This window comes from Legionella nigrisilvae, from assembly GCF_977063395.2.
On record NZ_CDRUGZ020000023.1, the window covers coordinates 57,672 to 115,342 of the forward strand.

Consider the following 57,671-nt stretch of genomic DNA (forward strand, 5'->3'; position numbering starts at 1 on the left):
GGACTTTGGGCTTGAAAATTATTTTTTCCATCTGTAACCTCAGAACTCTCAGTGAGACAAAAATGAATGAGTTTATTTTTTTTCGCCAAAGGTGCAACTAAAGCGCCACTCTCTGTTCCTTCAGTCATAATTACATTGATGTGATGTGCATCAATAAATTTTTGCAATGTTTTTGCTGCATTGGCATTATTTGTCATTTTATCCAGTGTATAAAACTCATAATTAATCTCGGAGGACTTTAATTGGTCTCGTGCAATTTCCATTGCTCCTAACATATTTCTACCAATAAAAGCAGATTTCTCAGAAAAAGGGGCATAAATACCCACATTAATTGTCATTTTAGGTTTAGCTGTAGAATTACTTAGATCAGATGTGGCGTTACAAAAACTCGCAGTCATTAGCGACAGAAAGAAAGTCCCTAATACAGTATAAAATTTTGATAAAAAATGTCTCATATTCATCATCCTAATTGATTAGACTTTATAGGGTGCAGCCCCTTAGAACAGCAAAATCATTTTGCTATGAATAGATCCTAAATACAATGGTTGGGATTTAATAATAATTGTGCGATAATCCCTCAAAACTGACATATTTTCGAATACAATGAACTATATTAAATCAATCCTTCTTCTTGCTGGTCTATTTTTTTCCTCTTTTACACAAGCAAATATTCAATTCTATTTCGACCAAATAAAACATGATCCTAATGCCTTATATGCATTTTTTAAAAGTATGCCCAAGGGTGGGGAGTTACATTATCACTTAGCGGGAGGTGCTTACCCCGAAGTCATGCTGCAACTGGCAGCCAAAGATAGCTATTGCTTAAATACAACCAATTGGAATGTGAGTAAAACTTCCTCCGCCTGTAATGGAATTGATACTAAGGATCTACTTAATCATCCAGAACTATATGCAAAAACAGTAAAAAGTTGGTCTATGAAAGACTTTGTTCCTGGTAAGGAATCAGGACACGATCATTTTTTCAACTCCTTCTACAAGTTCATCCCTATAGTTGCAGATCACCAGCCTGAGTTAGTGGCAGCAGTATTGCAAACCGCAGCACAACAAAATGAACAATATATGGAATTAATGATTTTGCCTGATAACGCCCATTCAAGCAGTTTTGGCGATATGCTTAAAGACACTACTTCGTTTAATCAAAAACGAAAACGTTTATTAGAAAATCAGGATTTTCAAAATAATATTAATTACACGGTAGTCGAATCGAATCGAATTCTGCAACAAACACGTCAAGAGTTGGACTGTGAAAGAAATCCAGGAAAAAAAGCCTGCCAAATAAAAGTTAAATTTTTATATTACTCCCTCAGAGAGCAATCTCTAGATAATCTTTTTGCACAAACACTGAATGCCTTTGAAGCCGTAACTCAATCTATAAAAAGCAACGGTGCGCTTGTTGGCGTTAATTTAGTCCAACCTGAAGACGGTATTATTTCATTGCGCGATTTCCGCAAACAAATGCAGATCTACCAATATCTTCACGAGCTCTACCCTCAAGTCAATATCGCCCTACACGCCGGCGAGCTAAATCAGGAACTAGTCGCCCCGGATGATTTGGATTCTCACATCCATGATTCTCTCTTTACTGGTCAGGCGCAAAGAATTGGGCATGGGGTGGATATCGCTCATGAAAATAATGTACAAAAAACCTTAGGTTTCATGGCGAAACATCATAAGGCGGTAGAAATTAATCTCATCAGCAATTTAAAAATATTAAAGATTTCTGGTCGTAATCATCCTTTGAATTTTTATCTTCAAAATCATGTTCCTGTTGTTTTATCTACTGATGATGAGGGTATATTGCGGACCAATTTAACACAGCAATATGTTGAAGCCGTATTAAAACATGATCTGAATTATCAAACCTTAAAACAAATCAATAGAAATGCTCTAACCTACGCATTTGTCTCTGGAGAGAGCATTTGGTCTGATGCAGATAAAGGGTTATTGGTTCACGATTGCCTAGATTTAGATAGTGAACGCTGTAAACAGTTTATAAAAGGCAATGAGAAGGCGCAATTGCAGTGGGATTTAGAGAAGAAACTACGCGCATTTGAAACTAAGTTTTAATATTTAAATTTTAACTAAGATGTTTTCAAATTCATCCTGCATGTGTGTACCGCGGCGTGTTCGCGGTTTTCCATTAAATTCGACGACGCCAATTCCAAATGCAATCCCATCTCTTACCAAAAGCTCTGAATCTTCTCAAAACATTACAGGTTAGAGATTATTTATGAATAAAGAAATGGATTAGCGACTAGATACCGCGAACAAGCCGCGGTACCTTAGTAATAATGGATGGTTTAAGCCCCGTACAAGCTTTGTGGCCTAGCTTGGATAACCGGGAACAATTAATCTTTAAACGGACCGCGTAAAATAATAGTCGAGTCTCGTTCTGGGCCTGTTGATAATATATCAATAGGAACTTTAAGAAGCGTTTCTATGCGATTCAAATAAGCAAGAGCATTGGCAGGTAAATCACTGATATTTGTGATATCAGCAGTAGACTCTTCCCAACCAGGCATTTCTTCATAAACTGGTTCTAAACCCTGAAAATCAGCCGCAGCTTGGGGGGGACGAGAAATTAAATTACCGTGTTCGTCTTTATATGCAACCGCTATACGGAGGACCTCTAAATTATCAAGAACATCCAGCTTAGTGATACACAAGCCCGTAATACTATTCAACTCGATTGAATGCTTTAACAAAACCGCATCAAACCAACCGCAGCGTCTAGGTCTCCCTGTTACCGCCCCAAACTCTTGGCCACGCTCAGCGATTCGTTTACCTACGTCGTCGAAAAGCTCTGTCGGGAAGGGTCCACCACCTACACGGGTAGTATAAGCTTTAGTAATTCCTAAAACATAGTCAATGTATTTCGGCCCAAACCCTGCACCATTAATTACGGAACCCACACAAGTGTTTGAAGAAGTGACAAATGGATAAGTTCCATGGTCAATATCTAGATAGACTCCTTGGGCGCCTTCAAATAAAATATTATCGTCATTTTCTCTATGTTCATGTAAACAAGCCGAGACATCACATACCATAGGACGTAATTCTTTCGCCCATTGCAAAGCAGAATCTAATATAGGCTGCATCGCTACAGCAGGCTGTTTGAAATATTGAGTCAAAATAAAATTGTAGTAATCTAAAAGTTCGGCCAATTTTTTTTCAAATCGGTCAGGATGAAATAAATCACTAACCTTTAGAGCGCGACGAGCTACCTTGTCTTCATACGCTGGGCCTATACCACGACCAGTGGTACCAATCGCGGCGCTCCCCATATGAGCTTCACGTGCTTTATCCATAGCCACATGACATGGGAGAATTAGAGGACAAGCCAGGCTAATGCGCAGGCGAGAACGAACATCAACTCCACTGTGTTCGAGTTCTTTAATTTCACTCAAAAGTGCATCAGGCGAAAGAACCACTCCATTTGCAATGTAACACATTACATTGGGTCGCAACATTCCGGAGGGAATGAGACGTAGAATCGTTTTCACCCCATTAATTTTTAAGGTATGGCCGGCATTATGACCGCCTTGATAACGAACAACAACCTGCGCATCTTGAGTTAATAAATCGACAATTTTACCTTTGCCTTCATCGCCCCACTGCGTTCCTAAAACAACAACGTTTTTACCCATGATCTACTCTTAATTTGCAAAATGCTATTCGCCGCTCTAAATTGAGAACACTTGAACTCAATTTCAACAAAATTGTGTAACTAAACCTCCCGGTCTAGTCCCTTGGAGGCATTCTAAATAAAAAACATTCTGAAAAGTTCATCGTGTTTTTTCCAGAATTTTCATTCAATCTGTACTTATATGTGGATGTTCTCCACAATTTTTGCTTTAGAGTGAATAGTTACCAAAACTCAACATTATAGTTACTTTTTAGCCGGTACACCATCATTTTTTGGTATGGCTTCCTTAAAATAATCGAAAAATGCGCTACTTTGATCCAAGACTAAAATATCCCTTTTACTTTTGAAACTCCCTTCATATGCAAGTAAACTGCGATATAAAGAGAAAAAGTCTTTATTTTGATTGTATGCATCCGCATAGATTGATGCCGCTTGTGCCTGTCCAATAGCCCTTATTTTCTGCGCATTACTGCGAGTTTTTGCCAATAAAACCATGACATTAGCATCGGCTTTAGCTTTAATTTCCTCAGCAGCTGCTTGCCCATCAGCACGATGCCTATTTGCAATTTTTTGCATATCAGCACGCATGCGTTGATAAATTGCATTGCTCGTATTGGCAGGTAACTCTATCCCTTTAATGCGAACATCGACCACGATCATGCCCAACCCGCCTGCTTGCTTTTGAGCCGCTTTACGCAATAATTCCATCAAATCGTCACGGCCACCGGATACCACTTCAGGAATGGTGCGTTTCCCAAACTGAGCGCGTAATAAGGTGTTTAATTGTTGTTCCAATAAAGTTTCCGCTTTAAATTCACTGCCACCGGTTGACCTAAAGTATTGCGCTAAATCAGTAATTTGCCATTTAACATAATAATCAACCATTACATCCTTTTTTTCCTTAGTGACAATGCGTGTTGACTTGATATCCATAGTTTGAATACGAGTATCAAAAATGCGTACATTTTCGATAAATGGTATTTTAAAATGCAATCCAGGATTTAATACTTTAACTTTATTAGTCAACTTATCATCGACCAGACGACCTAGACGCAAAAGAATACCCTGTTGTCCTTCCGTAATGGTAAATACACTAGTCAATAAAAATAAAAAAAATACGAAAATCAGGATGCCAAGAGTTCTAGCAGCAGTAGTTTTCATTGTTAATCTCTCCCTTGTCGATAAACAGGTCTAGTAAACTCACGATCATCGACTAAATTCTCTGTCTCACCGATCTCATCTCGCTCCGTTTTACCATTTTTTGCGGATAGAGTTGAAAAACCGGAGGGCTTTTCAAATAATTTGTCTAAGGGTAAATACAAAAGGTTGCCAGATTTGCTATCAACAATGATCTTACTACTCTTGCTTAATACTTTTTGCATAGTCTCCAAATACATACGCTCAGCGGTAATAAGGGGAGCCGCGGTGTAATGAGGAAGTAAAGCTAAAAACTCGGAAACTTCTCCCTGGGCATTTAGTACAACCTTTTTGGAGTACGCTTCGGCCTCTTGCATGATACGGCTTGCCTTCCCTTCTGCAATCGGTACTACTTTAGCTGCATAGGCATAAGCCTGCTCTTTGAAACGTTTTTCATCTTCTTGTGCTTTAATGGCATCATCAAACGCATCTTGGACACTCTCAGGAGCACGTGCGGGTTGAGGTGATACATTAACGATCGAAATACCCGTTTTATATAAATCCAATGTTTTTGCCAAAGTATCTTGAACTTGATTACCCCATACTTCACGACCTTCAGTAATCATTTGATCTAATGTAGTGGTACCTACTACTTGTCTAAGAGCACTTGAGGTCGCCTGCTGTAAACTTTCTTCGGGATTGGCTACATTAAATAAGTAATCCTCCAGATCCCCAATACGGTATTGCACAGCTAAAGATACCGAAACCAAATTCTCATCTCGAGTAAGCATTTGTCCCGAATAGGAGTAATCCAACACTCTGTCCACATTCATAATTATCTTGGAAGAAATAATTCTTGGTATCCAATGGGGTCCGGATCCTACAGTTTCTACATATTTACCAAAACGAAGAATAACGGCCTGTTCAGCAGGATCAACAATAAAAATACCAGACAATACCCAGAGAATAAAAGCAATCGAGACTACTATTAAAGCCACTAAACCGCTATTTGATTTTTTAGAAGGCTCATTATTCGTTTTAGCAGCGCCTCCGAATAGGATCTTCTTCAATTTGTCATGAACACGTTTAAGAGCTTCATCCAAATCTGGAGGCTGATTTTTACCCTTCCAGGGATCTTTGCCTTTATCTGGCTCGTTCCACCCCATGTACTACTCTCCTGGCAAATTCTAAGAAAACTAGAATTCTATGGGGTATATGAAGTTTAAGCAAGTTCTCACGAAGGAATTAGCTCGATAGGGACTCCTAATTGTTCAGAGAATATGCTTAGTAGAGGGACTAATTCTAATTAAATAATAAATGTATAGACTTGGTTTTATTACAGAAATGATTCCAAATTTTGAGAAGCTACTGACATTTTCCTCTGAGATCAATATCCCAAATATCAACCACAATATCATGTTCAGTAATAAAAAACTGATCAAATAAATTAATTGTGGGATCACAATGGGGGACCATCAATTCTAAAACGTCCCCATGTCCAGGTAATTGAGTGCCCTTTACAGCAGTAATCTTTCCATGCTCATCCCCAAATCCACCCCAATCATATTCCAAACCCTGATGACTAATAATTTGAGGTTTGTATTGATCGACATAAATGGATTTTGTCCCTGCATCTACAGTAACATGCTCCGCTCTATTATTGCTGATGACTGTAGTTAAAAGTGTCAATGCCGGTTTGAATGTATTAAATTGGTTCGGGTTTCGTTGGGAACCAATAGAAGTATATTGAACATCCATAACTGCATAAGATCCTGGTTGAATCTCAGTAACCTCTGTCGCCTCCACATCAATATCATAAGTTCCTGTCCCACTCCCTGTTAATATAGGGCAATTAAGACCATTTTCTCTAAAGATTTTTATAAGATCACTCGCCATTTGCATCGTTTGCAATGATTTACTTTTGCGTTCATCAAAGGAGAGTATATGTTGTAGATTTCCTGCATAACACTGAATTCCCATCAACTTTAACCAAGGAAATTGATTCATTTCTAATGCAAAATTTAAGGCATTTTCGGGTTTAACCCCGGTACGCCCTATCCCCGGGTCTACGTCAACTAGGACATGAATCATTTTCCTATTGTGTGCGCCAGCTTCATTTAAAGCAGCTAGATTTTCTTTATTATCTACAACTATTAAAGTGGAAGGAGCTTGTTCCAGACAAGAAATAAGCCTAGATATCTTGTTGTTAGTGACAATCGGAGAAGTAATCAAGACGTTGGGTATGCCATTTCGAATAAGAACTTCAGCTTCTGAAATTTTTGCAACACAAACACCTATTGCACCGAATTCAATTTGTAACTTAGCTAATTTAGAACACTTATGAGTTTTACAATGCGGTCGGACATTGACTTTATTCTCAATAGAATGTGTCCTCATCGTTTCTAAATTGGATTTTAGTATATTTTTATCGATTAATAAGCAAGGGGTATCCAACTCTGTTTTTTTTAAACCTATGGCTCTTTTCAACATTCTATTTCTATTCCTTCGTAACAACTAATCCGCGCTCAATATCACTCGAATTCCTATATAAACTAATAAGCCACCAAACAAACGACTTAAAATGGCTTGAAAATTAGCAAAAACGGCTCGAACTTTATTAGATTGCAGAAATAAAACTAATAACGGCCAATAAAGAGCAGATTCCGTAACAAATACTCCAGCGACTAATGCCTTATCACTCATTGATGCATTCATTGAGACAAACTGAGTAAACAAGCTTAGTAGAAAAATTGCAAGTTTTGGATTTAAAGCATTACACAAGACCCCTTCCATGTAGGCTTTAGAAACGGTTATGTTTTTTATAGAAGATTTATCTTGATCTATTATTGCAGAATGATTGGATTTAAGACCTTTTAATCCAAGATAAATTAAATAACAAGCACCGGCATATTTTATAGTGGTATAAAGGATGATACTTTGGGTGATAATGAATGCTAATCCTAAAATACAATAAGTTGCATGAAAAAGGCATCCAGAAACAATCCCAAAAGCGGTTGCTAAAGCTTGCCGTTTTGGGTAAAAAAAAGCGTTTTTAGTGACCAGTATAAAATCTGGTCCTGGACTTATCATACCAATAAAACAAATCATCATTAAAAGAAATAAACTAATATTCATAACCACTACACCCCATTCATTTTAATCCAATGAAAACACTACAGCCATCAATTATATACTAGAGAGATAGTCCCCCTAAACCCTATGTGGTTCTATCTCTACAAGAATAGATGCAGCTGTACTTAAATGGTTGATTATACCTTAATGGAGTCAAGCTGGTTTACAACTTCTGAGCTCTCAATTTGTTCATGCATCTCTATTTTCGGCAAGGTCTTAAACATATCATCATAGATAATCTGCGTCCTAGTGCCTTTATGGGTACGCGCATATTCTTTTACGGTCTCCCAATTACATTTGCCCTCGGCAATCATCCAACGCATCGTACTCCAAGGGTTGGGAATTTTTTGATTCTCATATGCTTCGTTATAACGTCGTACAAACTCCGCATACAGTTTAAATGGAGGCTCATCTTCTTTTAATGGTACTGCCGCAACTGTTGGTAATATAGAAGCTTCTTTGTTCCCTTCTGGGCGACGACTGTATTTTCGAGTAACAAGCCGTTCTATAACAAAGGCTGCCTCACTAGGCCTACCGAAAAGCTGGCGTAATGTACTTCCCCAAGAATGATCCACATAAATTATTTTATATAAAGCACCATCATTTAAATGGCATCGATTCACAAAAGGATCAACTAATTCGGGTCGTGTATCCAGATAACAATCGATTTCTTTGAGTAACTCGCTACGTTTATCTGCCAATAATTGACGCAAATCCTCACTTCGTGGTGGTTCTGCTCCACGACAAAGTAACATTGCAACACCTCGGAGCAAATCTTTGTTGTTCCGATTATGGTTTAACTGTTTACAAAGAGCTTCAATTGCATTCTCACCTATTTTCTTATCTTCAGAACGTTTATTATTTTCTCCCTCAAGCTTTAGTTTTGCTACTGGAGCTTCCTCTAATAAAGCTTCAAGCGCCTTAATTTTGCCTTGTCGTGCTGCCAAGAGCAACGGAGTATCTTTCATCGGCCCCAAAGGATTTGTCACATCTGCACCGCTTCTAATTAAATTTACTACTCCTGAAGCAAAATCCAGTGTGATGGCTTGATGTAGAGGTTGGAAGGAAATTCGTGCTTCAGTAAGACGTGTTGGCGCATTAACATCCGGTTTAGCATCTAAAATTTTTTTTAATAATTGGCGGTTTTTTGTAGGTAAAGCCAAAGATAATAAGGTACGCCCCTCTTGATCACGATGATTAACATCAAAAATATGAGACTCCAAAAGATGAAGAGCTAACCGTACCTTACCGAAAGCGATAGCTTGATGCAAAGGCTGGCCAATGTTTTTATTCCGAATCTTTTCTAGGACAAGATCAATAAAATCAGTTAGATCTGAAGGTAATTTTTCATCAACAGAATCTCCTTTTTTTCTCTGATGTAATTGAATCAAATAATTCAAAGCGGTTACTTGGGCACCTTCTGCCATCCAAAATGGATGCTCAAGATAACTATTATCTACTTGCAGCTTTTGCTCAATGAAATCGTTAAATCCTTTCAATCCTGATTTTATAGCTGCATTTATTTCAGTGATAAATTCCATATTACGTCCTTTGTAATGTTCCATCCGGATTCATATTACACATTGGACAATAGAAGATCAAAAGGTTAGTTAAAATTTCTACAAATTCGTCAATTTTTTTAAGTTATGTGATTTCAATAGTTTAAAAGTGCTCTTCAATTTTAGTAAAAATTAAATCCCAAACCCCATGCCCTAAGCGTTCTCCGCGTTGTTCGAATTTTGTAAGTGGTCGAGATAAAGGTCTAGGTGAATATCCTCCGTCTTTTTGAGTATTCTGCAAAGTAGGCTCTGTAGATAAAACATCTAAAATATGTTCCGCGTAATCTTGCCAATCGGTTGCACAGTGAATAAACCCTCCCGGCTTAATTTTTTTTGCTAATAATTGAATAAATTCTTTCTGAATTAAACGTCTTTTATGATGGCGCTTTTTATGCCATGGATCGGGAAAGAAAATTTGCACACCTGCAAGTGAGTTGTCCAGTAATTGAGTGCGAAATACTTCAACAGCATCGTGAGCAACTATACGTACATTAGATAATTGATATTCGTGCAAATCTGCAGCCAAACTGCCCACACCAGCCTGATGGACCTCTATTCCTATATAATTAAGTTCGGGATTATTTTGTGCCATGGTCAACAATGATGCGCCCATGCCAAAACCTATTTCTACCACTGTATTTGCAACGCGTCGAAACTCTTGTTCCAAATTCCAGGGAGTTCCACCCACAGTAAGCTCATAATTTTTAAACCAAAGATCTAACCCTTGACGCTGCCGATTGCTCACACGACCAGCCCTTAAGACATAACTTTTTATCTTGCGTTGCATAAATTGCGCTCATATTTTGTCAAAGCATGAATTATATGTTTTTACAAAAATCTTGCAACTAATGCATTTTTTTGATATAAAACCGCTCTTGTATTTCACATCCGGCTATTTGCCCAGAATTTTACAAAGACAAAGCAAATTAAAACCTATTTTGGAGTAACACAATGTCTAGAGTATGTCAGGTAACTGGCAAGCGACCCATGACTGGTCATAAAGTGTCGCACGCTAACAACAAAACTAAAAGACGCTTTCTGCCGAATATTCAGAACCATAGTTTCTGGGTTGAAGAAGAAAAACGATTTGTCACATTAAAGCTCAGCACCAAAGGTATGCGTATTGTAGACAAGTTAGGTATTAAAGCAGTTCTGGATAAACTCAGAGCTGAAGGCGAAAAAGTATAACTAAGGGGATAAACCATGGCAGCCGTCACTATCAAAGTGAAAATGGAATCCACAGCAGGAACTGGATACTATAAAACTACAACTAAGAACCCAAGAAACCATCCTGAAAAGATGGAGCTTATGATGTACGATCCTAAAGTTCGTAAGCATGTTCTTTTTAAAGAGAAAAAAGTTAAATAATGATTTAAGCCCCATATCTTATGGGGCTTAATTTATTTTAAGCTCTCCATTATCCTCCTCATCCGAATAATTTAACTCGGTTCGTTGTGCTCTAGTAAATCAATACCAACACCCCGCTTTATTCTTATAACTGTAAAACCAGTTATTAATGGCCGTTTTCCAGAGGTTATTTTCTAAATTAACTCAGCAGATACTGGATAATCCTTACGAATCGTTTAAACTGATAGTAAATAGCAATGAATACAAAGAGGATTTGCATGAAACCATCATTGCAACTAAGTATTGGACAGCATTTAACCCTAACCCCACAGTTACAACAAGCCATAAGACTGTTACAACTATCAACTTTTGATTTACAGCAAGAAATTCAACTTATTGTGGAATCCAATCCTATGCTTGAAGCAACACCAAGTGAAGATAAGGAAGGATTTGAAACGAATGAAGTAAAACAGCAAGAGAGCGATGAGTCTTACGACTTTCAATGGTCAGAACTCTACCAAAGTCCAAATAAACGCTCTGCGTTTGAAGACAGTGACTATAATTTCGATAATTTACATTGCACAACAACCAATTTACGAGATCATCTAAGATGGCAACTGGAACTTTCGCCTATGAGTGATGTAGATCGGGTGATCGCAACAGCGATCATTGACGCAGTAAATAACGATGGCTTTCTTACGATGAGCCTTACGGAGTTGCATAACAGTCTTACCAGTGAGGAACATCCTCTGGATTTAGATGAAATAGAAGCCGTACGACATCGTTTGCAACTATTTGATCCTGTAGGCTGTGCCTCTAAGAATCTTGCTGAAACACTACTTGTGCAACTGGAGCAACTTCCATTGAAGGGGGAATACCTAGCTCTGACTAAAAAGATTATTACCGAAGATATAGAATTGCTCGCCCAGCACAACTATAAACAATTAATGAAAAATCACCAGATTAATGAAAAAACGGTTGATGAAGTATTGAAAACAATTCAAGGATTAAACCCTAAACCTGGTAATTTGATTCATGAAGATATTACTGAATACATCATTCCAGATTTAACTGTTAAAAAAGTGAACCATAAATGGAACGTTCAACTCAATCAAAGCGTGCTTCCTAATTTAAGTATTAATAACCAATATGCCTCTTTAATTCAACGAGCTGATAATAGTGCAGATAATCAATTTTTAAAAAATAACTTGCAAGAAGCACGTTGGTTTTTAAAAAGTATTCAGAGTCGGCAAGAAACGCTACTTAAAGTAGCCAAATGCATTATGGAATATCAACAAGGATTTCTCGAGTATGGTGAAGAAGCAATGAAACCATTGATTCTCAATGATGTTGCTTCTGCTTTGGATATGCATGAGTCAACAATCTCTCGAGTCACCACCCAAAAATTTATCCATACGCCTCGAGGAGTCTTTGAACTTAAATATTTTTTCTCAAGTCATGTCAACACAAATGCTGGAGATGAATGTTCCTCTACGGCGATCCGTGCGGTGATAAAAAAATTAATTGCTGCAGAGAATAGAAAAAAACCATTAAGTGACAGTAAAATTACCCAATTATTGGAAGAACAGGGTATCAAAGTAGCAAGACGAACCGTAGCAAAATATCGTGAAGCAATGGGAATTGCTCCATCTAATGAACGAAAAATAATTTGTAATTAATTGAGGATCATGGTTTCATCATGATCCTATGTAACTCGGAGATTTTTATGCTAATTAACATCACTGGACATCATATTGATGTTACTCCTGCCCTTAGAGCATTTACCGAAGAAAAATTCGATAAACTGGAGCGTCACTTTGATCAAATCAAATCCATTAATGTAATATTGAATGTAGAAAAACTACGTCAAATTGCTGAAGCAACGGTTCATGTTAATAAAGTTGAACTACATGCCACTTCGGAATCTGAAGATTTATATGTTGCCATAGATGCTTTAATTGATAAATTGGAGCGTCAACTGATCAAACATAAAGAAAAAAATCATAAACATCATGATTAAGAAATAGAAATAGTTTACATCTGATAGCTTGAGCCAAAATGACCTAATTGAAAAACAGGGCAGTTTGGCCAAGTGGTCCATGTAAGCAGTCACTAAGTAACCTGAGCACAGTGAAGACCCCCTGATTACCTAGATTGCGCTTTCCTGCATTCAGCTACACTTATATCTTAATTCGTGGTACATTGTGGGCGCTATGATTAAAACTAAGATTAAAATAATTAATAAGTTGGGCTTACATGCTCGTGCTTCGGCAAAATTTGTTTCTACGGCAGCAAAATTCCAAAGCCAAATTGATGTAACCAGCAACTCACAAACCGTTAATGGAAAAAGCATTATGGGAGTCATGATGCTTGCAGCCAATAAAGGAAGTGAACTCATTATGGAAATAGAAGGCCCCGATGAAATACAAATGAATGAGGCCTTAACTCATCTTATTAATAATTTTTTTGGGGAAGGTGAGTAATAAGGATTAAATAATCATGCTTCTGAAAATCAATCCTTAACATAGTTATTGAGTTTTTTTGTAGTTCATTTGAAGGTTTTTACTTCTCAGAATTCTTTCTTTGCTTTCTCACTTTTTGCAACGCCATCAAAGTCATAAGCAATCCAGATAATGCATAAACAGTAAAACTAACAAATAAAACCAACGAAGGATTTGCTGCAATGGCTACAAACAAAATAATCATCACCAAGACATAAAGAAATGGTACTTTTCCCTTAAAATCCACTTCCTTAAAACTGTAATAGCGAAAGTTCGACACCATTAAACCTGAAATAACCAATGATAGAACGGCTGTTAAAACCGCAACAAACATATTGTGCCATTCATTTTGATAGCATAACCAAGCAAAAGAAGCCATTACAGCAGCAGCTGGTGGGCAAGGTAATCCCTGAAAGTATCGTTTATCTGCGATCTCAAGCTGGGTATTAAAACGTGCTAACCTTAGAGCAACGGCGGCTGTATAAACAAATGCCACCAGCCAGCCTACTTTTCCCAATTGACTTAAAATTAAATTATATACCAGTAATGAGGGTGCAACGCCAAATGTGACCATATCGGATAAACTATCATATTCGGCACCAAATTCAGTCTGAGTATGAGTTAATCGCGCAATCCGCCCATCCAAACCATCAGCAATCATCCCAATAAATATAGCAATGATCGAGGCTTCAAATTGCCCTTTCATCGATGCAACAAGCGAGTAAAATGCTGCAAATAAACTGGCTGTTGTAAACAAATTAGGCAACAAATAAATACCAGAATGACTTTCTTTTTCCATTCTTAATAACCCTTCAAAAAATGCCAAATAGAATATGTTGACATAATAGGGATAAAAAGTGCTTTTGGAAACCAAATTTAACACAAATTTATTTCTGTAAAAAATGAATAAATTACAGTACAGCCTCGAGCAGATGATGGTATACTTAGCATACTGTATTTATATTGTATAAAAGATATGGCTATACCTAAAAATAAGACAATTATTATAGAAGGAATAACTGACCAAGGAAAAACTTTTCGACCCAGCGATTGGGCAGAACGGATGAGTGGTTCACTAGCAAGTTTCAAGAACAGCCGCATTCATTATTCGCCCCTATTAAGACCCAGTGTAAATAGTGAAGGATATCAGTGCGTTTTGCTTGATCCCAAACTTAAAGAATCAAGTCCTTTATTGTATCAATCCATTATTGATTTCGCCAAAGCCAACAACCTCAGAATCTGTGGGGAAGAAATTTAGAAACGACTAATATCCTTGACTGGCTGTAATTGCCGAAGTCCAACGAGCCATAGAACTCATTACGTAATTTAGCATGGCAATGGTATTATCGAAATTCATTGCTAATACCCCAGCAATTATAAATACCAACCCTTTAGGACCATGCTGAGTCCCTGGCTGACTAGCTTGTGCAACCAATACACTCCCACGAACAAACCATAATACCCCTGCTGTTTGAATCACTAAACCCATAGAACTGAATATATTGGAAGGATTATATGATGTATAAGTTAAGATGTTACCTACCCCAAAGGTTGTATTGGCCATAACGTCTAAGGCTGTGGGTAAATAAAGCAGCGCCGCACCAAATAACAAGTACATCATGGGGGCAAACATCTTTTCCTGTGATGAAGATTGTGCCCGGTGATCCGCAATATTTCTGAGTTTTGAAATAGCAGTCCAAAAAAATAAAATGCCCAGTATATATGCACCCCCAGTGATTAAGTGTTGCACCGGGTATAAAGAACGGCTGAGATTGCCTATCATTGTAACAAGATCTGGTGTATTCATAATATAATTATATGTCGTTAAAACTTGTAATGCATAATTTTTTGCTTATATTAACTTTAGTTCAGAGTTATAATCTCTAATTTTTACGGTAAAGTTGATATTCGTCATGCAAATAAATACATTCCCCATCACTTTAAAAGAGTCATTTATGATCTCTCCTAAAGTTAAACACTTCATTTTTAATTGTGAAGTAACACCTAATTTTAATTATTTACCTGGACAATTTATTACCATTCACTTTGAACATCAAGGAAAATTACTAAAACGTAGTTATAGTATAGCCAATGCGCCAAAACAAGATAATCAAATTGAAATCGCCGCAGGTTATTTTGAAAATGGACCGGGCACTGAATTCCTTTATAATTTAAAACCTGGAGACACTATTCAAATCAGTGGTCCATATGGTCGCTTAATTATCAAAGAGGATATACCCAGTCGATTTATCTTGGTCGCTACCAGTACAGGAGTTACTCCTTATCGCGCAATGTTGCAAGAACTAAGCGTACTCATGGAGAAGCATCCTGCACTCGAAGTGGTTATTCTGCAAGGAGTGCAACGACGAGAAGAAATTCTTTATGCCAATGAATTCTATGCGTTTTCTCAAAAATACCCTAAAGTTTCATTTAGACCTTACCTAAGCAGGCAAGCAACAGATGAGTTAAATGAAAACGAATACAGCGGCTATGTCCAACATGCTTTCCCTTCGTTAAACCTCAATCCTCAGCGTGATGTCATTTATTTATGCGGAAATCCCAGTATGATTGATGAAGCATTTAACTCCTTAAAAGAACAAGGTTTTGCCATGCAACAAATTATTCGTGAAAAATATATATCTAGATAATAAACAATTAGGAGCCCACACAAAATGAATTATGAAGAACTATCTAATACCATGGAACAAATGTTGCAACAAGGAAAAGGAATCTTAGCTGCAGATGAAAGCAACTCAACTATAGGAAAGCGTTTTGCCTCAATTGGTATTGAGAATACCGAAGAAAACCGCAGAGATTATAGATTATTGCTCGCCACCACAACTGATTTGGAACAATATATAAACGGAGTTATTTTATTCGAAGAAACCTTTACCCAAACGGATGAGCATGGCACTCCTATTCCTAAACTGTTTGCCGATAAAGGTATCGTCCCTGGCATTAAAGTAGATAAAGGATTAATTGCTTTAGCTAATACTGAGAATGAACAAGTCACTCAAGGCTTAGATGGATTAGCTGAACGTTTACAACATTTTAAAAAATTAGGTGCAAAATTTGCTAAATGGCGAAATGTTTACTCAATTTCCGAATTTACTCCCAGTTTAACTGCGGTAAAGACAGGAGCAGAAAATTTAGCTCGTTATGCGGCAGCTTGCCAAGAAGCAGGAATTGTTCCCATCGTTGAGCCTGAAGTTCTTATGGATGGCGATCACAGCATCGAACATTGTGCAGAAGTATGTGAAATTGTGCTTCATGAGTTATTCCACGCTTTATTTATTCATCAAGTTGAATTAGAACATATTATCTTAAAACCTAGCATGGTAACCTGCGGTAAAGCACATAGCCCTTTCAGTGAACCTGATGAAATTGCTGATTACACAATCGGTGTATTCCGTAATAATGTACCCGCGGCAGTGCCGACAATTAATTTCTTATCTGGTGGGCAAACGCCACAACAAGCTACAGCAAATCTAAATGCAATTAATAGCATTGATCACCAACCTTGGTTGCTCAGTTTTTCTTTCGGCAGAGCATTACAAGAAGATTGTTTAGCGGCTTGGGGTGGAAGTAAAGACAATGTTTCTAAAGCACAAGAGGCTTTATTGAAGCGTGCGCGCCTAAATAGCCTGGCCTGTGTGGGTGAGTACAACAACAAAATGGAATAACGCTAATAAATACCTCCCTGGATGAAGCAAGTAGTGCTAAGGCTTCATCTAGGGCTTAATCAATTCAAAACGCGCATAAAGCGGTAAATGATCCGATAACATTCGCCATGGCTTTCCATGCAAACAAGCTACTTCTTGTACTTTCATACCCCGGAAATAAACTCGATCAACGCAAAGCGCCGGTTTAATTGCTGGGAAAGAACGGGCATGTTGCCCCTCCACTGAAACAAAAGCCTCTTCTATATTCAAAGTTTCAGCCAAAGGCTTGGAAATAACAGTACGCCAATCATTGAAATCTCCAGCCATTAACAGAGGTTCATCTTGTGGAACAACATCCTTGATACGTTGCATTAAAGCATTACATTGTACTATCCGCTCAGCTTTAAAAAGGCCTAAGTGTACGCATAACAAATGAATAGTAATATTATCCAGCTTCAGTTGTGCATGCAAAATTCCCCTTGAAGCCCTGCGAATGTTTGTGAGATTAATATTTTCAAATCGTTCAAAAGCATATTTACTCAAAATTGCATTTCCATGATGTCCTGATTCGTATATGGCATTTTTTGCATACACATAATGAGGCCAGATATTTTCAGCAATATACTCAAATTGTGGTGAATCAGGCCAGGCATTAATTCGTTTTTGGCGTTTTATATGTTCACCCTGAACTTCTTGCAAAAAAACAAAATCCGGTTGTAAGCTCGTAATGGCATCACGCATTTTTGGAAGTAAAAAACGTACAGCACCTACACCAAACCCTTTATGAATATTATAGGTAATTAATGAAACGCTTTGTGTTTCTTGTTGCATAGTTAACTCTTTTCAAGTTCCTAGATTAAGCATAACATTAAATGCATAAAAACAATTGTACTCCTTTCGTCTTAATCCAAACTCATTGTACTAACTAAAACGCAGGGAAAAATTTTTATTCATTCTATAATGGATTATAGCTCTCCTGTTTGCAGTAGAGATATAATGATTGCTTATAATACTTAAAAAAATAATATATAAAATGAACACATTAAATCTTACAATTCCAGGTTTTTCAATATGCTGCAGAACTTGGGGAAATCCAGAGAAACCAACTATCCTAGCCCTACATGGTTGGCTGGATAACGCGAACAGTTTTGCTCCTCTTGCCTCGTATTTAGCCAATGATTTTTATTTTATTGCCGTAGATTTGCCCGGACATGGTTATTCTTCGCATCTTCCTGAAGGATGTCACTATCATTTTTTTGATGGTATTTTTGTAGTTATTGAATTAATCAATGCGCTAAAACTTGATAAGCTCCATCTATTAGGACACTCAATGGGCGCTTGCTTGGCGAGCCTAGTTGGCGGTGTAATACCCGAACGATTTCTGTCCTTAAGCCTGATTGAGGGTTTAGGGCCCTTTTCCCATCCTGCAGAAACTGCATGTCAGCAATTAAGAGAGTATGCATCTTTTCTTACTCAAAAAAGAAAAAAATCCAAAGGATATGATAGTTTAAGTAGTGCTGCTCTTGCACGTGCCTTTAAAGGATATGTTTCTTTAGAAATTGCAAAAATTCTTTGTGAACGAAGTTTAATAGAAAAAAAAGGTAAATTTTATTGGCGGCATGATCCACGTTTATTGGTACGCTCACCTTTGCGGATGACAGAACCTCAAATACTTTCTTGTTTACAGGAAATTACTGCAAAAACCTATCTACTATTATCGAGTCGAGGATTTTCCTTTGACACTGAGATCATAGATCATCGAATTAAAGCGGTAAAAAATCTCACTCTGAAAAAAATGGATGGCGGACATCATATTCACATGGAACAACCAGAAGTTATAAGCAAACTTCTGGCTGATTTTATTATTACGGATTAATTAGAACAATCACTCATATTGGTGGTGATTTTAACTTCATTTAATGACTTTTTAACGTCACAAACAGCAGTTGAAGGATACCGCTCATGGTTCGGATCACCAGCTACAAGATCAGAAATCGCACTTACTATACCTTCACCGCCTTCATCAAAGTTAGAATAAGGGGTCCAATAATCCATGTTAGCTTTAACCATCACATCAAAGGCTAAACGGGTATTCCAACTAGGCTGATTGGCTAATATGTAGAATAAATGGTTATATACCCCACTGGAGTAATGAACATCCAGACCACCATAATATTCATCAGCAGTATCAATAGACTCACCATCACGACTTGGTTGATCCATATAGCGTAGAGCATCCCAGCCGCTATCTTCTTTCATGATCTCGCCGCCAATTTGCCAAGTGCTTTTATTTACTGAATAATATTCAGCTGCTTGAGCTGCCATATCCGAGAACGCCTCATTCATACCACCTGATTGGCCATAATATTCAAGGTTAGAATGTTGTTCTGTAAAACCATGACTGATTTCATGTGCGCCTACTCCTAGTGAAACCAAAGGATACATCATGGTATCACCATCACCAAAGGTCATCTGCTGGCCATCCCAATAAGCATTCTCATAACCTTCACCATAGTGAACTCGCATTACTAATTGCATTGGAGAACCATCAGAATTACTCAATGCATTGGTGTTATACCATTCTTTATACATATGGTTAATCACATGACCTGCATACAAAGCATCATTCGTGGGAGAAGCCGCTCCATTTTGTTTGTCGTAACCATCTCCTCTATAACCAGTGAGGTAAACATTAGAGTCATTGGTTGGACAATTAAATTTCATTGCTCTACGTTTAGAACTGTATCGGTGATCCATGTCAATTACTTTGACATCGGTGTTTTCCATAAAACACGACTCAGTACCTGAATCACGAGTTACATCTAAATAAGGTAAGTCAGCACCATATCGATAGAAACCTGTTTTATTATTTCCACCGAAACCTGCTCCATTAACCGCACTTTTGCCAGTTTTAATATCATTCCATTGGACGAAAGGTTTGCTATTTTCTGCGTCAATTATTGCAGTTGGACGCTCTGGAATTTGATCTTTGTGAACAACAAGGACACTCACTTTATAAGCCCAATGTGCTTTATGCTGAGCATCTATATAAATCATAGGAGTGACTTTTTCCTCGCTCACTTCTTTACCTGCATACTTGGCTTTAAACTGTTGTAATGCTGAATCCGCATTTTTCACAAAATTAGCATCAGGTTGTCCTAATTCGGATTGTAGGCCTTGATAAATAACGCCGTTCATTGCCACATTAGACTGTGCTTTGGTTAATGATTGTGCTGGATACATGCTATGCATAATTGCATAACCACCATGAACAGGAAATCCTACATATTGTTGTTGCATACGAACATGAGTTACTTTGTTACTGTCTGTATGTTCGCTGACAAAACGTAAACTGTCTTTAGCAACTGCGACACCTTGTGTCGTTAAAGCAAATTTTTGCTTTACTTGCTGAAGAGATGCCTTTTGTAAAGGCATAGGTTCTGCGGCTCTCGCAGAGGATGCTATTCCTAAAGCCAGAGCAACAGCTAAGGGAGATAAATAGTAATTATGATGCATGGAAACCCACTCCTTCTTTGCAACTTAATCTAAATTGAAAGCAACTCATCTCCTGCCAAACCAATTAATCCTTAAATCAAGTTATAAAAACCTGCTTGGTTTCAACAGTGAGTCACACCTGTGAACACAACCAATAACTCTAAAAACTTATCCAAGCTAGCATAGTTTTCGAATTTTTGAAATTATTATTTGATGCTTCGCTACATGTCCATAGGAAATATGAGTGGATAAAAAAGAGTTTTTATTTCAAAGAATCCTAAATAGGTGATTTTCAAGAGTATGAATTCATTTTATTGAGTTATTGTTTCTTGATAATACCATGCGGCCAAAGCACTTATACCAAGAACAAGTAATATTGCAGCTAAAGAAAATTGGCCTTGTATCTTGGTAATTGCAATCATACCACTAGTTAATGCAGAAGTTAAATCCTGCATGCTGACATACAAAGCGGCCACCGTTCCTGCAATTTGTGGAAATGGATGAAAAACTCCAGCAAACGCATTAATAAATGTAAAACCTGCCCCCATACTAAATAAAGAGATAGGAATCATAACTGTCAGTACATTCATGATTCCAGCAAGAGCAAAGCTAAGCATCATCCCCCCACCACCAATCATTAACATGATACCAATAAACAACATATATGAAACACCTTTAGACATAACCAATTGGCTATTAATTAGGCCGCTAAGACAGATAGCCACAGCAATAAAAACTGAAAGTTGACCATATTCCAATGGACTTAGATCTAATTCATTTTGAAATAAAAATGGAGCAATAGTAAGGTAAGCAACCAAACCCGAACAGGCAGAACACGCACATAAGGTATAGCCTAAAAAGACTTTAGATTTTAATAAAGCAGCATAATTTTGTTGTATTACTCTTAACTTAGTAGCATCGGGATTAAGATTTTTATTCGTTTCTGGCAAAACCAGAAGAATAAAAATCCAAAATGTCAAACCGACAACAAAAATAAATAAAAAATTGGCTCTCCAACCAAAATGCTCCTGAATAAATCCTCCCCAAATTGGAGAAGCAACTAAAAGAAGCGTACTTGCCACGCCAACATAAGAACCAATTTTCGATAAATATCGGTCAGTAAAAAGATCACGTATTAAAGAGCGTCCCACTGAACTGCACGAACCGATACCAAATCCTTGTAAGAAGCGACCTAAAATTAACACCCAGACAGAAGGTGCCAATAAACAACAAAGACATCCTATAATACTTATACCAATTCCATAAATTAGCGGGCGCCTACGCCCAATTTTATCGGACCACGGTCCAAAAAATATATGAGAAATTCCCAATCCAAACATAAAAAGAAACAAGGTGAACTGAATGGATGAGTCGTTACTATTAAGAGATTTAGTAATGGCTGGTAATGACGGAACATATTGGTCAATAGAAATTTGCACCAATATCATCATCATAAAAATCACAAAATATATTACAGGTCGTACTTTTTGTACTTGCTGTTGTTGGTCGAGCCTTGCTTGCATCAAAATTCCTTTTTTTAGAATTGAATAACAAAAAATGCCATTTAAATAATTCAATCCTTACCTAATCTAATAGTCTAGGTTACTGTGGGAAAGGGAGCAAATTTTTAACTAGTTGTCCCTGTTACACAAATATTAAAAAGTGTAGATCATGTAGATATCTTCGGAGATATATGGACAATTTCAGGAAGATCAGGCAAAATCTGCAAAAATTGCTCGATACGAACAAAAATATGAAAAAAATTCTGGTTTTACATGGACCAAATTTGAACCTCTTGGGAACTCGAGAACCTTCAATTTATGGGGCTACAACGTTGGATCATATTAATACTCGGTTGATCAAAGAAGCCACCACGGCAGGATTTGCATTAAAATGTCATCAAAGCAATTCGGAAGCGGATTTAATTGAAGTAATTCACCAAGCAAGTATCGATAAAATAGATTATATAATTCTTAACCCCGCTGGATTTACCCATACCAGCGTGGCTTTGAGGGATGCCTTATGTGCTGTTGCAATTCCCTTTATTGAAGTACATATCAGCAATATTTATTCCCGCGAACCTTTCCGCCACCATTCCTATTTCTCAGATATAGCGAAGGGTACTATTAGTGGATTAGGTGCGCAAGGATATTCATTAGCATTAACATCAATTATTGAAAGAGAATCAAATAATGGACATTCGTAAAATAAGAAAATTAATTGAACTGCTGGAAGAAACTGGCATTTCTGAAATTGAAATTAAAGAAGGTGAAGAATCGCTCAGATTAAGCCGTCATAGCAGCGGACCTGCGGTTGAACAACACCAGGTTCACTATGTTACTTCACCTGCCCCGCGTCATGAATCACATCATGCTGTAAATAATATACCTGCTCTGGCAATACCTTCACACCATGAAAGTAAACCTGAGCCTACGGTCTCAGGTCACAAAGTCCGCTCTCCTATGGTGGGTACAATGTATACTTCTCCATCACCAGAAAGTGCACCTTTTGTGACTCTTGGCCAATCAGTCAAAGCAGGTGATGTTTTATGTATTGTTGAAGCAATGAAAATGTTTAATGAAATTGAAGCGGATCGCGCCGGTAAAATCGTAGAAATACTCGTCGCCAATGGTGAACCTGTTGAATACGATCAGGTCCTGTTTGTCATAGAATAGAGGTGCATCCATGCTCAGTAAAATTGTTATTGCCAACAGAGGTGAAATTGCCCTTCGCATTTTGCGTGCCTGTAAAGAACTCGGCATCCAGACTGTAGCCGTACATTCAGATGTAGATAAAGATTTATTGCATGTTCGTCTCGCAGATGAAACCGTATGCATAGGACCGGCTCCAGCGCAAAAAAGTTACCTCAACATCCCAGCAATCATTTCTGCTGCGGAGATTACTGATGCGGTAGCAATTCATCCTGGTTATGGGTTCCTTTCTGAAAATGCTGATTTTGCAGAAGTAGTAGAACAAAGTGGATTTCGTTTTATTGGTCCTCGAGGTGATACTATTCGTCTCATGGGAGATAAAGTATCTGCTATTAACGCAATGAAAGCTGCCGGAGTTCCTTGTGTTCCTGGATCGGACGGTCCCTTATCTGATGATGATCAATCAAATCTGGAAATTGCTCGAAAAATTGGTTATCCAGTTATTATCAAAGCAGCAGGAGGCGGTGGTGGGCGCGGTATGCGTGTTGTGCATAGTGAGGCCAACTTGCTTAATGCCATAGCTCTTACCCGTAGCGAAGCCAAAGCTGCATTTAATAACCCAATTGTTTACATGGAAAAATTTTTGGAAAATCCACGCCATATTGAATTCCAAGTGCTTGGAGATGGTAAAGGTAAAGCAATTCATCTAGGTGAGCGTGACTGTTCCATGCAAAGACGTCATCAAAAAGTAGTCGAAGAAGCACCAGCTCCGGGAATTAGCGTTGAACTTAGAAATAAAATTGGCGCTTCCGTAGTCAAAGCATGCCAAGAGTTACAATATCGTGGTGCTGGAACCTTTGAATTCCTATATCAAGATGGATGTTTTTATTTTATTGAAATGAATACACGAATTCAGGTTGAGCACCCCGTAACTGAAATGATCACAGGAATTGATTTGATAAAAGAACAAATCAAAATTGCCAGTGAGATACCGATGACACTTACTCAGGAAGACATAATTCTACGTGGTCATGCTATTGAATGCCGAATTAATGCTGAAGATGCAAGAACTTTCATGCCTTCGCCAGGAACAATAAAATTATTACATCAACCCGGTGGACCTGGTATTCGCTTTGATTCTCATATTTACAGTAGCTATACCGTTCCTCCGAATTATGATTCCATGATAGGCAAGCTGATAAGTTATGGAGAAACTCGTGCTGTAGCCATTGCAAGAATGCGAAATGCACTCGATGAAATCATTATTGATGGTATAAAAACCAATATTGAATTACACCAACGTATTTTCCATGATCAATCTTTTATAGCAGGCGGTACTAATATTCACTATCTGGAAAAAATGCTGAAGGATTAAACGCTGTGTGGTTTCAATTGAAAATAGAACATTGTCCAAGCCAAGAGATAGAGTCCCTTAGCGAGGAGTTAGAAGAATTTGGTGCGCTATCCATTATGCTCACCGATAAAAATGACAATCCTGTTCTCGAACCCGAACCAGGAACAACCCCATTATGGCCTGAAGTGGTTATTCAGGCCTTATTTGCAGAGGTGTTCCAGGCACAATACACACGAGAGCATGTGATGAAAACTTACCCCAAGTTAACGTGTGCTCTAGAAGTTCTGGAGGACAAGGATTGGGAAAGAGCTTGGATGGATGATTTTAAACCTCAACGTTTTGGTAAACGCCTATGGATCTGTCCTACTTGGTCGACGCCACCTGAACCCGATGCGGTTAACTTAATGTTAGACCCTGGTCTGGCATTTGGTACCGGAACTCATCCTACGACTGCTTTATGTTTAACCTGGTTGGAACAGGCTGATTTAAAAAATAAATCTGTGATTGATTACGGCTGTGGCTCAGGGATACTTTCTTTGGCCGCATTAAAATTAGGCGCAGCAAAAGTCCATGCAGTCGATATCGATGAACAAGCCCTTCAAGCCACTCAAAACAATGCATTGGGAAATCAACTTGATGAACACCAATTACTAATTAGCAAGCCCGACGTATTACACCAACCTGTAGATTTAATTATTGCAAACATTTTGTTGGCACCATTAATTAACTTGAAAGAACGTTTTCAACAATTGTTAAACTCTAAGGGGATACTGATCGTATCAGGCATATTAGAAGAACAAGCCCCTAAGCTTATTGAAACGTACGCATCAATGTTTATTGCGATTCATCAGCAAAACCTTAATGGATGGTCATTATTGGCTTTTACCCATAAAGCAGATTAAATTGTCGTACTCGTTATTTGGTAGTGCAAGGACTCATTGATAATATTCTAAATTTTCCGGGTTCTGCTGCGCCTACCGAGGCTATACTTATTTAAGGAAATTATAATGGTCCAAGAACATGCATTCTCTGCTTTTAAACCTCAAAGAGCGCTGCTTAGTGTTTCAGATAAACGAGGCATAGTGGACTTAGGTAAAGTACTCCATAAAATGGGTGTAGAGCTTATAGCAACGGGAAATACCGCTGCATTACTCAAAGAACATAAATTGCCAGTTGTCGATGTTAGTGAGTGTACAGGTTTTCCAGAAATGCTCGATGGTCGAGTAAAAACTTTGCACCCAGCCATTCATGCAGGTTTACTTGCACGCGGGAAAAAAGACGAAAAAACACTTAAAGAGCACTCTATCAAACCCATCGATTTGCTGGTAATTAATTTATATCCATTTGAACAAACCATCAGTCGTCATGACTGTAACTTCAATGAGGCAATCGAAAATATTGATATTGGCGGCCCCGCCATGATTCGTTCCGCAGCGAAGAATTATGCACACACTTTCGTTGTGGTAAAGCCAGAAGATTACGCCGAACTAATCAAGTACTTAAAAAGCAAAAAAGTTCCTTCAGACTGGGGGTTCACTTTAGCTAAAAAAGCCTTTGCTCATACAGCTGCATATGATGCTGCTATTACAAATTATCTGACTACTCTCGATGCGCAGCACACTCCCTGTGGTTTCCCAGAAGTACTTACATGTCAGTTTAATAAAATAACCGATTTACGTTATGGAGAAAATCCACATCAACAAGCCGCTTTCTATGTTGATAAAAAAGCTTCATCCGGTTCTTTAGGTTCTGCTCAGTTAATTCAAGGCAAGCAATTATCCTATAACAACATTTTAGATGCGGATGCGGCATTGGATTGTGCTAAATCCTTTTCTTGCGAGAAACCCGTATGTGTAATTATCAAGCATGCAAACCCCTGTGGTATTGCTATAAGTGATTCTCCTCTTAATGCTTATCTCAAGGCTTTTCAATGTGATCCAACATCAGCCTACGGCGGTATAATCGCTTTTAACCAAAAATTGGATGCTACTACCGCCAAAACTATTCTTGAAAAGCAATTTGTAGAAGTCATTTTGGCCCCTGAGATTAGTGAGGAAGCCAAAGAAATTTTTGCCAGCAAAGAAAATATTCGTGTTTTATCAACTGGAGCTTGGAAACATGATGATGCATTTCGCCTGAACCTGAAAAAGGTAGATGGGGGCCTGTTGGTACAAGAACATGACTCTCTTTCATTAGGCAGCTATGAAATTAAAGTCATGACTCAAAACAAACCCTCAGATCAACAAATGAGTGATTTAATGTTTGCCTGGCTTGGGGTAAAACATGTCAAATCCAATGCGATTGTTTATGCTAAAGATGAAGCAACAATAGGAATTGGTGGAGGTCAAACCAGCCGGGTTATGAGTGCTCGTATTGGCCTATGGCAGGCAACACAAATGGGATTCGACCCTCGTGGTTGTGTTATGGCTTCTGACGCATTTATCCCCTTTCCGGATACTGTAGAAATTGCCGCAGAAGCAGGAATTGCTGCTATTATCCAACCCGGTGGTTCAATTAGAGACGGACAAATTATAGATTGCGCTGAAAAACATGGACTCATTATGGTATTCACCGGAATTCGTCACTTTAAACATTAAGATGTAGAAGAAAATACATGTACCATGTAGTCTAGATAGCGATGCAGAATAGGGAACGAATTACCCTTTATGGAGAATAGAACTGTGAATACTCTGGTAATTACAGGAGTTAGTCGAGGAATCGGACTAGAAACCGCCAAATTATTTTTAAAGAGGGGTTGGTTGGTTATTGGAACTTCAACTCAGGGTAATGCGCCCCTTAAAGACAAGAATCTAAAAATTCATCCCCTTAATTTGCTAGATTCAAAGCAAATTAATTATTTCACGGAACAATTACCACAATTTGATGTCTTAATTAATAATGCAGCCATCCTCCTAGAAAATTGGAATGAAACAAAGATTAGCATAAGCCGGTTAAAAGAAACTTTTGCGGTTAATGTATTTGGGACTATTGAATTAACTGAACAGTGCCTTTCTAAATTAAATCCAAATGCCCAAATAATTAATATTACTTCGGGATGGGGTGCTTTTAGTTCCAATGATTCCGCAAACGTACCCCACTACAAAATGTCAAAATCATGCTTGAATATGTACACTCTTCTTCTGGCTAAAAGACTTCCTGGAATTACTATCTCCAGTTTTGACCCAGGTTGGGTGAGAACGGATATGGGAAAAAGTAACGCTCCCAAACTGCCTTCGGAAGCGGCACACGAACTTTTTGAATTGGTAAACAAGAAGAAAGAAAGCGGTTATTTTTGGCATGAAGGGAAAACGAGAGATTGGTAAATAAAACTTTTCAAGGACTCTACTCTTGATCCGTAACAATAAAGCAACCAAAATAGGATATATAATTATTTGTCCACAGGAGTTAGGATGACCCATGACAAAGAACTTAGCGAGTTATTACAGGCTATAGCGGAAAAAAGTCTGCAAATTATTTCCGATATTAAAGAAACTCCTTTACAAGTTCCCATAATAATCAATCAATATATTGAACTAACGGAACATTTCCAAAATGTAATGAGTATTCTTCTGCAGAATCCGGAAAAAATCTGGGAAATGCAACTCGCATACTGGCAAGACGCGTTTAACTTAGCACAAACCCAATTACAGCATTGGTTAAATGGAACGCCCATGCCCATAAATGATCCACGCTTTCATGAAGAAGATTGGCTAAATAATCCTTTTTTTAATATGTTAACCCAGCATTACCTTTTAGCCAGTCAGCATATGAATACTTTATTTGAAAAGATAGAATACCCTGATAAAAATACGGCTAAGCGTTTAAAATTTTTTACCAAGCAATATTTAGATGCATTATCGCCAGCTAACTTTTTGCACACGAATCCTCAGATCATGGATGAAACATTGAAAAGTCATGGCAAAAATTTATTACATGGACTTCATAATCTACTTTCTGATCTAGAAGTAGGTTCTCCTCGTCTGATGATTAAAATGACTGATACGGAGGCATTTAAGCTCGGTAAAAACCTCGCTATTACTCCAGGAAAGGTAGTCTTTCGTAATAGTCTAATGGAACTCATACAATACACGCCACAAACCACTAAGGTAAAATCTATTCCTCTTCTTATTATTCCGCCCTGGATAAACAAATATTACATCTTGGATTTAAGCCCACATAATTCTCTTGTTGGCTGGTTAGTAAAGCAAGGAATTACTGTATTTATCATTTCTTGGGTAAATCCAGATTCAAATTTTTCCCATAAAAGTTTATACGATTATTTAAATGAAGGACCATTAACCGCCATTGGTATGATTCAAAAGCAACTCAGTATAAAGCAGGTTAATGCTATGGGCTTTTGTATTGGTGGAACCCTCCTATCCATGTTACTTGCTTATAATAAAGCACGACAAGACAACTCCATTCGGAGTGCAACTTTTTTAGCTTCTATGATTGATTTTAGTGATCCCGGTGACATTGCTGTTTTTATTGATGAACAGCAAATCGCAAAATTAGAAGATGAGATGAAGTCTAAGGGATATCTAGCTGGAAAATTTATGGCTTCAAGTTTTAACTCACTTAGAGCAAATGACTTAATTTGGTCTTTCTTTATTAAAAATTACCTACGAGGTAAAAACCCGGTTCCTTTTGATATATTGTATTGGAACTCAGACTCCACCAACATGCCAGCAACCATGCATTCCCAATATTTAAGATGGATGTATTTACACAATGATCTGGTAAAACCAGGTAAAATTCATCTTAATCATACCCCAATTAATATCAGTGCTATTGATATACCTACCTTTTTCCTTTCAACTGAAAAAGATCATATTGCTCCGTGGAAAACTACCTACTTGGGATTTCAACTTATGAATGGTCCCAAACGTTTTGTACTGGGTGGATCTGGTCATATAGCAGGAATTATCAATGCGCCTGAAACAAAAAAATACGGCTATAAGGTTAATAATCATTTTCCTACTCATCCAGAGCAATGGTTAGAGAATGCTACTGAACATTCAGGCTCCTGGTGGCCAGAATGGTTAAAATGGCTAAAAACGCATTCAGGAAAACTCATACCCGCTCCAGATTTTAACCAGTTACCATTAAAATCAATAATGGACGCACCAGGTAGTTATGTACTAAAGAAATAGATACAGTCTGGAAGAAGCGAAGTAAGTCCAAACATTCTTAAGGATGTTGTCCCGTAATGTAGCCGTTGCTTGCAACCGTTTGCAAGCTAATCACTACATTTAATTTTTAAAAAAGAAATCTATATAATAAATTAAAAAACTTTTTATGGTTAGCATCCGCTCGTAGTCACGGCATCCGTTGGAGGATTTAATGCACTGGTTGCTTGGGTATATACCACGGCACAATTCGTTTTGAGTGTATCTATAAGCTAACCACCAACAAGCTCCAGGAATGTAACCTGTTCCCTTATCCATTTCAAACCTTAAGTCGTATTAAACACTTTTACTCTTCAATTAATTCATTTTGAATAGTTACATAATCTATTTTTCCTGAAGGTAGTACGGGAATTTTATTTCCTGGAACAATTTTATGCGGTACAAGTAATTCTGAATAATTCAGTTCCTTTATTCTCTTGATAAAGCTTGTTTTATTGGCATTGTCAGCTTCACTATATAGTATAATTTGCTCTCCTTTTTTCGGGCTCTTCATACTTACGGCAGCATGTAATAACTCAGGCCAAATTGAGGCAGCAACACCCTCTACGGCAGTAAGAGAAACCATTTCCCCGGCAATCTTCGCAAAACGTTTTGCTCGGCCCGCAATGGTAATGAAACCCTCTTCATTCATAGTCACTATATCACCTGTATCATGCCACCCGTCTTCAGGTGGAATAATCTTTTCCGACTTGTCGCAAGAGAGATAACCTTTCATGATATTAGGCCCACGTAAGATTAACCGGCCCCCTTCCGCAATACCATCTACAGGTTGTATTCGACTTTCCATAGAAGGCAACAACATCCCCACACTTCCTGGAATAGAGGCTAAAGGGCAATTCATAGAAATCACTGGCGACGCTTCCGTCGCACCATATCCTTCATAGACTTTCACTCCAAAAGTGTCGATCCAATGTCGAATCGTTTCCGGTTTCACTTTTTCTGCTCCAGCAAAAATGTAACGGACGCTGCTAAAATCATGTCGTTCTGCCGCTCGAGCATAGCCTGTTAAAAAGGTATCGGTTCCAAGCATAATGGTAGCACTGGTTTGATAAATCAAACCCGGAATTATTTTATAATGCAATGGAGAAGGATAAAAAAAGCAACTAATTCCATTTATTAATGGCAGAATGGAACCGGTTGTTAATCCAAAACAATGAAAGATAGGCAAGGCATTGAAAAATTTATCACGAGAAGAAAAATCCACTCGCGAAGTTAATTGGCAACAATTGGCTAATAAATTAGCATGAGTTAACACAACTCCTTTCGGAAGCCCTTCTGAACCCGAGGTAAATAGTATAACTCCGGGCTCCTCTGCAGAAACCGGGTTACCAATTAATTGATAGGCTCGAGAAGGAAACATCCCCTTGAATATCCCAGAAAGCTTATTCCCTAAATTAATAGAAGATTTAAAATCTTCGAGGAAATAAATCTTAATCCCTGCGTTCTGTAATCCCTCGACCAAATCGTCCAGTTTTGCTGTATCAATGAATTGTCTTGCAGTATAAATCGTTTTTACTTCTGCAACAGTACACGTAGCTAACAGATTATGTAGTCCCAAGCTAAAATTTAGCATAGCTGGAATGCGTCGATATGCATGTAAAGCAAAAAAGGTAACCATGCCCGCAATCGTGGTAGGCAGCATGATACCGACATGCTCTCCTACTTGAGTTTGCTCCTTAATTTGTCGACCTAAAATAAAACAACGGGCAAGAAATTGTTTGGAAGTTAACGGCGCACGATTTGCATCTTCAATTTTTGCTTTACTCTTTGTTCCTAACACACTTCCTTGAATGAGTGCTTCAAACATTGTCATTGGTTGATAACTATTTGCAAAAGTCAGTTCACTAATTAACTGAAACAACCGAGTGCTCATTGCATTTCGGTTAAGAGGTGTATTTTCTTTCTCGATATAAGATCGTGTCGGCAATACATGTAAGATAATTTTTGGAAATAAATAAATACGATGCTTATCTTTACTTATCGAAAAAATACTGTGTTGGGCTCCGTCGATACGGATTGGAATCACTGAAGAGCCAGCCTTTTGTAACACCATTCCTGGGGCATCAAAAACCTTTAAGCTCTCTTCTTGCAATCCAATTCCCTGCGGAAAAATAACACAACGCTTTCCTTCTCGGATGGCTTTGACTAAAGCTCTTGCTGCAAAAGCGTTGGTAGAGTCAATGATAATGACATCAGCAAAAAGCATCATCATCTTCATCCAAAGTTTACCAGCTGATCGTGGAGGAAACGCTACCGTCAATTGCTCAGGTAAAAAAGCAGCAAGCAAAAGCAAATCAATTTTTGAGGTTCTATTGGCAATAATGACTGAATTAGACTCCGGCTGATACGTTCCCTGCACCTCCACCTTAAACCAGTAGGCTAAGATTGCTCTAATCCATCTACGGGCACGTTGCTTTTGGCTTTCCTTCCACATTACTTGTTCCATGTTTTTGTTTCTCTTATAAAAATCCGCTCTTGGTTATACCCAATCAATCATTATTTTTCAAGATTGCAACCGATAACCAGGTGTAATAGACTTTCTTTACTAGTGAACTGTCAAGGATTGTACGATTACAGACCCCGATCTATTTCATACAAAAATAACGTCTAGTCGACTCACTCATCCTATTAAGACAATTTTCATTGTTTTAGCTTTGATCTCACTTATTTCGACTGCCTTTATTTTTCATAATTATTCAAGTGTACTCATTAACTGGATTGAGCATCTTGGCTGGATTGCACCCATTCTTTTTTTAATAATATATTGCGTTGCAACCATTATGTTCTTGCCTACTATGGTGATCACCCTGGCCGGCGGGGCGCTTTTCGGGCCTTTGTTTGGCACACTGCTCAATTTATTGGGGGCAACAAGCGGGGCTGCATTCTCTTTCTTAATTACCCGACACTTGATTTATAATTGGTTTTTACAAAGAAAAGGCAAAAAATTAAGCAAACTCATTTCTGCGGTTGAGCAAAAAGGATGGGTGATTGTTGCATTTCTTCGCTTAGTCCCAATAATTCCGTTTAATATAGTCAATTATGGTCTAGGAATAACCACGATTAAATTCCGGCCTTATTTGTTCACTACTTTTATTTTTCTTATTCCCGCTGAAATTGTTTATACCTATCTAGGTTATGCTGGAATGGGGGTTTTAAAACAAGAAGTATTTTATAAACACCCTGTAGTTTTAATAGCGGGTCTTGTTCTATTGCTGATATGTATTATCAAGCTATTGCATTTTGATCACTTTCGTTTTCAAAACGCAGAGAAGAAGATAATTGATTAAGTAATGGATGATCTACTGCAAAAACAATGTCATCCAAAGAGGATATCGGGCGAATCCCTTGTAAGGAATTAGTTACAAAAAGAGCATCCGCTTCCCTTAGCATTGTTTTGGTTACCGAAACCTCCATGCAATTTATGCCTTGCTGCTTGGAACATTGTAGAAGTCTTGAACGAGTAATGCCAGGAAGCACCCCATCGGTTACAGGAGGTGTTAGCAAACAATTATCGTGGATCACAAATAAGTTCGCACAGGTGGTTTCTGTCGCATGCTGTTGCAAGTTAAAAAATAAAGCATCATCGGCAACTGCCGCAATTGCCTGACGACGAGCGAGGATCGCCTCTAAATAATTGATTGATTTCACTTGATATATAGGATTAGTTCCATCTCTTAGCCAGGACGCACTTACTAATCGCTGTGGATGGGTTTCTATAGAATAATTAAACGCTTGAAATGCAAGTTGACTTACTTGTCCTCGTGCTGCCAAGCCTCTAGGGGCAGAACCCCCACTTAAAATCGCTTTAATACCACCATGATACAAATTATCTTGCTTAATTTTATGGAGCAGATGCTCTAACCAGTGCTCAAAGGAAAGATCGAAGGGGATGTCCAATTTTCGTGCCGAATCCGTTAATCGCTGCCAATGCAAATAAGCACAACATGGCTTCGCTTCCTCTACTCTGAGCGTTTCAAACAACCCCTCGCCCAAAAAGATGCGATCATCTATTGGAAATGCAAAATTACATTCCCCTTCTGTGAGTACTCGTGTTCGTATCATAAACGGTACTTAATCCTAATTCTTCAGTTGATTCCCTTACGAATGATTACTGACAAATCGAATTTAATAGTCGCCAAAATCGTCCAGTTCATCCCGTAACCGCTTTTCGTCTAACATATTTTCCAATCGCCTGCGTGCATCCAAACCACGAGGAACATTTTCCATAATTTCTGCTTCAACATCCAATTCGCTGTCCACATCAACGAAGTCTTCTCCGACTTCTACAACAGCATCTTCATCATCTTCAAACAAATCACTCATACCATTCTCTCAATGAGTTATATTGTACCTAGATACCCATCCCAAAAGGATCTAAAAACCAGGACGGCTTATATACCTTATTTTTTTTGTCTTGACTAGTTTTTTTTTAAAAATAGCAATTCCACGAAGATTTTGAGAGTGACAAATTTTTTCGAAGATTTCAATACCTTGAATTTTTACAATAAAGAATCGATAATTTAATAAGTACAACACATTGATAACTTATGACAGATTACGTCAAGAAGGCTTTAAGAGATACAATGAAACAAATACGCTCGAAGATATCTGTTTCGTATCGCGCCACGGCTTCAACTCAAGTATGTACCCGCATTCGCTTGCTGGAACAATATCGCCAAGCCAAGCAAATAGCACTTTATTTTGCGATAAACGGGGAAATTGAGTTAGATGAGCTATGGAAAAATGCTCTTTTACAAGGGAAAATTTGTTATTTTCCTGTTCTAAATGAGGATTTAACCCTCTCTTTTTTACCCGCCACAGCAGATACTCCTTTTCAAAAGAATCGCTATGGGATTCCGGAGCCGGATGTCAGCCCTGATTTAGCAATTGCCGTAGAGGAACTGGAGTTAGTTTTTGTTCCATTGGTGGCCTTTGATGTACGCTGTAATCGTATAGGGATGGGTGCGGGTTATTACGATCGAACCTTCAAAGGCAAAGAGAATTGTCCCTTATTTGGCGTAGCCTACCAATTTCAACGAGTCGATGATTACCTTGAGCCTGAACCTTGGGATATTCAGCTTAACGCTGTCATAACCCAACGTGCTATTTATTGGTATGGTGGCTGACTCTAGTTTAGGTTAGGGCATCTGCATTGATTTCCCCAGTACGTACTCGAACGACTTGTTGCAATTCATAAACAAAAATTTTGCCATCACCAATCTTACCCGTATATGCAGACTTACAAATTGCTTCGATTGCAGCTTCAACCATGTCGTCTGGTAGCGCTAGTTCAATTTTAATTTTAGGAAGGAAATCCACTACATATTCAGCCCCACGATACAATTCAGTATGGCCTTTTTGTCGGCCGAAACCACGTGTTTCCGAAATAGTTATTCCTGGTACACCAATTTCCATTAATGCCTCATGAACATCATCTAATTTAAAAGGCTTAATAATTGCCATAATCATTTTCATAATATATTCCGCTGTGTGTATACTTTTGTTAGACTCTTTGCAAAACCAAACATGGAGTGATTATGTTCGACCCCAAACAATTTGATGATTTAGCAAAAAAACTTTTTTCAGCTCTCCCCCCCAGTCTACAAAACATTGAAAAAGACATCCAACAAAAATTTAAAGAAGTCCTTCAAGCAGCCTTTTCTCATATGGAACTTATTACCCGGGAAGAATTTGATGTACAAACCAAAGTTCTGGCACGAACTCGCGAAAAAGTAGAACACCTTCAAAAGCAAGTCGATATGTTACTGACTCAGCTTAATAAAGATCAAAAATAAAAAAGAGCAGCTTAAGCGGCATAGGAAATTTGTCGCTTTATTAGTCCAACATCAAAGGAATAAGCAATGAATCTTGCGTTTACTAAAACACGTAGTACCGTTGGGATATTGGCACAACCCGTGTCAGTAGAAGTTCATTTATCAAATGGGTTGCCTGGATTTACAATAGTGGGACTGGCCGAAACCGCAGTGAAAGAAAGTAAGGATCGAGTTCGCTCCGCGATTATTAATAGCCAGTTTGAATTCCCCTGCCGCAGAATCACAGTGAACTTGGGACCTGCTGACTTACCCAAAATTGGGAGTGGTTTTGATTTACCCATCGCTCTTGGAATTCTTGCTGCATCAGATCAAATTCCTCAAAATCAATTGGCCGATCATGAATTTATAGCAGAACTTGCCTTAAGTGGAGAGCTTCGAGGGATTTCTGCTATTATTCCTGCGGTCTTAGCAGCACATAAAAGCCAAAGTTTACTTATTATTGCCAGTGCAAATGCTCATGAAGCGGCACTAACCGGCTATCAAAACATCTATAGTGCTAATAATTTGCGCGAAGTATGCAGCTACCTTTGTCAAGGAACTTCATTACACGCGTTACCACCCAAGCCGGAATCATGCGTCAGACCAGACACGATGGATTGGTCTGACATCAAAGGACAATTTCATGCAAAAAAAGCAATGGAAATTGCAGCATGTGGTGGTCACAGCATCTTGCTAAGTGGTGCTCCTGGAAGTGGTAAAACGATGTTAGCAAAACGGTTTAATACCTTATTACCTCCACTATCTGAAACACAGGCCTTAGAATGTGTGGTCATCAATTCCATACGGGGTAAATTACCTGATTTTAGCCAATGGCGCTCACCCCCTTTTCGCGCCCCCCATCATACTGCATCCCCGGCATCTCTAGTAGGTGGAGGAAACCCACCTAAGCCGGGAGAGATCTCTCTAGCACATCATGGAGTTTTGTTTCTTGATGAGTTACCTGAATTTAGCCGCCATGTTCTAGAAACTCTAAGACAACCGCTTGAATCAGGAACCGTTTGCATTTCCAGAGCCGCTGCACAAATCGAATTTCCCGCTCAATTCCAGTTCCTCGCAGCAATGAATCCTTGTCCCTGCGGGCAATGGGGGAACCCACAAGCAAACTGCGTATGCAGTCCTGATCGTATTAAACGTTATCATGCGAAGATTTCAGCACCTTTATTAGATCGGATTGATATGCATATCACGGTCCAAGCATTAACTCAGGAAGAATTGGTTGCTCCGAATAATAATCCCCTAAAACAAAGTGAATCAATCCGAGAACAAGTTATCCAAGCACGAACTATACAGGTAGAACGACAAAATTGCCTCAATGCCTATTTAAGCGCTAATACTTGTGAAAAAATTTGTGCGTTAGGTTCTGAAGAACAAGATTTTTTACATCAATCGATGCTGCAATTCAAACTTTCTGCTCGAGGATATCATCGCTTATTGAAAGTTGCACGAACGATAGCCGACATGAATCAAAGCATCCTGGTTTCTAAAATCCATTTACAACAAGCATTATCCTTTAGACATGCCTTACGCACTCCTGCATAGCCCCTTTTAGGGGGCTATAGTTTCCCAGCAACATTTATGCTGTGTGCATGCTCTTCGACTCCACTTGTGCACTCTAGTCTCATTCATTTTGAACCGGTCTAAGTGGGGTAAGTGCTATAAATCAAAAGCAAGGGTAAATGCGCGTAGAAGATAAAATAGCACTGGGATGAACAGCCCAAATATAAAAATGCCAGTTAGGATAGACATGGAGTAATACTTCGTCCCATCAGACTGAAGTTCATTATTGCCATAGATTTTTTTTCTTTGAGTTAAAAGATAAGTTAAAAGAAGTAGTCCATAAAAACAATAAGAAGCATAACTTATTCGAACTAGGTAATTGGACATGTCTTGGCTATTCATATTATCAATAGGCAAATTGATAAGGAAAAAACTTACCAGCCAAATAAACATTGTTTTGGTCGCATTATTTTGTTCCTCTAAGGCCGAAAACCAAGTAAGGATTAGGGGGAAAATCAATAAAGGAAAATAATAAGACCAACCTAAAGGACTCATAAGTAACATCATAGCCAATGTCAAACAAAAAGGTTGATGATTTATTGGATCATTTTCAGTGGGACCTAACTTTCTCCAGTACCACAGGAACAAAATTAAAAGCAACACTGCATACAATATATTAATGGGTATTAAGTAGGACTTATTAGGAATTATTTCACCTCCAAAAAAAAGACGATAAATGAAACCATAAATGGAAGCATTCCAACCATCCCCATACCAAAATACGCCCGTCATCATTTTGAAATATTGTTGATAAAGCATTGGTCCTTTTAATACAGCAGGTAAAAACGAAGCCACTAAGAAAACCAGTAACATCGTCACAAAAACTCGCTTCCGGCCTTGTTTTAAAACGTAGAAAAATAACAGTGCGGGAAACAATTTAATTGCAATAATAATGCCCCATAATATACCTGCAAAATAATCGCGATGATTCCAATAAAAATAATAACCCAGCATGAGGAAAAACAATAAAACACCACCAAATTGCTGTGTTACAAAATTCATTAATGTCGGAAAAAATGCGAAATAAAGTAGATATAAATTGATATGATTTTTTTGGAAAAATTGAGAAGAGAAGGCATAATAAAACGCAATCCGTGTGCCAATTACTCCCAAAACAAGAGAAAGACAAAACCATACAACTAATCCATTTAAGTAACTTAACTTCGCCAAAAAGCTAAAGCTCCACACAACAAATGGTGGATTTACATTGGCAGGTAACATCTTTAAGGAAGACATATACATTATAGAAAAATTTATATAAGGATTTTCTCCTTGTAATACTGCTTGACACGAATAATAAAGAGATGAGAAATCACTTTTTTGATAACGCATAAAAATGAAGAAGGAGAGCAAACAATAGAAGCTCAACAGCAGGAGAATGCCTATTTTTTGGTAGCGACTCATCCAATATATTTCCTTGAATTTTTTCTTATTAAATAGCACGTCCTCTGTGACTTATCAAAATACTACCTTTGATTACATAAGGCATCAAAAATTGCCATCCGTACGAAAACCCCATTAGCAACTTGATTTAATATAAAAGAGTTCGGCCCATCGGCCACATCACTGTCTATTTCAACACCACGATTTATAGGTCCCGGGTGCATCACCATTACATCCGGACGAGTATATGCTAGACTTCCCTTGGTTAACGCAAAATCACGTCGATAAGAATCCAGATCCAAATGATCTGACTCCAATAAACGCTCGCGTTGAACCCGCAAACAAATCACGACATCAGCATTAGTTAATCCATCGCGTAGATCGTGAGTAACCCGCCCATAATGCAAGCTCTTTGGCTGCCATAGTTCCGGCGCAACCAAAACAAGCTCACCTACACCCAGTTGTGCACAAATCCATTGAAAGGAATTCGCTACACGTGAGTGTCTAATATTTCCCAAAATAGCTATTTTTAATTGATCCAACCGTGGTTTTTGTTCAAGGATCGTCATCATATCCAGCAAAGCCTGACTTGGATGAGCATGGGTACCATCCCCAGCGTTTATTATATGGACACTATTTCCAATTTGATTTACTAAACTTTGTTGTAAACCCTCTTGTGAATGACGAATTACAAAATACTGAATTCCCATTGCAGCCAAGGTACGGATTGTATCTTCAATAATCTCTCCCTTAGTTTCAGAAGAGCTTTGTAAGTCTAAATTGATTACTGGCATCGATAAACGCTGGGCAGCCAATTCAAAACTCACCCGAGTGCGAGTACTGTTTTCATAAAACAAATTCGCAACAGTATGTTGTGCATAGGAAGGATATTGGGATGAGTTATGATTTTTGAAATAAACCGCGCGTTGGAGTAAAGACTCAATCTGTTGTCGTGATAATTGACTAATTTCTAAAAAATGATTCATAAAACCCTTATCTTTTTAACTTAACTCCCAGGGTCTAGGGTCTTCCTCATTTCGCAAGATGGAACTCAACGCTCTGATTTTAAACACCTTATCAGATAAGCCAAGATAGGAGAAAGGAACAGCCCTATTCAGGATGTTGTAACCATTGCTCAAGTATAACACAAGCCGCTATACTATCTACCTCAGATTGTTTGATTTTACGATATCCACCCTGTGCAAACAATTGCTCCCTGGCTTCCACCGTAGAGAGTCGTTCATCAACTAAATGAACCGGCAAAGAAAATCGCTTGCGCAATTCTTTGGCGAATCGACGTGCGGCAGATGTTGTATATAATTCACTGCCATCAATACACGTGGGAATCCCAACAATTAATCCTTGAGGTGACCATTCCGTAATCAATTTGGCGACTGCACTCCAATCAGGAACACCTATTCGAGCATTAAGCGTTGAAAGAGGAGAAGCACTACACGTGAGCTGTTGTCCTACTGCAACACCAATGCGTTTATAACCAAAATCAAAACCTATGAAAACAGGACTAGGCATGGCCGATATATGAACTCAGTTGACTCATTTTGACCCCTAAAGTGGATCCCGCATACTCCCAACGATCTTCGAAGGGCACCTCATACAGAATTTCGGAGCGGTAGGGGCAAACTAACCATGTATTCTCAAGAATCTCTTTTTCTAGTTGATGCTCTACCCAGCCAGCATAACCTAAAGTTATTAGAACATCTTTAGGTCCTTTGTCCTCTGCAATGGCGCGAATAATATCATTAGATGTGGTTACCGTCACCTCATCTTGCAAAAACAAACTAGAACGCCAACCACCCAATTGTTTATGAATAACAAATCCTCTCTCCGGTTGTACTGGTCCGCCAAACATTAAGGGTAAATGGCTTTGCTCCATACGGACCGGTTCAATATGTAATTGTTCAAAAACAATAGACAACGGAAATTGCATTGGACGATTTATAATCAAGCCTACCGAGCCTTGTTCATGGTGTTCACAAACATAAATAACAGTTCGTTCAAAATTAGGATCATTGAGGGAAGGCATCGCGATCAGCAAGTGATTAGCCAAGGAGCTTATAATTGCCATGAGCCCTCCATAAAGGTCGGTTTATTTAGCTGCTTCTATTTATAATTATACACCAGTTGCTCGTTTTTTATTCAATTATTTAAAGATTATCCGCGACTGAAACTTTTACATAAAGTGTTGCTTGTTGAGAAAATGGCCTTCCTGCTGTATATGAAACCGAAGAGGAATCCGTATCCTTTGTTCCTTCTGGGCTTCCCAAAGAAACCCACTTATTGAGTGGTACCATCAATGTTGTATCTATATTTTGATCATCAAATTGTTGTCCCCCAGCCGGATTTTGTTGTTCACGCACCCGGCGTAGCTTCAATTCGACCTGTGATCCACGCATAATGGGCTGTACTAATAAACCATTTTTGATTTGATGTTGTTGATACTCGATTCCTGTGAAAAAACCCGCCCCTACAGCAGTAACGATGGGTACTTCTTGATCGGTAGATACGAAAGCTGATTCTCCATTCATAACTTTAACCGATTGGGTCCGCTTCACTTCAGCAGGAGATTTCGTACTATAGGTTACCGAATTTTCATTTTGTGCACTAAGCCAATTTGGGTCACCTTGATAAATAGAAATATTAAATGTTACTGGAGGTACATCGATTTGATGTAATATCGTTCTAATTTGGGTTAATGTTTGCGGAGAAACCTGAACAACTAAGGTTTGATCAGAACCACTTATTTTTTCTCCAGTTTGCAGCATAGGTTGCACTAACTGAATAACTTTTTGGGCAGGAACATAATGCAATTCAATTACCTTAGTAATTGTTTCGGAACATACGCTATGTGCTAACAACAATAATCCTATTAGCCAAAATCGCTTCATCCTGAGCTCCTTGTCCCGTTCCTATTTCATCGATTTTATTAAAAAAAAAAGTATTGTGGTAAACCCTAGTATTTTCAATTGTAGACCAATATAAAAAATCATTGCAGCAAATTGAAAATATTTTTATTTTTTTTATTTAAAAAAACAAAGAATAAACCGAAAAATTTGGTGAACTGCAATTCAATTGTTTTGTTCCTGAAAAAGTTTGGGTATACTTCTCAAAAATTTGCCTAAGAGATGCGAATATAATGGGTAGCATATTTAATATGTTTGGTCCTTCACCAATTAGACCGATAGAACAACACATGCGAAAAGTGCACCAATGTGCCAAACAGCTCTACCCATTTTTTGAAGCCGTCCTTAAAAAAGACTGGACGACCGCGAATAGAATAAAAGAAAAAATAATTTCTCTTGAAAAAGAAGCTGATTTAATCAAACGGGATCTACGTCTTCATTTGCCTACTGGACTATTCCTTCCTGTTTCTCGTACTGATCTGCTTGAGTTGCTTAGTGCTCAAGATTTCATAGCGAATAAGACGGAAGATATTGCAATACTCATCATTAGTAGACAAATGACTATCCCAGCAGCAATAGTTTCCATTTTTATGCCTTTTTTAAGTCGTTGTCTTGACGCATCAAAGCAGGCTTGTAAAGCAATTAATGAATTAGATGAATTACTAGAGACAGGTTTCAGGGGCTCAGAAGTAAAGATCGTTGAGGAAATGATCTTAACTCTTTATGAGATTGAACATGACAGTGATGAACGTCTAGCAGATATTCGACATCGTATTTTTGAAATCGAAAAAGATTTATCTGCAATTGATGCGATTTTTCTCTACAAATTGGTCCAATGGATTGATGATTTAGCCGATGGCGCTCAACATGTGGGCAGTCGTCTTCAAATTCTAATCGCGCGGTAGTCAAGTTCTATGGATTATTCAATTATATATCTTCTTGTAGCAGTCATTTTGTGTTTTTTGATGACTTGGGGTGTCGGTGCCAATGATTTAGCCAATGTCATGAGCACTACCATGGGCTCAAAAGCCGTTACCGTCAAGCAAGCAATGCTAATCGCCATAATTTTTGAATTTGCTGGTGCATTTTTAGGTGGAACTGGTGTTACCGAGACAATGCGTGATGGAATTATTAACTCCAGCGAACTTTCTGGACAGCCCTTGATCCTTATAGAAGGAATGTTGGGTGTTTTATTAGCTTGTACTATCTGGATGAATCTCGCGAGCTATCTTGGAGTTCCTGTTTCTATTACTAATGCCTTAGTGGGTTCCATGGTAGGTTTTGGCACGATAGTGCTAGGACCCCAAGCAATTCATTGGAATCAAGTAAGTCGTATTGCCATAAGTTGGATTACCTCCCCGATGATTTCGGGAATTACTGCATTTATATTATTTACGAGTATTCAACAAACTATTTTTGTTAAAAGTAACCCACTAACCAAAGCTAAATTATATATTCCTATTTATCTGTTCCTCATTGGCTCTATTTTGTCATTTATTACCGTATTTAAAGGGCTGAATCATTTTCATATTCATCTGAATTTCAAGCAAAATTTAGCGGTTACTTTAGCAACGAGTATTATTATCACAATTATTGGAATGATAATTATTAAACGCATTCCGGAGCACCCAAGAATAAGACGTAGAGAACGATTTATCCAAGTAGAAAAATATTTTGCTGTACTTATGGCGATGACTGCTTGTGCGATGGCTTTTGCACATGGATCCAATGACGTAGCCTTAGCAGTGGGCCCCCTTTCCATCATTTACAGCTTGATCATGAGTTCACATCAAGTTTTTAATGCCAATAATTACCCCGCATGGATTATCTTATTAGGTTGTGTGGGTGTAGTTACAGGCCTGCTTATGTACGGTAGAAAAGTCATTGAAACCGTAGGTAGCGCAATCACCGCTCTGACTCCTAGTCGCGCCTTTGCAGCAACGCTTTCAGCCGCAACTACTGTAGTAGTAGCAACAAGTACAGGTATTCCCGTTTCAGCAACGCAAACATTAGTAGGCGCTGTTCTTGGAGTGGGTTTGGCACGAGGTATCGGTGCGTTGAATCTGATTGTAATCCGTAACATCTTTATGTCATGGGTTTTAACATTACCTGCCGCATCTATTCTGACGATTCTAGCTTACAAAGCATTACATTTCTTTTTGGGCTAATAAGTGTGTGTAGGCCGGTGTAGCAACGCAAAATCTGGATGAAGAGTCCCGGGTTTCAGCTTAGGCCTTCACCCAGACTACAATGGCTAATTGTACATCCCTTCTTGATGTAGAAAAGAAGCTCTCCCCTTAGACCTCCTGAGAGAATGGTGTATCAACGATTTATAAGCATATAAGGGTATAAAAACATCTGAGGAAAAATTTTGATTGCTAAGCTAAGCAACGATTAAAATTCTTCCCAGATCTCACCTTTTTCATTAACATAATCTTTATTATCACGCATCATAAAAATACGCTTGTGCTTGTTAATTTCTTTTACTTGAGATGCAGATTTATTATGAGTTGCATCAAATTCAAAGAAAAATTTATCATAAGGACTAACATAAGCTTTATCTATATCATCGGAATTCATAACCAATCCAAATAACAATAATTTAAACCAGGTATTTTATAGCTTTTTTATCTAAGTTACCATTACTCTAACTTTTTAAAAAATTAGGAGCGAGGGATGAGTTTAAAGAAAGCGGAGTTACACGTCCATTTGGAAGGTAGCATCACTCCTGGATTAGCCGCAAAGCTGGCTGCACGGAATAAATTAGCTCTGCCTGAAGGCCTGGTTGCCCCTGATGGAAAAAGCTATTTATCTAAAGACTTTCTCGATTTCTTAAAGGTGTATGATACGTTGGCCTCGGTAATTCGATATCCTCAAGATTATTATGATATCACCTTTGACTATTTACGAGCTCGCGCCCAAGAAGATGCAATTTATATAGAAATGATGTATTCACCTGACCACGCAGAACTATCCAGTAAAATTCCTTCCGCAGAACATCTGTCAGCAATCCAACAAGCAATTGACGATGCTAAAGATCAATTCAATATCGTAGGACGTATTTTAATTACTGCCGTGCGTCATTTTGGAGTGGAAGCAGTAGAGCATGTTGCAAAACAAACTCATAAAGATAGATTTCCTTGTGTCACCGGCTTTGGTTTAGGCGGGGATGAAGCGAAATTTCCTCCTAAACTATTCAGTAAGGCGTACCATATTGCGGCGGATGCAGGGTTACAATGCACCGTTCATGCCGGAGAATTTGCTCCTGCGGACGGTATGGTTGAGGCAATGGAAAATCTACCCATCCAACGTATTGGACATGGGGTTAATTCCATTTATTCACCAGATACCATGGCAATGGTAAAAGAAAGGAATATCACATTAGAAATTTGCCCCACCAGTAATATCTTTTTGGGCTTATTTAGAGATATGAATAATCACCCCTTGCCAAAATTTTATGATGCGGGCATTAAAATTAGTATCAATTCAGACGATCCACCCTTTATGAGTACTACTTTAGGTCAGGAGTATCAACGCGTACAAAAGTCATATAACTACAGCGATGAAACAATGAATGCAATAACGCGTATGTCCATAGAAGCTGCTTTTGTTGATGAAAAAACAAAAGCCGAACTTTTAGCAAGAATTTGATTCGATTAAATTGCACTCTGGGTTAAGGTTTGATTCTTAACCCAGAATCCTGGCCCCAAAAATCTGGACTTCTTGTGGGCAGGTTATGAGGGTTAATCATTGCGATGCAACTCACCCATTAGCTGTTCAATATAACGTCTGCAGGTCAAAGGATTATGCAAAAAATTAATAATACGACGAGTCCCACCCGTACCCGTGATGCTAATCATCCCATAACCCAAAAGGCTGCCCATAATAGATTGACGGATGTCGATCGCTTCGATTTTGCTTAATGGAATATCAATTGTTTGTCTCACAACGACGCCAGTGCGTATAATCACGTGATTTTTCTTGATTGTGAGCGAAGAAAAATAATAGGTCATCCAAGTTATGCCAATCCATAACAAGGATAGCGCAGCAAACCCGTATCCAAGTTTATGTAAAAAATCGATTTCCACATAATTAACAATGATTAAAGCGGCACATAACGCAACAACTGGCCAAAAAAATATAATCCAATGCATGCGGGTAAAATAAATAACATTAGTGTCGTAGGGCTTCTCAAACATTGATTCACCTATAATCCTGAAAGTCTACTGAAAAATTATAATATTGCATTTAGCTCGAATTTACTATTCTATACTTCTTACGGAGTATATACTAACTCTCTTACATTTTTTTATTTAGACTCAAAAAATGCGCTCTATCAGTCGTTGCCTCAATAAACAACTTGCTGACCTATGTCAACGCTCTGTTCAATTAGAAGAGCTCGCGAATAAAATAAAGCTTATGCTTCCGGATGTTTTAGCAAATCAATGTCAAGTTGGCAGTTTTAATAAAGGTTGTTTGCTATTAACAACAACTGACGCTGCCTGGGCAACACAATTACGGTATGCGATTCCTGAATTGCGGGATAAATTACGCAAAGAAGCCGGTATGTATCAACTTTCTTCAATTAAGGTGACGGTTATTGAACCCCTGATTGAGTACGAAAAAACATCCCCGTCCAAACATTCATTATCAAAAAAAGCTAAGGAAATTATAATTAGCGAAAGTCAGCAGTGTAATTATGAACCGTTACAAAAGGCGTTATTGCATTTAGCGCATGGTGATAATTAGATACATATAATTAAAATGCAGTCAAAAAAGTTTGTATGCATCCATAGAATAAAATTAACTTGTTATTGCATCCTAAGGCCAACGAAGTGAAAACGGTTTGGTTTATTTATCTCTATAAAATTCCAGATCGCGCTTCACCTATCCACCTACAAATACTCATAATTGATAAAAATTATTTGTTTCAGCCAACGCAGTTGCAAAACGACGGCTTACCCATTCCGATCCAAGATAAGCAAAACAATCTTGTAGATAATCAGTCAGTTCTACTTCTTCCATAACATGTTCTTGCCCACTTGGCTCAACATCATGATGAAAATAGCAATCAAAAAAGCGCATTGAAAAATCGACATAATCTCGGGTATGAAGAATAAAGGTGTGCCACAGTTCATCAAGAATAAGCAAAGGGCCAAAAAGGTAGGTTTTTTTACCTTGTTTTGCCCTGTGCACATTTAACCACATCCAAGCCAATAAATCAGCGAATAAAGCCTGGCCTTCAGGCTCAGAAAAGTCCGGATGATGAGAGCAAAAATGCTTCACTACTGTATTATTTTTATAACCCAGTAGCTCGGACAAACCAATCATCCACAACACGCTTTTTTGGTGCTTGGTTTTTGGGTTACATATCGTATGATACGACAAATCATTTCTTCTTTAGTCATCATTATCTCCACAATAAATTGTATACAGTGCAGAAAGTCTAACCAATGTTCACAATGGAAGCAATTTAATTATTTTTTATATCTACAGCATACGGCACAATCTTCTGAGAATTCAGGAGATTGTGCCAAAATATTTACCAAATTACACAGCGGTTCTTATTCACCATGGGGCTGTCGTTAGGAATATGGAACGCTTCCTGAAATTGAGGAATATTCGCTAAGCTTCCATTTACTCTATATTGTGCTGGAGGATGGGGATCGGTAGTGACCTGATTACGCAGTTGTTGTGGTCGAATGTTCATCGCCCAAACATGTGCTGTTGCGATAAAAAATTGTTGATCCGGTGTCAAACCGCCAATTGTAGGCGCATTTTTATAAGCATCCGAATGCTTAAACGCTCTATAGGCTAATGTAATTCCCCCTAAGTCTGCCGCAGCTTCTCCTACAACCAATTTTCCTTGGACATGTAAATTATCCTCTACGGTATATTGAGAGAACTGGTTCACAATACATTGGGTTGCAGCCTTGAATTTTTCTAAATCACTCGGGGTCCACCAATTTTGTAAGTTACCATGGCCATCAAATTGTGCACCTTGATCATCAAACCCATGAGTCATTTCATGTCCCATTACAAAACCAATTGCTCCATAATTTACAGCAGCTGGTGCATTAGGGTCAAAAAACGGTGATTGAAGAATCCCTGCTGGAATATTTAAATTGTTCATCGAAGGATCATAATACGCATTGATGGTTTGTGGTGTCATGACCCATTCGGTTCTATCTATAGGCTTACCAATTTTGTTAAGATCACGCTTCGTCAAAAATTCATTAGCACGAATTACATTTAAAACGTATGGCCCTCTATTAATGACCAATTTAGAGTAATCTCTCCACTTGGAGGGGTAACCTACTCGTTCTTCCATCATTGCAAGTTTTTTCAATGCTGCTTCACGAGTTGCAGGAGTCATCCAAGATAGCGTGCTAATGTCTTCTTGAAGGACTGTGCGAATATTTTTAAGTATATCCAATGCTTGTTTTTTATCTTCGGGAGAAAAATAGCGGTCCACATACATTTTACCTATAGCAAAACCCAAGGCCCCATTTTCAGTAGCAACAACTCGTTTCCACCGTGGCAGTATTTTCTCAGCCCCCGTAAGAACCGAAACCATTTTAAAATTTTGATCTACAAAAGGTGCAGACAAATACGAAGCAAAGGCATCAATTAAATGCCAACGCAAATATGTTTTCCAATCATCTAAAGAGACCGTTTTTAATTGATTGTTCATATCCTTAAAAAAACCAGGCATTGCTAAATTAATACTTTTGATTTGGGCAAGTCCCATAGCTGAAAAATACGCTGGCCAGGAAAAATTGGGTGTAACTTGAGCAAGTTGGGCCCTATCCATAATATGATACACCGCATGAGGATCTCGTTGTTCTATCTGGGACATAGAAGCCTTGGCCATTTGTGTTTCTAACTTCATTACGATCATGGCTTCAGCAGCTGCTTTATCAGGAGAATCACCTAAGAGCTCAAACATTTTGCGTATATGGTTTATATAAGCCTCTCGAATTTGTTTAAATTTAGGATCATCTTTTAAATAATAATCGCGATCGGGCAATCCTAATCCGCCCTGCATGGCCGCAGCTATCATATCCTTACTGTTTTTAAAATCTTGCATGCTGCCGAAATTGAAAAAAACATCAACTCCAATTTGATGCAAATGAGCTATTTCATTTTGTAGATCAGTTAAAGTTTTTAAATGATTAATGCGATCAAATTCTGGTTGCAAGGGTTTAATACCCAATTGATTAATGCTAGCTTCATCCATCCCGCTAAAATAAAAGTCACCCACTTTTTGCTCTATGCTACCTTGTTTTGCATTTGTATTTTTAGCAGCATCGATTAGCATGTGATGAATGATATTTTGCACTTTCTCATTAATCAGATTAAAGCTTCCCCAACTCGAATAATCAGGAGGAATGGGATTGTTTTTTTTCCAGTTGCCCACTGCATAAGCATAAAAATCTTTACTGGGTGAGACAGTGGTATCCAACCAATCCATGTGCAGTGCTTGTTCAGCATTTGTCTTGGGCGTTTCTTCAGTGCTGGTAGAATATATTGAAGTACTGCATAACAAAGCAAAAGTAAAAAGACTAATATTTAGTTTCATGCTACAACGCTCCCTTGCCAACATTTATGTTAATTCACTAGGAATCCGAAAACGTAGCCAGGAGGAGGCAAATCATAACCAGGGGACATATGCGGTTCTGTTTTCCTGGGTTACGAACATTGTCTTCCCCAGGCTACATTCCTACGCTTCGACAGGATAAAATTCAGTGTGCATTGTAGGGAGATATTCTTCTTTATCAAAATAAGTATATTCCCAAGCGTCTTGTCTTATCATTAGCTCACGCAACAATCTATTATTGAGTTCATGACCAGATTTGTACCCTTCAAATGCACCAATCAAACTAGAACCTAACAAGTATAGGTCGCCAATCGCATCCAATACCTTATGAGAAACAAATTCTGATTCAAAACGAAGTCCATCGTCGTTGAGAACGCGATAATCATCGACAACTATTGCATTATCCAAGCTTCCGCCTTTTGCTAAATCACATTCCCTTAATTTCTCATAGTCGGATAGGAATCCAAAAGTACGTGCTCTACATACCTCTTTCACATAGGAAGTTGTTGAGAAATCAAAACTTACAGTTTGTGGCTTATCATTGAACGCTGGATGATCAAAGTCAATGGTGAACGCAATTTTATACCCATCATAAGGATAAAATTGAACGTATTTTCCATTGTCCTCTACCCGAATGGGTTTAAGAATACGAATGTATTTTTTAGGTGCGTTTTGTTCACGTATTCCTGCTGATTGGATCAAGAATACAAAAGGAGCCGCACTACCATCCATAATGGGTAACTCTGGAGCATTCACATCAATATACGCATTATCTATTCCTAATCCTGCTAATGCCGATAGCAAATGTTCCACAGTAGCAATTTTTACTGCTCCATGGTGTAATGTGGTGCATAACATAGTATCGCCCACGTTTTCATATGACGCAGGTATTTCCACTACGGGAGAAAGATCCACCCGTCTAAAAACTATGCCTGTATTAACAGGGGCAGGTCTCAAGGTTAACAGCACTTTTTCACCGGAATGCAATCCTACACCAGTTGCCTGGATCACCTTTTTAGGAGTTCTTTGTTTTGTCATTCAGTGCTCACCTTGTTCCTCATATATCGTTTTTAAATTTTTTATTTTGCACGCAAAACCTAGTGATCGTATCAATATTTTAATATTTAGTCTAATTATTTTTTATCAAAAAATTAAACGGCCCTTCATCTACGCTGCTGCAGATGAAGGGATGTAACGTATAATTATGCCTCTTCTTGCCGGCGTAAAAATGCTGGAATATCAAGATAATCTACATCTGGAATGCTGTCGCCATTATGTTTTGCGCCCGAGGACATACCTGATTGAGCTTGTTTGCGAACTACAGCGGGTCTATCTAATTGTTGATAATCCAAAGAGCCATCACTGCGCGTTGTTTCAAGCAAACGTGCACGATGAGATTGGGGTTGGGATTGTTGGTGGCGTTGTCGTCCATCGCCTAACCCAGTTACAATCACTGTTACGCGCATTTCATCGGTCATGTCTGGATCAATTACTGTTCCAACTACCACTGTTGCATCATCAGAAATGAATTCTTTAACTACATCCCCGACTTCTTCAAACTCACCTATTGACATGTCAAGACCAGCAGTAATATTGACCAAAATTCCTCGTGCGCCAGAGAAGTTTACATCCTCTAATAATGGAGATGCAATGGCTGCTTCTGCAGCTTGACGTGCTCTTTGTTCACCTACGGCACTACCAGTACCCATCATAGCCATACCCATTTCCGACATCACTGTACGTACGTCTGCAAAATCAACGTTAATCAGACCCGGACGAGTAATTAAATCAGAAATTCCTTTTACTGCACCAAGTAAGACATTATTTGCTGCCTTGAACGCATTAAGAAGACTGATGTTTTTTCCCAAAACACTGAGTAATTTATTATTCGGTATGGTGATTAATGAATCCACATGTTCTGCTAAGCGACGGATTCCATCCTCTGCAGCCAATGCGCGTTGCTTACCTTCAAAAGAAAATGGTTTAGTAACGACTGCTACAGTTAAAATACCTAGTTCTTTAGCAATTTCTGCGAAAACCGGAGCCGCCCCTGTACCAGTTCCACCTCCCATGCCTGCGGTAATGAATACCATATCTGCACCACTTAAGATTTCACGGATATGATCTCTATCTTCTTCGGCTGCCTCGCGACCTATTTGTGGGTTTGCACCTGCACCCAAGCCTTTAGTCAGTTCGTCACCTAGTTGAATATGTATTTTTGCATTTGAGCCTCTCAGAGCTTGTGCGTCAGTATTCGCACAAATAAACTCAACTCCATCAATATTTTCTGCAACCATATGTTGGACGGCATTACCACCACCACCGCCAACACCTACTACTTTAATAACAGCATTATTATCTTGGTGTTGGCCTTCCATTAATTCAAACATAACCTGCTCCCCTCATATGTTTAATCTTTCAACAAAATACGGCATGAACCCTTAAATTGCTCATTACCGATTTAGTTATATACGTTAGTTGTAACCTAAAAATTACCCTGAAACCATTCTTTCATACGGGCCCATAAACTTTGCGTATTATCATTCATTGTGGGTACCTTGTAGTTTGATACATACTGTTGTTGGTATCCTTGCAACAACAAACCTACCCCTGTTGCAAATGAAGGATTTTCTGTTGCTTCAGCCAATCCAGAAACATGATGAGCGCAACCTTTTCTTACAGGCATCTCAAAACAAAGTTCTGCAAGTTCAATACCGCCTCTAACATTAGCAGCACCACCAGTGAGAACAATGCCCGCAGCCATTCTATCTTCAAAACCACTACGTCGTAATTCATTGCGTACTAGAGTAAATAACTCTTCATAACGCGCCGCAACTACATCAGAAAGAGTTTTAGCTGATATCTTTCTTCCTGGCCTGTCACTAACGCTTGTAACTTCTAACATGAGATCTGAATTTGCTAATTCAGTTAAAGCGCACGCATGATTCAGTTTAATGGATTCTGCTGCTTTTGTGGGTGTCCGTAATGCCATTGCTATATCATTCGTCACTTGATCCCCCGCAATGGGAATGACGGCGGTATGTTGAATCGCCCCTTCACAAAATATAGCAATATCGGTAGTTCCACCACCAATATCTATCAAGCACACACCAAGGTCTTTTTCATCTTCGGTCAAAACGGCATGGCTTGAAGCCAATTGCTCCAGAATAATATCATTTACCTCTAAACCACAACGTCGCACACACTTAACTATATTTTGCGCAGCACTTACTGAACCAGTAACAATATGTACTCGCGATTCAAGTCGTACGCCCGACATTCCTATAGGTTCGCGGATGCTGCCTTGTTGATCGATGATAAATTCCTGCGGCAAAACGTGCAGAATCTTTTGATCTGCAGGAATTGCTACAGCTTTTGCGGCATCAATCACACGTTCTACATCAGCCTGGGAAACTTCTTTATCTCGAATTGCAACGATGCCATGTGAATTTAAACTGCGAATATGGCTACCGGCAATTCCTGCATAAACCGTTCTCACTTCACATCCAGCCATAAGTTCAGCTTCTTGAACCGCTCGCTGAATAGAGTTCACAGTAGCCTCTATATCAACCACAACACCACGTTTTAAACCACGTGAGGGATGACGACCTATTCCGATAATTTCTATTGCACCATCAGCTGTGACCTCTCCAATTAATGCAATTACTTTTGAAGTTCCAATATCCAATCCAGTGATAATATCTTTTTCTATTTTTTTTGCCATTATCGTTCCGTTTGTTGTTTCCACTGCACCGCCATACCACGTGGATAACGCAAGTCCACGCTAGACAATTGCTCAATTTTTTCAGCAAACACTGCTGGATATGCTTTACAAAAACGCTGCAATCGTTCCTCTAACTCTTTCTTTCCCAAATATATTTTTATATCATTGCCTAAAAGTAATACCCAGGATTGGTTCTCTCTTAGATGCAGTCCAGTAGGGTTTAAACCGTACATTGACAATATCTTACTCAATTTTTCGTAAACTTGTAAGACTTCTTCTTGTTGAGATAGTGGTCCTTTTAATTTTGGCAAGCTTAGACCCTCTGGAACCGCACCTTCATTAAATAATCTGCCGTCCTCTGTCATCAGGGCATTATCCCAAATTGCAACGGGTTTTTTTTCAACAAGTCTTATTTTCAATGTGTCGGGCCAAACACGCTCAACCGATGCAGTATCGATCCACCCCAGTTCATTCAATTCGTTCTGTAACGCACTAATTGATAAAGTAAAAAAACTATTATTCAAGTGTTTTGATAATACCCCTTCGAGCTCTTTATGCGTCACATGTTCATAATTTGCAGCGACTTTAATTGTGGTAATTGGAAACCGCTCTGCATCGGATAGATAATAGTACCCTAAGCGGCAAGTTAAGAATATTGCACTTAAACTTAATATCAACAACCAACAGATATATCGCAAATTACTGGAATCAACATCCCTATTTTTATTCATGGTGCTCACAAATAGTTGGTTACCAAGTGTTGGCGGCAATTCTGATGCACCATTGCAATACGAATCAACTCATCCAATAAATCAGGATAAGCTAAGCCACTCGCCTGCCACAATTTTGGATACATACTAATCGAAGTAAATCCAGGCAAAGTGTTTACTTCATTAAAATAGATCGTTTCTGTTTTATCATTAACAAAAAAATCCACCCGCGCCATACCCTTGCATTTTAAACGGATAAAAATATCTGCAGCAGCTTTCCTTAATTGCTCGTATAAATTCTGACTCATAGAAGCCGGTATAATCAGATCGGTTTGTCCACTTTCTAAGTATTTTGCTGAATAAGAATAAAAACCATCAGGATGATGTACACGTATTTCACCAGCGATGCTAACTCGTGGCTCACCCGAAGGTACTGAACTCTCCAGAACAGACAACTCAATTTCTCGTCCAGACACAAAGGACTCCACTAAGATCTCTTCGTCATAGCGTAAAGCATCATCCACTGCGACTAACAATTCAGCCATATTTTTTGCTTTATGTATGCCTACACTGGAACCCATTGAGCAAGGTTTAACAAACAAAGGCCAACCAAATTCTTCAGCAACTTCATGGCAAAAGTGTTGCCTTTCAGATACAGAGGCATGCCAAGATAAGAGCTTATAATTTGCTGATTTTAAACCATTAACGCAAACGATGCGTCTGGCCATATCTTTATCCATTCCAATAGATGAAGAAAGTACATCACAACCCACATAAGCAACACCCGCTAATTCAAGCATTCCTTGCAAGCAACCATCTTCATATAAAGGTCCATGCACTACCGGAAAAACGACATCAGCATCCACCGATAAACGTCCATTAATAAACAAGCTAACCAAAGGCTTCGAGTGTTCGGTTACTACAGGAAGTTTTTCTTTAAAGGCAAGTAAATCCTGGTATTGGTGAAGATGAAATAATCCCTCTTTATCCATTGCTATAGGAATAATATTATATTTTTCAGCATCCAAGTGGGTAAGCACAGATGCAGCGGAAATTAATGAAATTTCATGTTCTCCGGATTTTCCACCATAAAGCAGAACTAAATTGAGAAGCTTAGACATTTAACGGTCTCCGATTATATGAACTTCGCGCACCAACTCAATTGTTGTCTGCTCACGAACTTTAGTTTGTACTAAATTAATCAAGGCCTCAATATCAGCTGCAGTCGCTGTACCTTGATGGTTGATAATAAAATTAGCATGTTTCTGAGAAACTACTGCGCCCCCGATATTGAAGCCTTTTAATCCACAGGACTCAATAAGTCGAGCTGCAAAATTTTCTGGTGGATTTCGAAACACTGAGCCACAATTGTATTCATTAGTAGGTTGCGTGTTTGCACGGTGAGCCAACAAATCTTTGATGACTTGTAGTGAAGTTTCTTTATCACCAGTTGGCAGCTTAAATGTGGCTGAAATGAACCATTCATCGGGAGGGACAGAAACATGTCGATAAACCACTTCATATTCCTGAGGTTTACGAATTCTTATTTCACCATTTCGCGTCATAGTTTGCAGTTCCACCACAAACTGCCACGTTTCGCCGCCATGACAACCCGCATTCATGCGTAAAGCGCCACCCATCGTTCCAGGAATGCCCGCCCAAAACTCACCACCAGACAAATTATTACGCGCACAAAAACGCGCCATACTCGCACAAGATACCCCTGCTTCAACTTTAACAATTTGCTTGTCTAAAAGTGCAATTTCTTTTAAACATCCTTGAGTCAAAATAACTGTTCCTGGAAATCCAGTATCGCGAATTAACGAATTGGAACCTAATCCCAACCATAATAAAGGTTCTGTTTCCGGAAGTTGGCGAAGAAACAAAGCCAGATCAGCAATGCTTATCGGCTTATAGAGCTTCGCAGCAGGTCCTCCAACTCGCCAGGTAGTATATTCTGCCAAAGACTCATTATAAAGCAAACTGCCTTGAAATTCTGTTACATGGCTACAATCGTTCTCAGTTGGACACATGTTGCTCTCACACTTCCTTCATTAAGTTTACAGCAATTTGGCCAATACTACCGGCTCCCTGCATCAATATCACATCACCATCTTTAATTAACTGATTCAATTTTGCTTTGAGCGATTGTTCATTCACCAGAGTTACTGTTTTATCTTTACCTCTAATTTTCTGTGCCAAACTCTCACTAGTTACTCCAGGGATTTCGGGTTCGCCTGCGGAATAAATATCAAACAAGAATAATTCATCCGCAAGGCTCAACACATCAACAAATTGCTCTTGTAGAGATTGAGTTCTCGTATAACGATGTGGTTGGAAGACATGTACCAGACGCTTATTGGGCCAAACATGTCGAAAGGCATCGATGGTTGATAAAATTTCCTGAGGATGATGACCGTAATCATCTACAATAAGAGCTGAACCATTCTCAAATTTTTTCTCACCTAACATTTGAAAACGGCGGCCTACCCCTTGAAATTTTGCTAAAGCACGTTTAATAGAAGCATCATCCACCCCTAATTGCGTCGCGATCGCAATAGCGGCTAAGGCATTTAATACATTATGGCGGCCTGGGTACTGAAATTGAATGTTTAATTCAGAATAAGGTACTGGACGTACTACGGTGAACTCACTAATGAGCTCATTTTGGGTCCAATTGGTCGCACGATAATGTGCTTCTTCAGAAAATCCGTATGTTAGAGTAGGTCGTTCAATAGCTGGAAGAATCTTACGTACTTCCGGATCATCAATACATACTACTGCTAACCCATAAAAAGGTAGATGATGTAAAAATTCAAGAAACGTTGTTCTTAATTTATCGAAATCATTTTCATAGTTATCCATATGATCCGCATCAATATTAGTTACTATGGCCATCATGGGTTTTAAGAATAAGAAAGATGCGTCACTTTCATCAGCCTCAACTACAAAATAGGGGGATTGGCCCAGTTGAGCATTTACTCCCAAACTATTTAATTTTCCACCAATTACAAAACTTGGATCTAAACCACCTTCCGCTAAGAGGCTGCTTACCAAACTTGTGGTTGTAGTTTTACCATGAGTTCCAGCTACAGCAATGCCATGGCGAAAGCGCATAAGTTCAGCAAGCATCGCTGCTCGTGGTATTACTGGAATCATTTGCTCGCGAGCAGCTACAATTTCAGGATTATTCATACCAACAGCTGAAGAACGCACTACCACATCTGCGCCTTTTATATGTTCGGCTTTATGTCCCATATAAACAGGAATTCCTAAAGATTTTAATCTTTGTACCGTACTACCTTCTCCTAGGTCTGAACCTGTAATACGATATCCTTGGTAGTGTAATACTTCAGCAATACCACACATGCCAACCCCACCAATTCCTACGAAATGTATTTGTTCTACGCAGCCCATCCTTGAAGATATAAATTGTCCTGAATTACCCACAAATGCCCCCTTATGCTGACAGTGGCCCTAATCCAAGAGCTTGCCAACGATTTTCGTGATCAATGCGCAATAATAACGCAATTACAACACAATTGATAACCATACTTGCACCACCATAACTCATGAGTGGCAGAGTTAACCCTTTTGTTGGTAATAATCCCGAGTTAACGCCCATATTTATAGCTGCTTGTAGCCCCAGCCAAAAAGTCAAACCATAAGCCGTGTATGAAGCAAACAATCGCTCTTGTATATAAGCATTGTATGCGATAGTCATACCTCTAATAACAAGTATACTGTATAGGAGCATGACCATTAAAATGCCTACCAGACCCAATTCTTCTGCTAACACAGCGAATAAAAAGTCGGTGTGTGCTTCAGGTAAATACAATAATTTCTGGATGCTTTCTCCCAAACCAGAGCCGAACCATCCTCCTCGACCAAATGCAATCAAGGATTGAGTTAACTGATAACCACTATTATATTGATCGGCCCAAGGATCTAAAAACGCTGTAAGACGGGCAACTCGATAAGGAGACGACACGGCTAAAAAGGCCAGCGCTCCCATAACTACGAACATCAATCCTATATAATAGCGTAATTTTACACCCGCTAAAAATAGCATAGCCATAACCGTACCAGAAATCACCACTGTGGCGCCAAAATCTGGCTCAAGTAATAATAAAAAGGAAACAACTCCCAAAATTACCATGGGTTTAATAAATCCCAAAATACTATTACTAACTGCATTTTGTTGCCGTACTAAATAGCCTGATAGATAAAATATCATAGTAAGTTTGG

General features: G+C 38.6%; 59 protein-coding genes (2 of these 59 cut by a window edge). 25 read left to right on the forward strand and 34 right to left on the reverse strand.

The features are described 5' to 3' along the window. Positions 1–455, reverse strand: the 5' portion of a protein-coding gene (locus ACWTE2_RS15285; RefSeq protein ID WP_454786028.1) for a type 1 periplasmic-binding domain-containing protein. It extends 286 nt beyond the left edge of the window; 455 of the gene's 741 nt are visible here — the first part of the coding sequence; the start codon lies at positions 453–455; the stop codon falls past the left edge of the window. A 148-nt stretch (positions 456–603) separates the two neighbouring features. On the opposite strand from ACWTE2_RS15285, the gene ACWTE2_RS15290 reads away from it, so the two are divergent. Next, entirely contained in the window at positions 604–2,088 is a 1,485-nt protein-coding gene (locus ACWTE2_RS15290; protein WP_454786029.1) for an adenosine deaminase family protein, read from the forward strand. Positions 2,089–2,369: 281 nt separating this feature from the next. Here ACWTE2_RS15290 and ACWTE2_RS15295 read toward each other — a convergent pair whose 3' ends face one another. The 7 genes from ACWTE2_RS15295 to trmB all read right to left on the reverse strand — a co-directional run bounded on the left by ACWTE2_RS15295 (position 2,370) and on the right by trmB (position 10,282). After that, positions 2,370–3,668: an adenylosuccinate synthase gene (locus ACWTE2_RS15295; RefSeq protein WP_454786030.1), complete on the reverse strand. Its 1,299-nt coding sequence runs from the start codon at positions 3,666–3,668 to the stop codon at positions 2,370–2,372. Between the two features lie 242 nt (positions 3,669–3,910). Beyond that, positions 3,911–4,828, reverse strand: a complete 918-nt coding sequence (gene hflC / locus ACWTE2_RS15300) for a protease modulator HflC (RefSeq protein WP_454786031.1) — start codon at positions 4,826–4,828, stop codon at positions 3,911–3,913. Positions 4,829–4,830: 2 nt separating this feature from the next. Beyond that, the gene (hflK, locus tag ACWTE2_RS15305; protein ID WP_454786032.1) at positions 4,831–5,970 is read right to left on the reverse strand and encodes an FtsH protease activity modulator HflK; all 1,140 of its coding nucleotides are present in this window, start codon (positions 5,968–5,970) and stop codon (positions 4,831–4,833) included. A gap of 199 nt (positions 5,971–6,169) precedes the next feature. Next, positions 6,170–7,294: a DSD1 family PLP-dependent enzyme gene (locus ACWTE2_RS15310; protein WP_454786033.1), complete on the reverse strand. Its 1,125-nt coding sequence runs from the start codon at positions 7,292–7,294 to the stop codon at positions 6,170–6,172. Between the two features lie 24 nt (positions 7,295–7,318). Further along, positions 7,319–7,939 (reverse strand): LysE family translocator, encoded by a 621-nt coding sequence (locus ACWTE2_RS15315; RefSeq protein WP_454786034.1) that lies wholly within the window; start codon positions 7,937–7,939, stop codon positions 7,319–7,321. 134 nt (positions 7,940–8,073) lie between these two features. Next, positions 8,074–9,477, reverse strand: coding sequence for a Dot/Icm T4SS effector AnkC/LegA12 (ankC, locus tag ACWTE2_RS15320; protein ID WP_454786035.1), 1,404 nt, complete (start codon positions 9,475–9,477; stop codon positions 8,074–8,076). A 121-nt stretch (positions 9,478–9,598) separates the two neighbouring features. Beyond that, positions 9,599–10,282: a tRNA (guanosine(46)-N7)-methyltransferase TrmB gene (gene trmB, locus ACWTE2_RS15325; protein ID WP_454786036.1), complete on the reverse strand. Its 684-nt coding sequence runs from the start codon at positions 10,280–10,282 to the stop codon at positions 9,599–9,601. A gap of 164 nt (positions 10,283–10,446) precedes the next feature. On the opposite strand from trmB, the gene rpmB reads away from it, so the two are divergent. The 5 genes from rpmB (at position 10,447) to ACWTE2_RS15350 (ending at position 13,325) form a co-directional block, all read left to right on the forward strand. Further along, a complete protein-coding gene (gene rpmB, locus ACWTE2_RS15330; RefSeq protein ID WP_182391467.1) occupies positions 10,447–10,683 on the forward strand; it encodes a 50S ribosomal protein L28 in 237 nt (78 codons plus the stop codon). Between the two features lie 15 nt (positions 10,684–10,698). Next, positions 10,699–10,863 (forward strand): 50S ribosomal protein L33, encoded by a 165-nt coding sequence (rpmG, locus tag ACWTE2_RS15335; protein WP_003635328.1) that lies wholly within the window; start codon positions 10,699–10,701, stop codon positions 10,861–10,863. Positions 10,864–11,120: 257 nt separating this feature from the next. Then, entirely contained in the window at positions 11,121–12,521 is a 1,401-nt protein-coding gene (locus tag ACWTE2_RS15340) for an RNA polymerase factor sigma-54 (RefSeq protein ID WP_454786037.1), read from the forward strand. Between the two features lie 47 nt (positions 12,522–12,568). After that, on the forward strand, positions 12,569–12,862 hold the full coding sequence (gene hpf / locus ACWTE2_RS15345) for a ribosome hibernation-promoting factor, HPF/YfiA family (protein ID WP_182391469.1): 294 nt from the start codon (positions 12,569–12,571) through the stop codon (positions 12,860–12,862). Between the two features lie 193 nt (positions 12,863–13,055). Further along, positions 13,056–13,325 carry an HPr family phosphocarrier protein gene (locus tag ACWTE2_RS15350; RefSeq protein WP_454786038.1) on the forward strand — a complete coding sequence of 90 codons (270 nt, stop codon included), beginning with the start codon at positions 13,056–13,058 and terminating at the stop codon, positions 13,323–13,325. Positions 13,326–13,404: 79 nt separating this feature from the next. Here ACWTE2_RS15350 and pssA read toward each other — a convergent pair whose 3' ends face one another. Then, on the reverse strand, positions 13,405–14,142 hold the full coding sequence (gene pssA, locus ACWTE2_RS15355) for a CDP-diacylglycerol--serine O-phosphatidyltransferase (RefSeq protein WP_182391471.1): 738 nt from the start codon (positions 14,140–14,142) through the stop codon (positions 13,405–13,407). A gap of 177 nt (positions 14,143–14,319) precedes the next feature. Here pssA and ACWTE2_RS15360 point away from each other — a divergent pair, with 177 nt between their 5' ends. Continuing rightward, a complete protein-coding gene (locus ACWTE2_RS15360; RefSeq protein WP_182391472.1) occupies positions 14,320–14,601 on the forward strand; it encodes a DUF3579 domain-containing protein in 282 nt (93 codons plus the stop codon). A gap of 6 nt (positions 14,602–14,607) precedes the next feature. Here ACWTE2_RS15360 and ACWTE2_RS15365 read toward each other — a convergent pair whose 3' ends face one another. Next, positions 14,608–15,150 carry a type IV secretion protein IcmC gene (locus ACWTE2_RS15365; RefSeq protein WP_454786039.1) on the reverse strand — a complete coding sequence of 181 codons (543 nt, stop codon included), beginning with the start codon at positions 15,148–15,150 and terminating at the stop codon, positions 14,608–14,610. Positions 15,151–15,256: 106 nt separating this feature from the next. On the opposite strand from ACWTE2_RS15365, the gene ACWTE2_RS15370 reads away from it, so the two are divergent. Continuing rightward, positions 15,257–15,991, forward strand: coding sequence for a ferredoxin--NADP reductase (locus ACWTE2_RS15370; protein ID WP_454786040.1), 735 nt, complete (start codon positions 15,257–15,259; stop codon positions 15,989–15,991). A gap of 24 nt (positions 15,992–16,015) precedes the next feature. Further along, positions 16,016–17,026 (forward strand): class I fructose-bisphosphate aldolase, encoded by a 1,011-nt coding sequence (locus ACWTE2_RS15375; RefSeq protein ID WP_454786041.1) that lies wholly within the window; start codon positions 16,016–16,018, stop codon positions 17,024–17,026. 48 nt (positions 17,027–17,074) lie between these two features. On the opposite strand, the gene ACWTE2_RS15380 is transcribed toward ACWTE2_RS15375, so the two are convergent. Beyond that, on the reverse strand, positions 17,075–17,836 hold the full coding sequence (locus ACWTE2_RS15380) for an endonuclease/exonuclease/phosphatase family protein (RefSeq protein ID WP_182391476.1): 762 nt from the start codon (positions 17,834–17,836) through the stop codon (positions 17,075–17,077). A 202-nt stretch (positions 17,837–18,038) separates the two neighbouring features. Here ACWTE2_RS15380 and ACWTE2_RS15385 point away from each other — a divergent pair, with 202 nt between their 5' ends. Next, positions 18,039–18,881, forward strand: coding sequence for an alpha/beta fold hydrolase (locus tag ACWTE2_RS15385; RefSeq protein ID WP_454786042.1), 843 nt, complete (start codon positions 18,039–18,041; stop codon positions 18,879–18,881). Here ACWTE2_RS15385 and proA read toward each other — a convergent pair. Further along, positions 18,878–20,521: a zinc metalloprotease ProA gene (gene proA, locus ACWTE2_RS15390; RefSeq protein ID WP_454786043.1), complete on the reverse strand. Its 1,644-nt coding sequence runs from the start codon at positions 20,519–20,521 to the stop codon at positions 18,878–18,880. The two genes, ACWTE2_RS15385 and proA, sit on opposite strands and share 4 nt — an antisense overlap. Positions 20,522–20,811: 290 nt before the next feature. After that, positions 20,812–22,023, reverse strand: a complete 1,212-nt coding sequence (locus tag ACWTE2_RS15395; RefSeq protein ID WP_454786044.1) for a multidrug effflux MFS transporter — start codon at positions 22,021–22,023, stop codon at positions 20,812–20,814. Positions 22,024–22,253: 230 nt separating this feature from the next. Between ACWTE2_RS15395 and aroQ the strand changes: the two genes are divergently transcribed. The 7 genes from aroQ (at position 22,254) to ACWTE2_RS15430 (ending at position 29,658) form a co-directional block, all read left to right on the forward strand. Then, positions 22,254–22,706 (forward strand): type II 3-dehydroquinate dehydratase, encoded by a 453-nt coding sequence (gene aroQ / locus ACWTE2_RS15400; RefSeq protein WP_454786045.1) that lies wholly within the window; start codon positions 22,254–22,256, stop codon positions 22,704–22,706. Beyond that, positions 22,693–23,175 (forward strand): acetyl-CoA carboxylase biotin carboxyl carrier protein, encoded by a 483-nt coding sequence (gene accB / locus ACWTE2_RS15405; RefSeq protein ID WP_454786046.1) that lies wholly within the window; start codon positions 22,693–22,695, stop codon positions 23,173–23,175. Before aroQ ends, accB begins: the two co-directional genes overlap by 14 nt. Positions 23,176–23,185: 10 nt before the next feature. Then, a complete protein-coding gene (gene accC, locus ACWTE2_RS15410) occupies positions 23,186–24,526 on the forward strand; it encodes an acetyl-CoA carboxylase biotin carboxylase subunit (protein WP_182391481.1) in 1,341 nt (446 codons plus the stop codon). Between the two features lie 5 nt (positions 24,527–24,531). Further along, entirely contained in the window at positions 24,532–25,407 is an 876-nt protein-coding gene (prmA, locus tag ACWTE2_RS15415; RefSeq protein WP_454786047.1) for a 50S ribosomal protein L11 methyltransferase, read from the forward strand. Positions 25,408–25,512: 105 nt separating this feature from the next. Next, the gene (gene purH, locus ACWTE2_RS15420; RefSeq protein ID WP_454786048.1) at positions 25,513–27,102 is read left to right on the forward strand and encodes a bifunctional phosphoribosylaminoimidazolecarboxamide formyltransferase/IMP cyclohydrolase; all 1,590 of its coding nucleotides are present in this window, start codon (positions 25,513–25,515) and stop codon (positions 27,100–27,102) included. A gap of 84 nt (positions 27,103–27,186) precedes the next feature. Next, positions 27,187–27,828: an SDR family NAD(P)-dependent oxidoreductase gene (locus tag ACWTE2_RS15425; protein ID WP_454786049.1), complete on the forward strand. Its 642-nt coding sequence runs from the start codon at positions 27,187–27,189 to the stop codon at positions 27,826–27,828. Positions 27,829–27,915: 87 nt separating this feature from the next. Continuing rightward, positions 27,916–29,658: a PHA/PHB synthase family protein gene (locus tag ACWTE2_RS15430; protein ID WP_454786050.1), complete on the forward strand. Its 1,743-nt coding sequence runs from the start codon at positions 27,916–27,918 to the stop codon at positions 29,656–29,658. Positions 29,659–29,980: 322 nt separating this feature from the next. On the opposite strand, the gene ACWTE2_RS15435 is transcribed toward ACWTE2_RS15430, so the two are convergent. After that, the gene (locus ACWTE2_RS15435; RefSeq protein WP_454786051.1) at positions 29,981–32,140 is read right to left on the reverse strand and encodes an AMP-binding protein; all 2,160 of its coding nucleotides are present in this window, start codon (positions 32,138–32,140) and stop codon (positions 29,981–29,983) included. 334 nt (positions 32,141–32,474) lie between these two features. Here ACWTE2_RS15435 and ACWTE2_RS15440 point away from each other — a divergent pair, with 334 nt between their 5' ends. Then, positions 32,475–32,981: a TVP38/TMEM64 family protein gene (locus tag ACWTE2_RS15440; protein WP_483099551.1), complete on the forward strand. Its 507-nt coding sequence runs from the start codon at positions 32,475–32,477 to the stop codon at positions 32,979–32,981. On the opposite strand, the gene ACWTE2_RS15445 is transcribed toward ACWTE2_RS15440, so the two are convergent. Then, the gene (locus ACWTE2_RS15445; protein ID WP_454786053.1) at positions 32,920–33,756 is read right to left on the reverse strand and encodes an aminotransferase class IV; all 837 of its coding nucleotides are present in this window, start codon (positions 33,754–33,756) and stop codon (positions 32,920–32,922) included. The genes ACWTE2_RS15440 and ACWTE2_RS15445 overlap by 62 nt on opposite strands. 63 nt (positions 33,757–33,819) lie before the next feature. After that, positions 33,820–34,017, reverse strand: coding sequence for a PA3496 family putative envelope integrity protein (locus ACWTE2_RS15450; RefSeq protein WP_182391504.1), 198 nt, complete (start codon positions 34,015–34,017; stop codon positions 33,820–33,822). Between the two features lie 224 nt (positions 34,018–34,241). Between ACWTE2_RS15450 and ACWTE2_RS15455 the strand changes: the two genes are divergently transcribed. Then, the gene (locus ACWTE2_RS15455) at positions 34,242–34,820 is read left to right on the forward strand and encodes a 5-formyltetrahydrofolate cyclo-ligase (protein ID WP_454786054.1); all 579 of its coding nucleotides are present in this window, start codon (positions 34,242–34,244) and stop codon (positions 34,818–34,820) included. A 7-nt stretch (positions 34,821–34,827) separates the two neighbouring features. On the opposite strand, the gene ACWTE2_RS15460 is transcribed toward ACWTE2_RS15455, so the two are convergent. After that, entirely contained in the window at positions 34,828–35,169 is a 342-nt protein-coding gene (locus ACWTE2_RS15460; RefSeq protein ID WP_003635241.1) for a P-II family nitrogen regulator, read from the reverse strand. Positions 35,170–35,231: 62 nt separating this feature from the next. Here ACWTE2_RS15460 and ubiK point away from each other — a divergent pair, with 62 nt between their 5' ends. Both ubiK and ACWTE2_RS15470 read left to right on the forward strand, forming a co-directional pair. After that, on the forward strand, positions 35,232–35,489 hold the full coding sequence (gene ubiK / locus ACWTE2_RS15465) for a ubiquinone biosynthesis accessory factor UbiK (RefSeq protein WP_182391506.1): 258 nt from the start codon (positions 35,232–35,234) through the stop codon (positions 35,487–35,489). Between the two features lie 66 nt (positions 35,490–35,555). Continuing rightward, on the forward strand, positions 35,556–37,067 hold the full coding sequence (locus ACWTE2_RS15470; protein ID WP_454786055.1) for a YifB family Mg chelatase-like AAA ATPase: 1,512 nt from the start codon (positions 35,556–35,558) through the stop codon (positions 37,065–37,067). Positions 37,068–37,181: 114 nt separating this feature from the next. Here ACWTE2_RS15470 and ACWTE2_RS15475 read toward each other — a convergent pair whose 3' ends face one another. From ACWTE2_RS15475 to ACWTE2_RS15495, 5 genes are all read right to left on the reverse strand, one after another. After that, positions 37,182–38,489 carry a glycosyltransferase family 87 protein gene (locus tag ACWTE2_RS15475; RefSeq protein WP_454786056.1) on the reverse strand — a complete coding sequence of 436 codons (1,308 nt, stop codon included), beginning with the start codon at positions 38,487–38,489 and terminating at the stop codon, positions 37,182–37,184. A gap of 62 nt (positions 38,490–38,551) precedes the next feature. Continuing rightward, positions 38,552–39,454, reverse strand: a complete 903-nt coding sequence (locus ACWTE2_RS15480) for an aspartate carbamoyltransferase catalytic subunit (RefSeq protein ID WP_454786057.1) — start codon at positions 39,452–39,454, stop codon at positions 38,552–38,554. Between the two features lie 124 nt (positions 39,455–39,578). After that, positions 39,579–39,998: a Holliday junction resolvase RuvX gene (ruvX, locus tag ACWTE2_RS15485; RefSeq protein ID WP_182391510.1), complete on the reverse strand. Its 420-nt coding sequence runs from the start codon at positions 39,996–39,998 to the stop codon at positions 39,579–39,581. Further along, a complete protein-coding gene (locus ACWTE2_RS15490; RefSeq protein ID WP_182391511.1) occupies positions 39,991–40,554 on the reverse strand; it encodes a YqgE/AlgH family protein in 564 nt (187 codons plus the stop codon). Before ACWTE2_RS15490 ends, ruvX begins: the two co-directional genes overlap by 8 nt. A 79-nt stretch (positions 40,555–40,633) precedes the next feature. After that, the gene (locus tag ACWTE2_RS15495; protein WP_454786058.1) at positions 40,634–41,374 is read right to left on the reverse strand and encodes a type II/III secretion system protein; all 741 of its coding nucleotides are present in this window, start codon (positions 41,372–41,374) and stop codon (positions 40,634–40,636) included. A 248-nt stretch (positions 41,375–41,622) separates the two neighbouring features. On the opposite strand from ACWTE2_RS15495, the gene ACWTE2_RS15500 reads away from it, so the two are divergent. Both ACWTE2_RS15500 and ACWTE2_RS15505 read left to right on the forward strand, forming a co-directional pair. Next, positions 41,623–42,294: a TIGR00153 family protein gene (locus ACWTE2_RS15500; RefSeq protein ID WP_454786059.1), complete on the forward strand. Its 672-nt coding sequence runs from the start codon at positions 41,623–41,625 to the stop codon at positions 42,292–42,294. Positions 42,295–42,303: 9 nt separating this feature from the next. After that, a complete protein-coding gene (locus ACWTE2_RS15505; RefSeq protein WP_182391513.1) occupies positions 42,304–43,557 on the forward strand; it encodes an inorganic phosphate transporter in 1,254 nt (417 codons plus the stop codon). 226 nt (positions 43,558–43,783) lie between these two features. Here the strand turns inward: ACWTE2_RS15505 and ACWTE2_RS15510 are convergent, their stop codons facing one another. Beyond that, complete coding sequence (locus ACWTE2_RS15510; RefSeq protein WP_182391514.1) at positions 43,784–43,969, reverse strand: CBU_0585 family protein; 186 nt, start codon at positions 43,967–43,969, stop codon at positions 43,784–43,786. Positions 43,970–44,065: 96 nt separating this feature from the next. Between ACWTE2_RS15510 and ACWTE2_RS15515 the strand changes: the two genes are divergently transcribed. Continuing rightward, positions 44,066–45,040, forward strand: coding sequence for an adenosine deaminase (locus tag ACWTE2_RS15515; RefSeq protein ID WP_454786060.1), 975 nt, complete (start codon positions 44,066–44,068; stop codon positions 45,038–45,040). A 92-nt stretch (positions 45,041–45,132) separates the two neighbouring features. On the opposite strand, the gene ACWTE2_RS15520 is transcribed toward ACWTE2_RS15515, so the two are convergent. Continuing rightward, positions 45,133–45,588: a PH domain-containing protein gene (locus tag ACWTE2_RS15520; protein WP_182391516.1), complete on the reverse strand. Its 456-nt coding sequence runs from the start codon at positions 45,586–45,588 to the stop codon at positions 45,133–45,135. 127 nt (positions 45,589–45,715) lie between these two features. Here ACWTE2_RS15520 and ACWTE2_RS15525 point away from each other — a divergent pair, with 127 nt between their 5' ends. Further along, complete coding sequence (locus ACWTE2_RS15525; protein WP_182391517.1) at positions 45,716–46,138, forward strand: DciA family protein; 423 nt, start codon at positions 45,716–45,718, stop codon at positions 46,136–46,138. A 156-nt stretch (positions 46,139–46,294) separates the two neighbouring features. On the opposite strand, the gene ACWTE2_RS15530 is transcribed toward ACWTE2_RS15525, so the two are convergent. The 10 genes from ACWTE2_RS15530 to ftsW all read right to left on the reverse strand — a co-directional run. Further along, complete coding sequence (locus tag ACWTE2_RS15530) at positions 46,295–46,720, reverse strand: glycine-rich domain-containing protein (RefSeq protein ID WP_454786061.1); 426 nt, start codon at positions 46,718–46,720, stop codon at positions 46,295–46,297. 211 nt (positions 46,721–46,931) lie between these two features. Then, a complete protein-coding gene (locus ACWTE2_RS15535; protein WP_182391518.1) occupies positions 46,932–48,971 on the reverse strand; it encodes a M13 family metallopeptidase in 2,040 nt (679 codons plus the stop codon). A gap of 141 nt (positions 48,972–49,112) precedes the next feature. After that, on the reverse strand, positions 49,113–50,027 hold the full coding sequence (lpxC, locus tag ACWTE2_RS15540; protein WP_182391519.1) for a UDP-3-O-acyl-N-acetylglucosamine deacetylase: 915 nt from the start codon (positions 50,025–50,027) through the stop codon (positions 49,113–49,115). Between the two features lie 164 nt (positions 50,028–50,191). Then, a complete protein-coding gene (ftsZ, locus tag ACWTE2_RS15545) occupies positions 50,192–51,379 on the reverse strand; it encodes a cell division protein FtsZ (protein ID WP_182391520.1) in 1,188 nt (395 codons plus the stop codon). 95 nt (positions 51,380–51,474) lie between these two features. Continuing rightward, the gene (gene ftsA, locus ACWTE2_RS15550; RefSeq protein WP_182391521.1) at positions 51,475–52,713 is read right to left on the reverse strand and encodes a cell division protein FtsA; all 1,239 of its coding nucleotides are present in this window, start codon (positions 52,711–52,713) and stop codon (positions 51,475–51,477) included. After that, positions 52,713–53,444, reverse strand: coding sequence for a cell division protein FtsQ/DivIB (locus ACWTE2_RS15555; protein ID WP_454786062.1), 732 nt, complete (start codon positions 53,442–53,444; stop codon positions 52,713–52,715). The genes ftsA and ACWTE2_RS15555 overlap by 1 nt, the downstream gene beginning before the upstream one ends. 5 nt (positions 53,445–53,449) lie before the next feature. Next, positions 53,450–54,544 carry a D-alanine--D-alanine ligase family protein gene (locus ACWTE2_RS15560; protein WP_182391523.1) on the reverse strand — a complete coding sequence of 365 codons (1,095 nt, stop codon included), beginning with the start codon at positions 54,542–54,544 and terminating at the stop codon, positions 53,450–53,452. Next, a complete protein-coding gene (gene murB, locus ACWTE2_RS15565) occupies positions 54,545–55,456 on the reverse strand; it encodes a UDP-N-acetylmuramate dehydrogenase (RefSeq protein WP_454786063.1) in 912 nt (303 codons plus the stop codon). Between the two features lie 7 nt (positions 55,457–55,463). Further along, positions 55,464–56,873, reverse strand: coding sequence for a UDP-N-acetylmuramate--L-alanine ligase (gene murC / locus ACWTE2_RS15570; protein ID WP_182391525.1), 1,410 nt, complete (start codon positions 56,871–56,873; stop codon positions 55,464–55,466). A gap of 10 nt (positions 56,874–56,883) precedes the next feature. Continuing rightward, positions 56,884–57,671: the 3' portion of a putative lipid II flippase FtsW gene (ftsW, locus tag ACWTE2_RS15575; protein WP_182391526.1), read on the reverse strand. Its footprint extends 388 nt past the window's final position; 788 of the gene's 1,176 nt are visible here — the last part of the coding sequence; its start codon lies beyond the right edge, outside the window — the gene reads right to left on this strand; its stop codon occupies positions 56,884–56,886.

Coding starts and splice junctions, on each gene's coding strand:
- ACWTE2_RS15290 (WP_454786029.1), top strand. CDS start 604: ATGAACTATATTAAATCAATCCTTCTTCTTGCTGGTCTATTTTTTTCC.
- ACWTE2_RS15295 (WP_454786030.1), bottom strand. CDS start 3,668: ATGGGTAAAAACGTTGTTGTTTTAGGAACGCAGTGGGGCGATGAAGGC.
- hflC (WP_454786031.1), bottom strand. CDS start 4,828: ATGAAAACTACTGCTGCTAGAACTCTTGGCATCCTGATTTTCGTATTT.
- hflK (WP_454786032.1), bottom strand. CDS start 5,970: ATGGGGTGGAACGAGCCAGATAAAGGCAAAGATCCCTGGAAGGGTAAA.
- ACWTE2_RS15310 (WP_454786033.1), bottom strand. CDS start 7,294: ATGTTGAAAAGAGCCATAGGTTTAAAAAAAACAGAGTTGGATACCCCT.
- ACWTE2_RS15315 (WP_454786034.1), bottom strand. CDS start 7,939: ATGAATATTAGTTTATTTCTTTTAATGATGATTTGTTTTATTGGTATG.
- ankC (WP_454786035.1), bottom strand. CDS start 9,477: ATGGAATTTATCACTGAAATAAATGCAGCTATAAAATCAGGATTGAAA.
- trmB (WP_454786036.1), bottom strand. CDS start 10,282: ATGCAACGCAAGATAAAAAGTTATGTCTTAAGGGCTGGTCGTGTGAGC.
- rpmB (WP_182391467.1), top strand. CDS start 10,447: ATGTCTAGAGTATGTCAGGTAACTGGCAAGCGACCCATGACTGGTCAT.
- rpmG (WP_003635328.1), top strand. CDS start 10,699: ATGGCAGCCGTCACTATCAAAGTGAAAATGGAATCCACAGCAGGAACT.
- ACWTE2_RS15340 (WP_454786037.1), top strand. CDS start 11,121: ATGAAACCATCATTGCAACTAAGTATTGGACAGCATTTAACCCTAACC.
- hpf (WP_182391469.1), top strand. CDS start 12,569: ATGCTAATTAACATCACTGGACATCATATTGATGTTACTCCTGCCCTT.
- ACWTE2_RS15350 (WP_454786038.1), top strand. CDS start 13,056: ATGATTAAAACTAAGATTAAAATAATTAATAAGTTGGGCTTACATGCT.
- pssA (WP_182391471.1), bottom strand. CDS start 14,142: ATGGAAAAAGAAAGTCATTCTGGTATTTATTTGTTGCCTAATTTGTTT.
- ACWTE2_RS15360 (WP_182391472.1), top strand. CDS start 14,320: ATGGCTATACCTAAAAATAAGACAATTATTATAGAAGGAATAACTGAC.
- ACWTE2_RS15365 (WP_454786039.1), bottom strand. CDS start 15,150: ATGAATACACCAGATCTTGTTACAATGATAGGCAATCTCAGCCGTTCT.
- ACWTE2_RS15370 (WP_454786040.1), top strand. CDS start 15,257: ATGCAAATAAATACATTCCCCATCACTTTAAAAGAGTCATTTATGATC.
- ACWTE2_RS15375 (WP_454786041.1), top strand. CDS start 16,016: ATGAATTATGAAGAACTATCTAATACCATGGAACAAATGTTGCAACAA.
- ACWTE2_RS15380 (WP_182391476.1), bottom strand. CDS start 17,836: ATGCAACAAGAAACACAAAGCGTTTCATTAATTACCTATAATATTCAT.
- ACWTE2_RS15385 (WP_454786042.1), top strand. CDS start 18,039: ATGAACACATTAAATCTTACAATTCCAGGTTTTTCAATATGCTGCAGA.
- proA (WP_454786043.1), bottom strand. CDS start 20,521: ATGCATCATAATTACTATTTATCTCCCTTAGCTGTTGCTCTGGCTTTA.
- ACWTE2_RS15395 (WP_454786044.1), bottom strand. CDS start 22,023: ATGCAAGCAAGGCTCGACCAACAACAGCAAGTACAAAAAGTACGACCT.
- aroQ (WP_454786045.1), top strand. CDS start 22,254: ATGAAAAAAATTCTGGTTTTACATGGACCAAATTTGAACCTCTTGGGA.
- accB (WP_454786046.1), top strand. CDS start 22,693: ATGGACATTCGTAAAATAAGAAAATTAATTGAACTGCTGGAAGAAACT.
- accC (WP_182391481.1), top strand. CDS start 23,186: ATGCTCAGTAAAATTGTTATTGCCAACAGAGGTGAAATTGCCCTTCGC.
- purH (WP_454786048.1), top strand. CDS start 25,513: ATGGTCCAAGAACATGCATTCTCTGCTTTTAAACCTCAAAGAGCGCTG.
- ACWTE2_RS15430 (WP_454786050.1), top strand. CDS start 27,916: ATGACCCATGACAAAGAACTTAGCGAGTTATTACAGGCTATAGCGGAA.
- ACWTE2_RS15435 (WP_454786051.1), bottom strand. CDS start 32,140: ATGGAACAAGTAATGTGGAAGGAAAGCCAAAAGCAACGTGCCCGTAGA.
- ACWTE2_RS15440 (WP_483099551.1), top strand. CDS start 32,475: ATGTTCTTGCCTACTATGGTGATCACCCTGGCCGGCGGGGCGCTTTTC.
- ACWTE2_RS15445 (WP_454786053.1), bottom strand. CDS start 33,756: ATGATACGAACACGAGTACTCACAGAAGGGGAATGTAATTTTGCATTT.
- ACWTE2_RS15450 (WP_182391504.1), bottom strand. CDS start 34,017: ATGAGTGATTTGTTTGAAGATGATGAAGATGCTGTTGTAGAAGTCGGA.
- ACWTE2_RS15455 (WP_454786054.1), top strand. CDS start 34,242: ATGACAGATTACGTCAAGAAGGCTTTAAGAGATACAATGAAACAAATA.
- ACWTE2_RS15460 (WP_003635241.1), bottom strand. CDS start 35,169: ATGAAAATGATTATGGCAATTATTAAGCCTTTTAAATTAGATGATGTT.
- ubiK (WP_182391506.1), top strand. CDS start 35,232: ATGTTCGACCCCAAACAATTTGATGATTTAGCAAAAAAACTTTTTTCA.
- ACWTE2_RS15470 (WP_454786055.1), top strand. CDS start 35,556: ATGAATCTTGCGTTTACTAAAACACGTAGTACCGTTGGGATATTGGCA.
- ACWTE2_RS15475 (WP_454786056.1), bottom strand. CDS start 38,489: ATGAGTCGCTACCAAAAAATAGGCATTCTCCTGCTGTTGAGCTTCTAT.
- ACWTE2_RS15480 (WP_454786057.1), bottom strand. CDS start 39,454: ATGAATCATTTTTTAGAAATTAGTCAATTATCACGACAACAGATTGAG.
- ruvX (WP_182391510.1), bottom strand. CDS start 39,998: ATGCCTAGTCCTGTTTTCATAGGTTTTGATTTTGGTTATAAACGCATT.
- ACWTE2_RS15490 (WP_182391511.1), bottom strand. CDS start 40,554: ATGGCAATTATAAGCTCCTTGGCTAATCACTTGCTGATCGCGATGCCT.
- ACWTE2_RS15495 (WP_454786058.1), bottom strand. CDS start 41,374: ATGAAGCGATTTTGGCTAATAGGATTATTGTTGTTAGCACATAGCGTA.
- ACWTE2_RS15500 (WP_454786059.1), top strand. CDS start 41,623: ATGGGTAGCATATTTAATATGTTTGGTCCTTCACCAATTAGACCGATA.
- ACWTE2_RS15505 (WP_182391513.1), top strand. CDS start 42,304: ATGGATTATTCAATTATATATCTTCTTGTAGCAGTCATTTTGTGTTTT.
- ACWTE2_RS15510 (WP_182391514.1), bottom strand. CDS start 43,969: ATGAATTCCGATGATATAGATAAAGCTTATGTTAGTCCTTATGATAAA.
- ACWTE2_RS15515 (WP_454786060.1), top strand. CDS start 44,066: ATGAGTTTAAAGAAAGCGGAGTTACACGTCCATTTGGAAGGTAGCATC.
- ACWTE2_RS15520 (WP_182391516.1), bottom strand. CDS start 45,588: ATGTTTGAGAAGCCCTACGACACTAATGTTATTTATTTTACCCGCATG.
- ACWTE2_RS15525 (WP_182391517.1), top strand. CDS start 45,716: ATGCGCTCTATCAGTCGTTGCCTCAATAAACAACTTGCTGACCTATGT.
- ACWTE2_RS15530 (WP_454786061.1), bottom strand. CDS start 46,720: ATGATTGGTTTGTCCGAGCTACTGGGTTATAAAAATAATACAGTAGTG.
- ACWTE2_RS15535 (WP_182391518.1), bottom strand. CDS start 48,971: ATGAAACTAAATATTAGTCTTTTTACTTTTGCTTTGTTATGCAGTACT.
- lpxC (WP_182391519.1), bottom strand. CDS start 50,027: ATGACAAAACAAAGAACTCCTAAAAAGGTGATCCAGGCAACTGGTGTA.
- ftsZ (WP_182391520.1), bottom strand. CDS start 51,379: ATGTTTGAATTAATGGAAGGCCAACACCAAGATAATAATGCTGTTATT.
- ftsA (WP_182391521.1), bottom strand. CDS start 52,713: ATGGCAAAAAAAATAGAAAAAGATATTATCACTGGATTGGATATTGGA.
- ACWTE2_RS15555 (WP_454786062.1), bottom strand. CDS start 53,444: ATGAATAAAAATAGGGATGTTGATTCCAGTAATTTGCGATATATCTGT.
- ACWTE2_RS15560 (WP_182391523.1), bottom strand. CDS start 54,544: ATGTCTAAGCTTCTCAATTTAGTTCTGCTTTATGGTGGAAAATCCGGA.
- murB (WP_454786063.1), bottom strand. CDS start 55,456: ATGTGTCCAACTGAGAACGATTGTAGCCATGTAACAGAATTTCAAGGC.